The following is a 57671-nucleotide window of genomic DNA, read 5'->3' as shown; positions in this document are numbered from 1 at the left end:
CAGTACTCGATGATCGCGCCGGTGAACTCCTCGGCGGACAGCGTGCCGTCCCCGTCGAGGTCGAGGCGCCGGAAGGCCTCTTCGGCGTCGTCGCGGCAGAGCCCGGCGAAGTGGCCGCGCTGGAACACGAAGAACTCGCCGGCGTCCACCGTCCCGCTGCGGTCGGCGTCGGCGACGGAGAGGAAGGCCTCGGCCAGGGAGCCGAGGATCTCCCGGGCGGCCTCCGGGTCGTCGGCGAGCGCGGCGGTCGCGGCGACGAACTGCTCGCGGGTGATCGCCTCCGTCCCGGCGGGCTTTCCGGCGAGGTGCAGGTCGTGCCAGACCGTCAGGTAGGCGCGGACGATGACGGCCTCCGCCTCCGAGCCCTCCTGGTGGCCGAGCGAGCGGGCCACCGAGTGGCCCATCAGGACGTGGTCCCGCTCGGTGAGCAGGCCGTCCCCGTCGGCGTCGAGGTGGTCGAAACCGTGATTGATCTTTGCGATGAGCAGGTCGTCCGACAATGTGCCCCCTCCGGTGGCGGTCCGCGCGGCACGTCGAGTGACGGCACGTCGCCAGCACGCTAACGCCTCGAACCGGGCTCGCGCAGCCGAACGAACGCCGAACGGCAGCGCCCGCCGGGCCCGGTTCAGTCTTCCTGGTGGTCGGCCCAGACGTATGTCTCCGGCAGCAGGTCCGCCACCGGCAGGGTGCGCAGTCCGGTGCCCCGGCCGACGATCACCCGGGCCTTCGGGAAGTAGTCGAGCAGCACCTGGCGGCAGCGCCCGCACGGCGGGATCACCCCGCGCTCGCGGTCCCCGACCGCCACCACCGTGGTGAGGTCGTACGCCCCCTGGCCCGCGGCCGCGCCGATCAGCACCAGCTCCGCGCACGGCCCGCCGGTGAAGTGGTAGACGTTCACCGCCGTGACGATCCGCCCGTCGGCGTTGCGTCCGGCCGCCGCCACGGTGTGGTTGTCGCCCTTCGAGTACCGCCGGGCCACCTCCAGGGCCGCCTCCACGAGCTCCTGGTCGACGGGCTCCCGGTCGACGGGCTCCTGATCGGCGGACTCCCGGTCGACGGGCTCCCGGTCGACGGGCTCCTGATCGGCGGACTCCTGGTCGGCGGCCTCCCGGTCGACGAGCCCCCGGTCGGCGGCCTCGTGATCGATGCCGGACATCATCGGCGGTCCTTCCTGGTCGAAGCCGGAACCCTTCGATCATCACCGTTGCGCCCCCGAACGTGCCAACCCTTTCTCGGGCCCGGCCGCCGGTCACCACACAGTCCTTGTCGCTGAACCCGGGCGTCCAGCGCGGTGGCCGGCTCGTCCGCGATCAGCAGCCGGGGGCCGTTCGTCAGCGCCATCGCGATCATCACCCGCTGCCGCATCCCGCCGGAGAACTGGCGCGGGTAGTCGCGCAGCCGGGCGGCCGGGATGCCGACCCGGTCGAGCATCGCGGCCGCGGGCCGACGGGCCTCGGCGCGCCCGGCCCGCGGGTGGAGGGCTCGGATGGTTGATCGGTGATCGGTTGGAACGGGACGGTCGGAACGGGAGGGGGGCAGCGGGTCCAGCGCGTCCCGGACGGCGTCGCCGAGCAGGTTGAAGGCGAGCACGAAGACCAGCAGCGCGACCCCGGGGAAGACCAGGTAGGTCGGGTCGAACTGGAAGACTTCCGAGCCGCGCGAGATCGTCCGCCCCCAGTCGGGCACGGGCTCGGTGATGCCGACGCCGAGGAAGGACAGCGCGGCCTCGGAGGCGACGAAGGTCGGCACCGCCATGGTGGCGTGCACCAGCGGCTGGGAGCGGACGTTCGGCAGGAGTTCGTGCACGACGATGTGGAACCGGCTCGCCCCCTGTGCCCGGGCGGACTGCACGAAATCCCTTTCCCGGAGCGAGCGGACGGTGGCCCGCAGGGAAAGCGCGAGCGGAATCCAGCCGAATACGGAGAAAACCAGGATCAGCATCAGGAACTGCATCCACTCCGGTTCCGCGCTGCCCGGATCGACCAGCCGGGACTGGATCACCGGACTGAGCGCGAGCAGCAGGAGCAGGGTCGGAAAGGCCGGCAGCACGTTGGCCAGAAAGCCGAACAGCCGGTCCGCGATCCCGCCGAGACAGCCGACCGCGACCCCGGCCGGCACGCCGAGCGCGGTGGTCACGGCGGCCGGGGCCAAGGCGATCAGCAGCGAGGTGCGGATGCCGTGCAGCAGCTGGGTCGGCACCTCCCGGCCGAGGCCGGGGTCCAGGCCGAACCAGAACTCCCCGGAGCTCCCGCCGTTCGGCAGCATCGGCAGGCCACCATCGCTGAGCAGGCCCGGAGTGTTCTGGCCGTAGTGCTCGACCGGGTCCTTCCCGTCCAGGGCGGCGATCGGCGGCGCGGCCCGTGTGAGCAGCAGGAACAGCAGGACGACGGCGCTCGCGGCGGCGCCGACCCGGTCGCGCAGCACCCGGCGCGGCAGGCTCGATGCGGCGGGCCCGGAGGCCGTGCCGGTAACTGCGACTGTGTCGACCGCTGCCATGAGAGCGGTACTCCCCGAATTCTCCGCCGCCCGTGGGTGAGGGTGTGCTGGTGGGCATTTCCGAACCTCCGCCAGGGGTTTCCCGGCTGCTGTTCGAGTGACATCAGATCGGATGCGTCCGATGTTCCGCAAAGCACCGGAAGGCGCGCCGGTGGAATTCCTGCGGCACTGTGTCGGGAATTGTGGCGGCTTTATTTCCCGGTAGCACGGCCGTCGCAGGAGAACGGACATACCACGTCGAACCGGGCGGCCCGTTCCGCATTCCGAGACCTCCGCCGCAGCCCCCGCGGTGTTGGTACGATCCCGGTGGACCGCGACTGGCGCGTAGGGATGGAATCGACCATCGGGAAGCGGTCCCGTGAATCCTCACGTCGTTGCCGAGCGCCTGGGCCGCCCCAGCATCCCCACCAGGAGACCGCCATGGCCCAGCCCGAGCAGACGCCCCACACCGCCGCCGTCCCCGCGGCCGACACCGCCTTCCGCAGCGCCCTGGACGTCGTGGCCGGCGTCGAGCCGCGGATCGCCGCCGCCATCGGCCAGGAGCTGGCGGACCAGCGCGCCTCGCTCAAGCTGATCGCCAGTGAGAACTACGCCTCCCCGGCCGTCCTGCTCACCATGGGCAACTGGCTCAGCGACAAGTACGCCGAGGGTACCGTCGGCCGCCGCTTCTACGCCGGCTGCCGCAACGTCGACACCGTCGAGGCGATCGCCGCCGAGCACGCCCGCGAACTGTTCGGCGCCGAACACGCCTACGTCCAGCCGCACTCGGGCATCGACGCCAACCTCACCGCCTTCTGGGCCGTCCTCTCCCAGCGGGTCGAGAGCCCGGCCCTGGAGCGCGCTGCGGTGCGCAACGTCAACGACCTCACCGAGCAGGACTGGGCGGAGCTGCGCCGGGAACTCGGCAACCAGCGCATGCTCGGCATGTCCCTGGACACCGGCGGCCACCTCACCCACGGCTTCCGCCCCAACATCTCGGGCAAGATGTTCGAGCAGCGCAGCTACGGCACCGACCCGGTCACCGGCCTGATCGACTACGACGCGCTGCGCGAGACCGCCCGCGAGTTCCGCCCGCTGATCCTGGTGGCCGGCTACTCCGCCTACCCGCGGCTGGTGAACTTCCGCAAGATGCGGGAGATCGCGGACGAGGTCGGCGCGACCCTCATGGTCGACATGGCGCACTTCGCCGGCCTGGTCGCGGGCAAGGTGCTGACCGGTGATCACGACCCGGTGCCGCACGCCCACATCGTCACCACCACCACCCACAAGTCGCTGCGCGGCCCGCGCGGTGGCATGGTGCTCAGCACCGCCGAGCTGGCCGAGCACGTCGACCGCGGCTGCCCGCTGGTGCTCGGGGGCCCGCTCTCGCACGTCATGGCGGCCAAGGCCGTCGCCCTCGCCGAGGCCCGCCGCCCCGAGTTCCGGGCCTACGCCCGCGCGGTGGTGGACAACGCCCAGGCGCTGGCCGAGGGCCTGCTGCGCCGCGGTGGCAAGCTGGTCACCGGCGGCACCGACAACCACCTGGTGCTCGCCGACGTCTCCGGCTACGGCCTGACTGGCCGTCAGGCCGAGGCGGCGCTGCTGGACTCGGGCATCGTCACCAACCGCAACTCCGTCCCGCAGGACCCGAACGGCGCCTGGTACACCTCGGGCGTGCGGCTGGGCACCCCGGCGCTCACCACCCGCGGCCTGGGCGCCGCCGAGATGGACGAGATCGCCGCCCTGATCGACACCGTCCTGCGCGGCACCACCCCCACCACCACCGCCAACGGCGCCCCGTCCAAGGCGAACTACGCCCTCGACGAGTCCCTCCGCGACGGCGTCGCCAAGCGTGCCGCCGACCTCCTGGCGCCCTTCCCGCTCTACCCGGGCGTCGACCTGGTCTGACCGGGCGTCGGACCTGGTCTGACCGGGGCCCGGCGGGCTCGGCGCGGAAATACCCCGACCCGGGGCCACCGACCAGCGGTTCGGCGGCCCCGGGCCAACCCGACTAGTACTGAAGCGACTTGTAGGTCAGGAACTCCTCCAGCCCGTGCCGGCCCAGTTCACGGCCGAGCCCGGAGTTCTTGTAACCGCCGAACGGAGCCAGCGGGTTGAACCGGCCGCCGTTGAGGTCGACCTGGCCGGTGTCCAGCCGACGGGCGAAGGCGGCGGCGGTGGCGGTGTCCGCGGCCCAGACGCCGCCCGCCAGGCCGTAGTCGGTGCCGTTGGCGATCTCGACGGCGTGGTCCTCGTCGCGGTAGGCGAGCACGGTGAGGACCGGGCCGAAGATCTCCTCCTGGGCCACCGCCATGTCCGGGGTGACGTCGGCGAGGACGGTCGGCCGGACGTAGAAGCCGGCCGGGAGCCCGGCCAGTGGCTCCGGGCCGCCGGCCACCAGCCGGGCGCCCTGGGCGAGCGCGCCCTCCAGATGGCCGCGCACCCGGTCCAGCTGCCGGGCGTTGACCAGTGGGCCGATCCGGGTCTGCGGGTCGGCCGGGTCACCCGGCACGTACTTCTCGGCGGCCTTGGCGGCGATCGCGAGCGCCTCCTCGTACTGGTCCCGGTGCACCAGCAGCCGGGTCCAGGCGCTGCACGTCTGACCGGAGTTGGCGAACACGTTGGCCACGTTCACGTTCACCGCCCGGGTCAGGTCGGCACCCGGCAGCACCACGTTGGCGGACTTGCCGCCGAGCTCCAGCGTGACCCGCTTCAGCCCGCGCCCGGCCGTCTCGGCGACCTCCCGGCCGACGGCGGTGGAGCCGGTGAAGGACACCACACCCACCTCCGGATGGGCGGCGAGCGCCGCGCCCGCGACCGTTCCGGTGCCGGTCACCAGGTTGAACACCCCGGCGGGGAAGCCGGCTTCGTGCACCAGCCGGGCGAAGAGCCGGGCCACCAGCGGGGTGTCCTCGGCGGGCTTGAGGACCACCGGGCAGCCGGCCGCCAGCGCCGGGACGACCTTGGCCACGATCTGGTGCAAGGGGTAGTTCCACGGCGTGATCGCCGCGACCACCCCGGCCGGCTCGGCGAGCACCACCGAGTTGCCGATCCGCTCCTCGAAGGGGTGCTCGGCCAGCAGGGTCAGGTAGGAGGTCGCCACGGTCAGTGGCAGCCCGGCGTGCACGGCCCCGGCGAAGCCGACCGGGGCGCCCAGCTCGGCCACCACGGTCGCGGTGATCTCGCCCTGGGCCTCGGCTATCCCGTCCCGCAGCCGGGTCAGCAGCGTGAGCCGCTCCTCCCGGGTGGTGTCGGCCCAGCCCCGGGCCGCCCGGCGGGCCGCCGCGACCGCGGCGTCGACATCGGCCGCCGCGCCCGCCGGCACGGTGGCGAGCACCTGCCCGTTCGCCGGGTTCAGCACGGTGATCGACCCGGAGTCCCCGGAGGGCCGCCAGGCGCCGTCGATGTACTGGTCGCGGTACTCCGCGTACTCCTGCTGCTGCACGGGTCGTCCTCTCAGCTGGTCAGCCGTCTTAACTAACAGCGCTAGTCGGGAGCTCAGTCAAGGCGGCCGGACGACCGCGCGCAAGAGTCGACCCCGCCGCGTGGACCGGCCGGTCACCCAGGGGCGAACCCGCCCGGTGCACACGACGGAAACGCTTCGATCCCCACCACCGCACCGCCGCCGCCCGCCACCGGCCCTACCCCGAAGCAGAGTTGACGGCACGCCCGTCGGACTCCCGAGCCCGGCACCCGGCCCGCTCCTCGCCAACTCCTCGACCGGCTCACCGGCCGACGGCCCGTCATACCGACCCGTCGGCTCCCAGACCGGGACACAAGGGGACGGGTCCACCGGGCCGGCCGGGGTCCCCTCCGGCGGCGGACCCGCGGGTTCCGCGATTCCACAATTCGAGACGCGAAAGGCCTCCTCATCGCCCGGGCACCCGCTGTAGATTGCAGCGAACTCCGTGGTGGGGCCTACTGTCGGTGGGGGGGTCGACTCGTGTACGGCCGGTTGCCCGGCTCGTCCCCGTGGCCGGGAAGGCCCTCACCGCGCCGAGGTGAGGCTCAGAACCCGCAGGTCATCCGTACCGCTAAGGAGCATCCCGTGACCGACACCGCGTTGAAGGGCGAATCGCGGCAGCCCGGCGAACCGACCGTGTTGGAAGACGTCCCGGGATGGTTCTGGGACCACGACCGGCACTCCTTCGAGTGGTTCCTCGGCCGGCAGGCCAAGCAGGGCGTCACGGGTGACCTGATGGAGATGGGCGCCTACCTGGGCCGCAGCGCCATCGTGATAGGCGAGCACCTCCGGCCCGGCGAGACCTTCACGGTCTGCGACCTCTTCGATTCGGACGCCCCGGACGAGGAGAACTCCACCGAGATGTCCATCTCCTACCGCAAGACCCTCACCCGGTCGGCCTTCGAGACCAACTACCTGGCCTTCCACGAGGAACTGCCGGAGATCATCCAGGCCCCGACCTCGGTGCTCGCGGGCGGACGGGTCGCGGCCGGGGCGTACCGTTTCATCCACATCGACGCCTCGCACCTCTACGAGCACGTGGTGGGCGACCTCCAGGTGGCCCGGACCGCACTGCAGGACCAGGGCGTCGTGGTGCTGGACGACTACCGTTCCCAGCACACCCCCGGCGTCGCGGCCGCGACCTGGGAGGCGGTGTTCAACCACGGCCTCCGGCCGATCATGCTCACCGAGTGCAAGTTCTACGGCACCTGGGGCGACCCGGAGCCGTTCCAGCGCGACCTGCTCGACCGGGTGGACCTCGCGGCCGGCTGTCACCTGAGCACCGAGACCCTCAACGGCCGGCAACTGCTGCGGATGACCGGCAGCTCGGAGGGCATCCGGCCGTTCCGCGGCTCCCGCTACCTGCAGCGACTGGGCGGCGGGCAGCCGGAGTCCCGCGGCTCGCTCCGGACGGCCCAGGACGAGGCCGCGCTCGACCTCGCCGTCCGCCGCGCCCGCGCCGCCGAGGCGCGCCGCCCGGTCAACGTCGCCAAGCGCGCCGCCAAGGACCTCCTGCCCCCGGTCGTCGCCTCCGCGATCCGCCGCGCCCGCCGCGGCTGACCGGCCCCGCGGCTTCTCCCCCCACCCCCACCCCACCAACGCCGAAGGGGCCGGACTCCCGACCGGCCCCTTCGCAGCACGTACCCGCTCAGACCCGCGAAGGCTCCGCAGCCCCGGCGGCGGCCTCAGCCGTCGCCTCGGCCTCCAGCTCACGACGCACCTCGGCCAGCGAGGGGTTCGCCCAGGCGCTCGCGACACCCCAGTGGTAGAACGCCAGCCCGATCGCGGCCACGATCAGCAGGTCCCAGCCCTCCGGCAGGTAGCCGTGCCCGCCGAAGTCGGCACTGCCGGCCCAGGAGGTCCCGGCCATCACGAACAGGTAGCCGACCATCCAGGCACCCGCCTTCAGGTGCGGCTTCAGCTCGGAGAACGGCTTGCGCAGCTCGTACCAGGCCCAGATCGGCAGCCCGGCGGCCATCAGCAGGATGACCTTGCCGGTGAGCGGCCAGCGGGCCCAGTACAGCACCAGCGAGCCGAAGACCATCGCGACCGGAGCGATCACCGGCATGGCCTTGAGCTTCACCGGCCGCGCCAGGTCCGGGGCGAGGCGGCGCAGCGCCATCACCGCGACCGGGCCGGTGATGTACGAGATCACGGTGGCCACCGAGACGATCTCGGCCAGCGAGCCCCAGCCGCGGAAGACCGCGAGGAACAGGAAGGCGACCACCAGGTTGAGCAGCAGCGCGGGGCGCGGGATGCCGGTCTTGGCGTCGACCTTGCCGAAGATCTTCGGCAGGTGGCCGTTCTCCTGCACGCCGTGGATCATGCGCGAGGTGGTGGCGGCGTAGATCATGCCGGTGCCGGACGGCGAGATGAAGGCGTCCGCGTACAGCACGATCGCGAGCCAGTTCATGCCCCAGGCGATCGACAGGTCCGCCAGCGGCGAGGTGTAGGCGAGGTTGCTCCAGCCCTGCGACAGGTCGCCGGCCGGGATGGCGCCCAGGAAGGCGATCTGCAGCGCGACGTAGATCACCAGGGCGATCAGGATCGAGCCGATGACGGCCTTCGGCAGCGACTTGCCCGGGTTGCGGGCCTCGCCGGCCAGGTTGAGCGGCGACTGGAAACCGTTGAAGGCCCAGACGATGCCGGAGACGGCGACGGCGGTGAACACCGCGCTCCAGCCGTTCGGCGCGAAGCCGCCGTGGTCGGTGAAGTGCGCGGTGTCGAAGTGCGCGAAGAGCAGCGCACCGGCGGTCAGCGTCGGCACGACGACCTTGAACACGGTGATCGCCGTGTTGGTCTTGGCGAACAGCGTGATCGCGAACCAGTTGAGGGCGAAGTAGACGACGAGCAGCACGCTCGCCAACGCCACCCCGCTGAGGGTGAGCTCCTTGCCGTCGTACAAGCCCTTGGCCCAGCCGAAGTGCCAGGAGCTCATGTACTGGACGGACGCGGTGGCCTCACCCGGGATGACCGAGACGATGGCGATCCAGTTGGCCCAGGCGGCCAGGTAGCCGGCCAGCGAGCCGTGCGAGTACTGGCCGTAACGGACCATGCCGCCGGCCTTGGGGAACATCGAACCCAGCTCGCTGTACGTGAGGGCGATGGTGAGCGCCACGGCGGCGCCGATCACCCAGGCGAGGATCGAGGCGGGGCCGGCCAGCTTGGCCGCCCGCTCGGCACCGAACAGCCAGCCGGAACCGATGATCGACCCCAGTCCGACCGCTGTCAGGCTGATCGTGCCGAGCGATCGGCGGTAGTTCTGGTGTGATGCCGTCGACGAATCGGGCTCACTCAACGTATCGGTCCTCTCGCTCGGGGTTCAGCGGATGGTGTCGGTGCTTTTACGGTTTTGAGTCGGTATTCCGGACAAACCCCAGCAGCCTATGGTTCGAAATGGGGCGAAAACCTCAGGGGAAGCTCAAACCGCCCGATCGTTGCCATCTCGTGTCCGGTTTTCGGACCCTTCGGACCGCTCAGCGAGACCGACGCCACACCGCCGACCGGCAGTGGATCAAGGGAGAGGGCCGACCACGGCCGGAAAAAGGAAATTCCCCGTGGGATCCTTTCGGATTCCACGGGGAATTTCGATTGTGTCCGAGGGGGGACTTGAACCCCCACGCCCGATAAAGGGCACTAGCACCTCAAGCTAGCGCGTCTGCCATTCCGCCACCCGGACAGGGTGCGCGCTTCGGGGGCTTTTCTCTCGCCCCCTCGGCGACAGAGAGAACATTACCAGGGTTCTGGAGTGCTTCTCACCTGCGTTTCCTCGGCCCCGACGACGCCTCCGGGCCCGGCCCCCACCGCGCCCCACCCACGACCCCCGAGCCCGACCGCGCCCCCACCGGGACGCCCGGCCCGCCCGGACTGGCTGGAACGCCTCGCGTACGCGCTCGAATCCCGTCCGAAGCGATGGCGAGCGCGAAGCAAACGATCGGTTCCGCCCCAACCAGCGGTCGAACCCAGTCGGAACCGATCCGACACGGGCAACTTGTCGACCCTGCCCCGGCCGCGCCGACCGCTCTCCTAGCCTCTGTGGACCGAGGGCGCCATGAGCGGATCGCCTGATTCCCGGATCGCGGACGTAGCTGACGAAGCGGACGAAGGGCGGCTGGACGTGGAGCAGATCAGCGGGGCGGCGAAGGCCGAGCCGAGACCCGGCGGCCGGGCCGGCGGGCGGCAGTCCGCCGGTGGTCCCGTCGAGGGCGTGTGGCGTTTCCCGGTGCCCGCCGTCGAGGCCTCCGTGCCGCGCACCCGCCACGCGGTTCGCGACCGCCTGCTGGCCCAGGGCATGGCCGGGGTGCGCTACCAGGAACTGGTGGACGACGTGCTGCTGATCGTCTCGGAGCTGGTCGGCAACGCGGTGAAGCACGCGGCCGAGCTGTCACCCGAGGTGACCACCGAGCTGTCGGTGCGCCGGGGCTGGGTGCGGGTCTCGGTCGAGGACGGCGACCCGTACCGGCCGAAGGCCCTGGAGAGCGACACCGGCCGCACCGGCGGTCGCGGCCTGCTGCTGGTGAAGAGCATCACCCTGCAGGCCGGTGGGGTGTGCGACGTCGAGCACACGGGGGAGGGCGGCAAGGTCATCTGGGCCTCGCTGCCCGTCCCCCCGGAGCCCGGGCACTGACGGCGGCCCCCACGGGGGCGCGGCCGCTACCAGTCCCGGCCGGCGATCTCCCGGATCCCCGGCAGCGCGGCCTCGAAGACGGTCTCGAACCAGACCGAGAACGGCCGCTCGGCCCGCAGCTCGCGCAGTTCCTGGGCGGTGACGAAGGCGACGTCGTCGACCTCCTCCGGGGCCGGCTCGACCGGGGCGGTGACCAGCCCGACGAACAGGTGGTTCCACTCCCGCTCGATCAGCCCGGTGGCCTCGTCCGGCAGGTCGTAGCGGACCGTCCCGGCTTCGCAGAGCAGCGCCGGTGCGACCCCCAGCTCCTCGGCGGTGCGCCGGGCGGCGGCGACGAACGGCCGCTCGTCCGGGTACGGGTGCCCGCAGCAGGTGTTCGACCAGACTCCGGGGGAGTGGTACTTGCTGAGCGCCCGGCGCTGCAGCAGCAGCCGGCCCTGGCGGTCGAAGAGGAACACCGAGAAGGCCCGGTGCAGCCGGCCCGGCTGCTGGTGGGCCCAGTGCTTCTCGGCGGTGCCGATGGTGACGCCCTCGTCGTCGACCAGTTCCAGCATGATCTCGCTGCCCGCGGGGGCGGCGGAGGCCCGGGGATCGGCCGTCACGTCTGTCTCCACGTCCAGGCCGGTGTCGATCTCGGCGGCGAAGTGTGTCGGGTCGGTCGGCGGACTCTGGGGCATGGGGCCTCTTTCGGGAGCGGGAGCAACGGGAGCATCGGGTGCGTCGTGCGGCACCTGGTGGGGTGCGCGGGACGCAGCGGGGGCACCGGCGCCGGCGTCGGGCTCCAGTCTGCCGTATGGGTGGCGGTCCGGACGGGTCCCACGCAGAACCGGGCGGATCATGGCCCGGGGCGTCCCGATCCGTGCAGGGAGCGGTCCGGGACGCCCCCGGAAGGGTCATTCGTCCCGAAGGCCAGTTCGGTATCCGTTCCAATCCTGTTCGATCACCGCTCCTCCACTCCGCCGCCACCTCACCGTCTCCGGCCGGGTTCGGGCGGGTCGTCCGGGTCGCCTACCATCGCTTACGACACGCTGCCCGGATCTGTGCCGGTCCGGCGCGCCGCCGCCGGGCCCGGCCGAACGCCGGTCCGGTGGGCAACAGCGCCGCCGGACCCGTCGGCACGTCCCCGCGCGCACAGCACGACGCACGACGGATCAGGAGACCCCGCATGATCGGCCTCGTTCTGGCAGCCGGCGCCGGCCGCCGGCTGCGCCCGTACACCGACACCCTGCCCAAGGCGCTGGTGCCGGTCGACGGGGAGCGGACCGTCCTGGACCTCACCCTCGGCAACTTCGCCGAGGTCGGACTGCGCGAGGCGGCGATCGTCGTCGGCTACCGCAAGGAGGCGGTGTACGACCGCAAGGACGCCCTGGAGAACAAGTACGGCGTCAAGCTCCACCTGGTCGAGAACGACAAGGCCGAGGAGTGGAACAACGCGTACTCGCTCTGGTGCGCCCGCGACCTCTTCGCCGAGGGCCTGCTGCTGGCCAATGGCGACACCGTCCACCCGGCCTCGGTGCAGCGCACCATGCTGGAGGGCAACCGGCGCCTCACCGAGAACGGCGCGGCCCCCGGCATCCTGCTCGCCCTCGACACGGTGAAGAAGCTCGCCGACGAGGAGATGAAGGTCGTCGTCGACCCGGCCGCCGGCATGCGCCGGATCACCAAGCTGATGGACCCGGTCGAGGCGACCGGCGAGTACATCGGCGTCACCGTGATCAACCCGGCCGCCGCCGCCGACCTCACCGACGCGCTGCGGGCCACCTACGAGCGCGACCCGCAGCTGTACTACGAGGACGGCTACCAGGAGATGGTCGACCGGGGCCTGCGGATCGACGTGCAGCCGATCGGCGAGGTGTCCTGGGTCGAGGTCGACAACCACGACGACCTGGCGAAGGCGCGGGAGATCGCGTGCCAGTACTGACCCGACTGGTCCCGTCGCCGCTGTTCGCCGAGATCCGCCCGGGCGCGCTGGACGCGCTCGGCGGCATCCTGGCGGACCAGCGGCTGTCGGCCTCGGGCCGGATCGCGGTGGCGATCAGCAACGGCTCCGGCGCCGCGATGCGCGAGCGCCTGGAGCCGGCCCTGCCCGGCGCCGACTGGTTCAACGTGGACGACGGCAGCCTCGACAGCGCGGTGCGCTTCGCCGAGGAGATGCGCGGCAAGCACTACGACGCGGTCGTCGGCCTCGGCGGCGGCAAGATCATCGACGCCGCCAAGTACGCCGCCGCCCGGGTCGGCCTGCCGGTGGTCGCGGTCGCCACCAACCTGGCCCACGACGGCATCTGCTCGCCGGTCTCCACCCTCGACAACGACGCCGGCCGGGGCTCCTACGGGGTGCCCGGCCCGATCGGCATCATCGTCGACCTGGACGTGATCCGGCAGGCCCCCCAGCGCTTCGTGGCGGCCGGGATCGGCGACGTGATCTCCAACATCTCGGCCTGCGCGGACTGGGAGCTGTCGCACGCGGTCACCGGCGAACCGGTGGACGGACTGGCCGTGGCGATGGCCCGCTCGGCGGGCGAGAACCTGCTGCGGCACCCAGGAAACATTCAGGACCAGGACCTCCTGACGGCCCTCGCGGAAGCCCTGGTACTGTCCGGCATCGCGATGAACATCGCGGGCAGCACCCGGCCCTCGTCGGGCGCCTGCCACGAGATCTCGCATGCCCTGGACGTGCTGTACCCCAAGCGTTCCGCCCAGCACGGCGAACAGGTTGGCCTCGGCGCCGCGTTCGCCAGCTTCCTGCGGGGCGAGCGCGAGCTGACCGGTCTGATCGTGGAGCGCCTGGCGAGCCACGGCCTGCCGGTGACCGCGGCTCAGATCGGTTTCACCGAGGCGGAGTTCACCGAGGCGGTGCACTACGCTCCCAACACCCGCCCGGGGCGCTTCACCATCCTCGAACACCTCGACCTCTCCCCTTCCGCAATCAGGGACGCGTACGCCGACTATGTCCAAGCCGTCAACAGCTGACCCCTCCACCGCGGGCGCCGAGCGGCCCCCGGTGGACCTGACCCGCCGGCCCTCGATCGAGGAACTGCGCGCGGTGATCCACCCGGAGGGCATGCTCCAGCGCCGCAGTGCCGAGCACTGGGCCGGGCGCCTGTACATGCGGAAGATCTCGCTGCGGATCACCCGCGTGCTGTCCACCATGACGGCGATCACGCCCAACGGCCTGACCTACCTGATGATGCTCACCGGCATCCTGGGCGGCGCCGCGCTGGTCGTGCCGGGCATCACCGGCGCCGTCCTGGGCGCCCTGCTGATCCAGGTCTACCTGCTGCTGGACTGCGTGGACGGCGAGGTGGCCCGCTGGCGCCGGCAGACCTCGCTCACCGGCGTCTACCTGGACCGGGTCGGCCACTACATGTCCGAGGCGGCCCTGCTGACCGGTCTCGGCCTGCGCGCCACCGACCTGCTGCACCGCGAGGGCAGCGGCTCCCACTGGGAGTGGGCGTTCCTGGGCACGCTGGCCGCGCTCGGCGCGATCCTGATCAAGTCCGAGACGGACCTGGTGGATGTGGCCCGCGCCCGCAGCGGCATGACGGCCGTCGAGGACAGCGCCTCGGTGCCGCGCTCGGCCTCGGTGGCCAAGGCCCGTCGGGTCGCCTCGTTGCTGAAGTTCCACCGCCTGGTCGGCGCGGTCGAGGCCTCGCTGTTCATCCTGGCGGCCGGGATCGCCGACACCGTGCACGGCGGGCTGTTCTTCACCCGGCTCGCGGTCGTGGTGCTGGCCGCGATCGCCATGCTGCAGACCGTGCTGCACCTGCTGAGCATCGTCCTCTCGAGCAGGCTGCGGTGAACGAGATGAACGAGCGGAGCGAGTCCATGATCGAGAGGTGCGCGCGGGCATGAGCACTTCCACCACCGCGGCGGACTTCCGCCTCGGCGTCGTCATCATCACCATGGGCAACCGGCCCGCCGAGCTGAACGCCCTGATCGAGTCGGTCCGCGCCCAGGAGGGCCCGGCGGTCGAGTTCGCCGTGGTCGGCCAGGGCGTCGAGCTGCCCCCGCTGCCCGCGGGCGTGCGCACCGTCGCGCTGCCGGAGAACCTCGGCATCCCGGGCGGGCGCAACGTCGGCATCGAGCTGTTCGGGCCGCACGGCCGGGAGGTGGACGCCGTCCTCTTCCTGGACGACGACGGGCTGCTGCCGCGCACCGACTCGGCCCGCCTGCTGCGCGAGGCCTTCACCGCCGACCCGGAGCTGGGCATCGTGTCCTTCCGGATCGAGGACCCGGACACCGGGGTCACCCAGCGCCGGCACGTCCCCCGGCTGCGCGCCAGCGACCCGCTGCGCTCCTCCCGGGTGACCACCTTCCTCGGCGGCGCGAGCGCCGTGCGCTGCAAGGTGTTCGAGCAGGCCGGGCAGCTGCCCGCCGAGTTCTTCTACGCCCACGAGGAGACCGACCTCGCGTGGCGCGCACTGGACGCCGGCTGGGCCATCGACTACCGGGCGGACGTGGTGCTGCACCACCCCGCGACCTCGCCGGCCCGGCACGCCGCCTACTTCCACAACGTGGCCCGTAACCGGGTCTGGCTCGCGAGGCGGAACCTTCCGGCCCCGTTGGTGCCTCTCTATCTGGGAACCTGGTTTCTGCTGACCCTGGCCCGACGCCCCTCCGCGGAGGGGCTGAAGGCCTGGCTGGGCGGATTCCGGGCGGGCTTCCGCGAACCCTGCGGTCCGCGGCGGCCCATGCGATGGCGGACCGTCTGGCGACTGACCAGGATGGGCCGACCTCCGATCATCTGATTGGATCGAGAGATCGATCGCCGCGGCCGGTGGCCACACACCGGCCGGAACCTCCCCCGTGATCCCAGTGGATCCCCATCGGCGCAAGGCCGGCGGACCCCCGCCGACCGGCCGCCCCGACAGATCCCGCGCGAAGGACGAATGTGTCGACAGTGAGTGAACCCGTCAGCCTCTCAGCCCCGAGGGGGGCGGACGCGGGCCTGACCCCCAAGCAGCTTGCGGACAAGTACGGCCTGTCGGTGAGCGGTGCCCGGCCGGGCCTGTTCGCCTACACCAAGCAGCTCTGGGCCCGGCGCCACTTCATCTGGGCCTTCGCCACCGCCCGCCTGGTGGCCCAGTACACGGACGCCAAGCTGGGCCAGCTCTGGCAGGTCGTGACCCCGCTGCTCAACTGCGGTGTGTTCTACCTGGTCTTCGGTGTGATCCTGAAGAGCAAGGAAGGCTTCCCGCCGAACACCTACATCGCCTGGCTCTGCATCGGTGTCTTCGTCTTCCAGTTCACCCAGAACGCCGTGCAGTCCGGCACCCGGGCGATCTCGGACAACCTCGGCCTGATCCGCGCGCTGCACTTCCCGCGCGCCAGCCTGCCGATCGCCTTCACCGTGATCCAGCTCCAGCAGCTGCTGATCTCGATGGTGGTGCTGGTCGTCACCGTGCTGGCGGCCGGCATCACGCCGGGCTCCACCTGGCTGCTGATCATCCCGGCTCTGCTCCTGCAGACGATGTTCAACACCGGCGTCTCGCTGATCATGGCCCGGATCGGGGCCAAGACCAGTGACATCTCCCAGCTGATCCCGTTCGTGATGCGGGCCTGGATGTTCCTGTCCGGCGTGATGTTCAGCATCCAGGACCGGGTCCACAGCTGGCCGCACTACATCCAGGTGCTCTGCAACGTGAACCCGGCCTCGGTCTACATGGACCTGCTGCGGCACGCCTTCGCGCCGATCATCTACAACAAGCACCAGCCCGTGCACCAGTCGCTGCCGGCGCACCAGTGGACCTACGGCATCGCCTGGGCGGTCGGCATGTTCGTCATCGGATACGTCTTCTTCTGGAAGGCCGAGGAGGAGTACGGCCGTGGCTGACACCGACCTGAGCAAGCGCGACACCGTTGTGGACACCAAGGTGGCCCGCGAGCCCACCGTCGTCGTCGACGACGTGCACATCGTCTACCGGGTGCACGGCGCCGGATCCGGCAAGGGCAGCGCCACCTCGGCGCTGAGCCGCATCATCAGCCGCAAGCGCGCCGCCGGCGTGCGCGAGGTGCACGCGGTCAAGGGCATCAGCTTCACCGCGTACAAGGGCGAGGCCGTCGGCCTGATCGGCTCCAACGGCTCCGGCAAGTCGACCATGCTGGCCGCCATCGCGGGCCTGCTGCCGACCGAGAAGGGCGGCATCTACACCAACGGCCAGCCCTCGCTGCTGGGCGTCAACGCGGCCCTGATGAACGAGCTGAGCGGCGAGCGCAACGTCGTCCTGGGCTGCCTGGCGATGGGAATGTCCCCGGCCGACGTCCGGGCGCGCTACCAGGACATCGTCGACTTCTCCGGGATCAACGACAAGGGCGACTTCATCTCCCTGCCGATGCGCACCTACTCCTCCGGCATGGGCGCCCGGCTGCGCTTCTCGATCGCCGCCGCCAAGACCCACGACGTGCTGCTGATCGACGAGGCGCTGGCCACCGGTGACCAGGCCTTCCAGCAGCGCAGCAAGAAGCGCATCGACGAGCTGCGCGGCTCCGCCGGTACGGTCTTCCTGGTCAGCCACGACAACAACTCGATCCGCGAGGTCTGCGAGCGGACCATCTGGATCGAGGCGGGCGAGCTGGTCATGGACGGCCCGACCGAGGAGGTCGTCGGCCGGTACGAGCGCGGCGAGCGCCCGTAGCCCCGAAGAGTCCCGGCACCGAAGGGCCGGCCCCGGAACACTCCGGCGCCGGCCCTTCGGCGTGCCACCGCCGAACAGGCCCTACCCCGGGTGGCCCGCCGCCGCGGGGGTGAGCGCCACCGTGCGCCGGGCGGGGCGCTCTTCTCGGGCGCGGCGCGTGGTGTCAGGCTGGGGGCGCGGGGGTGGTGTGCCGTAGGTGACGCCCGCGCTCGGACGCGTGTCCGAGTCGGACCGGTGGTACCGAGCGGTGTAGAACGGGGGAGTGACTGCAGTGTCGGCTTCGGCCCAGCCCAGAGATACGCCGGTGAACCCCTCCGCGGGACAGACCCTGGAGAAGGCGGGGGCGGAGAACTTCCCGGTCGCCCCCTTCTTCCTGCCCGCGGCCTGGCGCGACGACCTGATGGCCGTCTACGGCTTCGCCCGGCTGGTCGACGACGCCGGTGACGGCGACCTGGCCGACCCGGCCGCCACCGCCGCCCTGCTCGGGCTCGAACGGCGGCCCCCCGCCACCCCTTCGGCCCAGTCCGGCCCGCCGAGCCCGGCGGAGGTCTCGTTCCGGCTCGCCCTGCTCGACGGACTGGAGCGCGACCTCGACCGGGTTTTCGAGACCGCCCTGCACTCCGGCGACGCCGAGCGGCCCCGCCACCCGCTGATGAGCGCCCTCGTCCCCGTGGTCGAGCGGCACGCCCTGACCCCCGAGCCGTTCCGCCGTCTGATCGAGGCCAACCGGGTGGACCAGACCACCGCGCGTTACGCCGGCTACGAGGACCTGGTCGGCTACTGCACGCTCTCCGCCGACCCGGTCGGCCGCCTGGTGCTCGCCATCGCGGGCGTCTCCACCCCCGAACGGATCGCCCTCTCCGACGCGATCTGCACCGCCCTCCAGGTGGTCGAACACCTGCAGGACGTGGCCGAGGACCTCTCCCGCGGCCGGATCTACCTCCCCACCGAGGACCTCGAACGCTTCGGCGTCTCCGAGGAGGAGCTCGCCGCCCCCAGCGCGACCGGAGCCGTCCGGGAGCTGATCGCCTTCGAGGCCGAACGGGCCCGCACCCTGCTCGACCGCGGCGCACCATTGGTAGGTACGGTTCGGGGGAGGCTTCGACTGCTCCTGGCGGGATTCACCGCAGGCGGCTACGCGGCCCTGGCGGCCATCGAGGACGCCGGGTACGACGTACTCGCGCAGCAGGCGAAGCCGGACAAGCGCCGCCTCGCAGCGAAGGCGGCGGCCATCTTCGCGAAGGGAAGGTGAACGCCCGAGTGGCGGCATCACCACTGGCGTCGGCCCCGGTCATGGCGGCGTACCGGTACTGCGAGGCAGTCACCGGACTGCAGGCACGCAACTTCAGCTACGGCATCCGCCTGCTGCCCGAGCCCAAGCGGCTGGCCATGTCGGCCCTGTACGCGCTGGCCCGCCGGGTCGACGACATCGGCGACGGCGACCTCCCGGCCGACCGCAAGGCCGAGGCGCTGGTGCGCACCCGGGAGCTGGTGGACGAGGTCCGCTCCGGTGCGGTCGCCGAGGACGACACCGACCCGATCAAGGTCGCCCTGGCCGACGCGGCCCGGCGCTTCCCGATCCCGCTCGGCGGGTTCGACGAGCTGATCGACGGCGTCGAGATGGACCTCAAGGGCGCCGAGTACCAGACGTACGAGGAGCTCAAGGTCTACTGCCGCTGCGTGGCCGGCGCCATCGGCCGGCTCTCGCTGGGCGTCTACGGCTGCGACGACCCCGAGCGCGGGGCGCACTACGCGGACGCCCTGGGCCTGGCCCTGCAGCTCACCAACATCCTGCGCGACCTGCGCGAGGACGCCCTGACCGGTCGTACCTACCTGCCCACCGAGGACTTGGTCCGGTTCGGCTGCGAGCAGGGCTTCGCGCTGCCCAAGCCGCCGGTCGGCGCCGACTTCACCGGACTGGTGGCCTTCGAGGCCGCCCGCGCCCAGGCCGCCTTCGAGGAGGGCCTGCGCCTGCTGCCGATGCTCGACCGCCGCAGCCGCGCCTGCACCGCCGCGATGGCCGGGATCTACCACCGGCTGCTCGGCCGGATCGCCGCCGACCCCGAGTCGGTGCTGCGCGGCCGGGTCTCGCTCCCGGGCTGGGAGAAGGCGTACGTCGCGCTTTCCGGGCTCGCCGGGGGGCGTTCTTGATTCTCGCCACGCTTCTGTCACGCTGTGTCAGCGGGGAATCACATCCGGGTGGGAGCGTGTTGGCCACGGTGCCGAGCACGACAGTGCCGGCCACAGCGACCGCCGCCGGGCGGTCCGGCGACTGCGAGGGGGAGGGTTGATGACCGGGCGAGCCGATGCCGCGCGCCCGGCCGCCGTCGTGGTCGGCGGCGGCCTGGCCGGAATCACCACCGCACTGCGACTGGCCGAGGCGGGCCATGACGTCACCCTCGCCGAGGGGCGCCCCCGGCTCGGCGGCCTGGCGTTCTCCTTCCAGCGCGGCGAGCTGACCGTCGACAACGGCCAGCACGTCTTCCTGCGCTGCTGCACCGCCTACCGCGGCCTGCTGGAGCGCCTCGGCGCCGCCCGGATGACCCACCTCCAGGACCGCCTGGACGTCCCGGTGCTCTCCGTCAGCGGCCCCGCCGAGGCCCCGGTGCGCACCCTCGGCCGGCTGCGCCGGGCCGGCCTGCCCGTCCCGCTGCACCTGGCCGGCAGCCTCGCCCGTTACCCGCACCTGTCCCCGGGCGACCGGGCCCGGGTGGTCCGCGGGGCGCTCGCCCTGAAGGGCCTGGACCTCGCCGACCCGGCGCTGGACGGGCTCTCCTTCGGCGAGTGGCTGCGCCGCAACGGGCAGAACGCCGCCACCACGGCCGCACTCTGGGACCTGGTCGGCGTCGCCACCCTGAACGCTCCGGCCGACCAGGTCTCGCTGGCGCTGGCCGCGATGGTGTTCAAGACCGGGCTGCTCTCGGACCCGGGGGCCTCCGACATCGGCATCGCCGCCGTCCCGCTGGGCGTGATCCACCACGACCGGGCGCTCGCCGAGCTGGAACGCGTCGGCGTGCGGGTGCTGCTTCGCTCCCGGGTCGCGGAGCTCAAGCCGGCCACCCCCCAGCACGCCGTCCGGCTGGAGGGCGGGGAACTGCTCACCGCCGACACCGTCGTGTTGGCCGGCGCCCAGGACACCGCGGCCGCCCTGCTGCCGCCGGGCGCCGTCCCCCACCGCCTGGCGGACCTCGGCACCACGCCGATCCTCAACGTGCACGTGGTCTACGACCGCAAGGTGCTGCGCCGGCCGTTCTTCGCCGCGCTCGGCAGCCCGGTCCAGTGGGTGTTCGACCGCACCACCCACTCCGGCCTGGTCGGCACCCCGATCGGCCGTGCCCACCCCGGCGCCCAGTACCTGGCGCTCTCGCAGTCCGCCGTCCAGGACGAGATCGACCTGCCGGTCGCCGAACTGCGCGACCGCTACCTGCCCGAGCTGGCCCGGCTGCTCCCGGCCGCCGCCGACGCCGAGGTGCTGGACTTCTTCGTCACCCGGGAGCGCACCGCCACCTTCGACGGTGCCCCCGGCAGTGCCGCACTGCGCCCGCCGGCCGCCACCGGCGTCCCCGGGGTGCTGCTGGCCGGCGCGTGGACCGCCACCGGCTGGCCCGCGACCATGGAGGGCGCCGTGCGCAGCGGTCACGCCGCCGCCGACGCGGTGCTCGCCGCGGCCGGCGCCCGGGTGCCCGTGGACCGGGCCGACGGGCGGTGGCCGAGGTGACGGCGGGCCCCGTCGCCGGGGAGCCCGCCAGAGCCGACGGGCGTACCGTCGGCCCCAGCGGTCGTAGCGACACCGTTCGCTCTGGCACCACCCGCACTGGCACCACTCGCACTGGCACCACCCGCACTGGCACCACCCGCACTGGCACCACTCGCACTGGCACCAGCCGCACCGACAGCAGCCGACCGCCCCGTGCGGTCCGGCACCACGAGGGAGAGGGAACGCACGTGGAGTCACGCACCGGCTTCGCCGTCGGAGGCACGGCGCACGCCGAACCGGTCTCGGTGCCGGAGCTGCTCGCTCGCAGCCGTACGCTCTGCACTCCGCCGCTCCGGGCCACCATCGCCCGTCTGGCCGCACCGATGGACACGGTCGCGGCGTACCACTTCGGCTGGATCGACCGGGACGGCACCCCGGTGGAGGGCGACGGCGGCAAGGCCGTACGGCCCGCGCTGGCCCTGCTGTCCGCCCAGGCCGCCGGTGCGGCGGCCGAGGTCGGGGTGCCCGGCGGGGTTGCGGTTGAACTGGTGCACAACTTCTCCCTCCTTCATGATGATCTGATGGACGGTGACGAGACTCGCCGGCACCGGGCCACCGCCTGGACGGTCTTCGGACCGGCCCAGGCGATCCTGGTCGGCGACGCTCTGGCGACGCTCGGCACGGAGGTGCTGCTCGACGCCGCGGTGACCGGCGGCGCGAGCCCCGCCGACGCCGCGCGGGCCGTCCGGTTGCTCACCACCGCGACCCGCCGCCTGATCGACGGCCAGGCGATGGACGTCGCCTTCGAACAGCGCGACAGCGTCACCGTCGCCGAATGCCTGGAGATGGAGGGCGGCAAGACGGCGGCCCTGCTGGCCGCCGCCTCGGCGATCGGCGCCGTCCTGGCCGGGGCCGACGACAAGGTCTCCGACGCGCTCCAGCGCTACGGCCACCACCTGGGCCTGGCCTTCCAGGCGGTGGACGACCTGCTGGGCATCTGGGGCGCGACCGAGGTCACCGGCAAGCCGCACTGGGGCGACCTGCGCCAGCGCAAGAAGTCCCTGCCGGTCGCCGCCGCCCTCGCCGAGGGCGGGGCCGCCTCGCGCCGGCTGGCCGAGCAGCTCGCCGACCCGAAGGACCGGGGCGAGGAGAGCGAGCCCGAGCTGGCCGCCCGGGCCGCGCTGATCGAGGAGGCCGGCGGCAGGACCTGGACCCAGGAGGAGGCCCGCCGCCAGCACACGACTGCCCTCGCCGCCCTGGACGAGGTGCCCATGTCCGACGGGGTGCGCGAGCACTTCGTCGCACTCGCCGAATTCGTGGTGGTACGAGAGAGGTGACGTTACGTTGACAGCAACCGCGGACGGCCGGCTCGACCCTGAGTACGATCCCGAGCCGGTCGCGGTGGGCGACCGCCCCCCGGCCCTGCTGGGCGCGGGGCGGTGGCAGCCCGAGGACACCGACCGGCCACGGCCGGCCGGTGAGGCGGACCGGCAGCCCGGCGACGCGCGCGAGGCCCTGGCGCGTGCCACCACCCACCTGCTCTCGCTGCAGTCGTCCGAGGGCTGGTGGAAGGGCGACCTCGAGACCAACGTCACCATGGACGCCGAGGACTTACTGCTCCGCCAGTTCCTGGGCATCAGGACGGAGGAGCTGACCCGGGCCACCGCCGAGTGGATCCGCTCCAAGCAGCGGGAGGACGGCACCTGGGCCACCTTCCACGGCGGGCCGGCCGAGCTGTCCACCACCGTCGAGGCGTACGTCGCCCTCAAGCTCGCGGGCGACGACCCCGACGCCCCCCACATGCTGGCCGCCGCGCGCTACGTCCGCTCCGCCGGGGGCATCGCGGCCGCCCGGGTGTTCACCCGGATCTGGCTCGCGCTCTTCGGCTGGTGGCCCTGGGAGCGGTTGCCCGAGATGCCACCCGAGATCATCTTCCTGCCCAAGTGGCTGCCGCTGAACATCTACGCCTTCGGCTGCTGGGCCCGCCAGACCATCGTCCCGCTGACCATCGTCTCGGCCCACCGCCCGGTCCGGCGGGCCCCCTTCGCGCTCACCGAGCTGCACACCGACCCGGACCACCCGTACCCCGACCGGCCGCTCGCCCCCGTCACCAGCTGGGACGGCATGTTCGAGCGTCTGGACAAGGTGCTGCACGCCTACCACCGCCGGGCCTTCCGGCCGCTGCGCCGACTCGCCGTCGCCCAGGCCTGCCGCTGGATCGTCGAGCGGCAGGAGGCCGACGGCTGCTGGGGCGGCATCCAGCCGCCGGCCGTCTACTCGTTGATCGCCCTGCACCTGGAGGGCTACGAGCTGGAGCACCCGGTGATGAAGGCCGGGCTCTCCTCCTTCGACCGCTTCACCGTGCACACCGAGGACGGCATGCGCTGGATGGAGGCCTGCCAGTCCCCGGTCTGGGACACCTGTCTGGCCACCATCGCGCTGGTCGACGCCGGCCTGCCGGCCGACCACCCGGCGCTGGTCTCCGCCGTCGACTGGATGCTCGGCGAGGAGATCCGCAAGCAGGGCGACTGGTCCGTCCAGCGGCCCGGGCTCCCGGCCGGCGGCTGGGCCTTCGAGTTCGAGAACGACACCTACCCCGACATCGACGACACCGCCGAGGTGGTGCTGGCGCTGCGCCGGGTCGCCCACCCGGACCCGGCCAAGGTCGACGCCGCGGTGGACCGGGGCGTGCTGTGGAACCTCGGCATGCAGTCCAAGAACGGAGCCTGGGGCGCCTTCGACGTCGACAACACCAGCCTGCTGCCGAACAAGCTGCCGTTCTGCGACTTCGGCGAGGTGGTCGACCCGCCCTCCGCGGACGTCACCGCCCACGTGGTGGAGATGCTCGCCGAGACCGGCCGGGCCCGCGACCCGCGCACCCGGCGAGGCATCGAGTGGCTGCTGCGCAACCAGGAGGCGGACGGCTCCTGGTTCGGCCGCTGGGGCACCAACTACATCTACGGCACCGGCTCGGTGCTGCCCGCCCTGGTCGCGGCCGGCGTCCCGGACGAGCACCCGGCGATCCGCCGGGCCGTGCGATGGCTGGAGGACCGGCAGAACGCCGACGGCGGGTGGGGCGAGGACATGCGCTCCTACGACGACCCGGCGCGCTGGGCCGGTCGCGGCGACTCCACCGCCTCGCAGACCGCGTGGGCGCTGATGGCGCTGCTCGCGGCAGGCGAGGGCCCGGAGGGCCGGGCCAACCCGGCGGCGGAGCGCGGGGTGGAGTGGCTGGTGCGCACCCAGCTGCCGGAAGGCACCTGGGACGAGCCGCAGTTCACCGGCACCGGCTTCCCGTGGGACTTCTCCATCAACTACCACCTGTACCGGCTGGTTTTCCCGGTCACCGCGCTCGGCCGCTACCTCAACGGCAGCCCCGGCATGGTGAAGCCCGGCGGCACCCCGGCGATCGGGGCCTCACGGTGACCACCGCCCCGCTGCTGGTGCTCTGCGCGCTGGGTCCCGAGGTGTGGGCCCTGCGCGGCGGGGACTGGCGCGGCGCGGCGGGCGGGCCACCGGTGCTGCTCCGCACCGGGGTCGGCCGGCGGCGCGCCGGGACGGCCGTGCGGCGGCTGCTCGGCTCCGCGCCGGGCGGCTACGGCGCGGTCGTGGTGGCCGGCTTCGGCGCCGCCGTCGGGCCGGGCGTCGCGCCGGGCGACGTGGTGGCCGCGGACGGCGTGCGCGACGCCGAGGGCCACCTCTACCCGGTCGACTCCGGGCCGGAGCTGGCCCGGGCGCTCAAGGCGCGGGGCCTGACCGCGCACACCGGGGTGCACCACACCGCCGACCACGTGGTGCGCGGCATCGAGCGGCGCGCCCTGCACCTCCAGGGAGCGCTCGCCGTCGACATGGAGGCCGCCGCCGTCCTGGCCGCGCTGCGGGAGGTGCGCCCGGTGCTGCCCGTCGCCGTACTGCGGGTGGTGGTGGACACCCCCGAGCACGAACTGCTGCGGCCGGGCACGTTGCCGGCCGGGGTGCGCGCCTGGCGGACCCTGCGGGCGACGGTACCCGCCCTGGTCGACTGGTACCGGCAGGAGCCGGGCCCGCGCCCCGGCTCCGCAGACCTGAACCACCCCACATCCTCGACGCTCCCCCAGGAGGCGAGCTAGCCATGGCCATGCCGTTGCGCCAGACCGTGCGGGTCGGCACCTACCTGATGCAGCAGAAGCTGCTCAAGCGACGGGACAAGTTCCCGCTGATCGTCGAACTGGAACCGCTGTTCGCCTGCAACCTCGCCTGCGAGGGCTGCGGCAAGATCCAGCACCCGGCCGGCGTCCTCAAGCAGCGGATGCCCGTCGCCCAGGCGGTCGGCGCGGTCCTGGAGTCGGGTGCCCCGATGGTCTCGATCGCCGGCGGCGAGCCGCTGATGCACCCGCAGATCGACGAGATCGTCCGGCAGCTGGTGGAACGCCGCAAGTACGTCTTCCTCTGCACCAACGCGTTGCTGATGCGCAAGAAGATGGACAAGTTCAAGCCCTCGCCGTACTTCACCTTCGCGGTGCACATCGACGGCCTGCGCGAACGGCACGACGAGTCGGTGGCCAAGGAGGGCACCTTCGACGAGGCGGTGGCGGCGATCAAGGAGGCCAAGCGGCGCGGCTTCCGGGTCACCACCAACAGCACCTTCTTCAACACCGACACCGCGCAGACCGTCATCGACGTGCTGGACTTCCTCAACGACGAGCTGAAGGTCGACGAGATGATGATCTCCCCCGCCTACGCCTACGAGAAGGCCCCCGACCAGGAGCACTTCCTCGGCGTCGAACAGACCCGGGAGCTCTTCCGCAAAGCCTTCGCCGGCGGCAACCGCAAGCGCTGGCGCCTCAACCACAGCCCGCTCTTCCTGGACTTCCTGGAGGGCAAGGCCGACTTCGAGTGCACCCCCTGGGGCATCCCCAACTACTCGCTGTTCGGCTGGCAGCGGCCCTGCTACCTGATGGCCGACGGCTACGTGCCGACCTACCGGGAGCTGGTCGAGAAGACCGACTGGAGCAAGTACGGGCGCGGCAAGGACCCACGCTGCGAGAACTGCATGGCCCACTGCGGCTACGAGCCGACCGCCGTCCTCGCCACCATGGGCTCGCTCCAGCAGTCGCTGCGCGCCATCACCGAGACCGTCAGCTCCAACCGCGGGCGCTGAGCCCGGGCCGGGCACCGCCCGTCCCGAAGCCGTCCCGCCCAGAGCTCCCGACCGGCCCGGGCCGTCGTGCCCGGGCCGGCCCCGCCCCGCCGGGCGGAGGCACCACCGCACCACATCCGAGTCGTGAGGTGTACCCATGTCACTGCTCTCCCGCGTCACGTCCCCGGCCGAGCTGCGCAAGCTCCCGGCCGCCGAACTGCCGCAGCTCGCCGACGAGATCCGCGGCTTCCTGATCGACGCCGTCACCCGCACCGGCGGCCACCTCGGGCCCAACCTCGGCGTGGTGGAGCTCACCATCGCGCTGCACCGGGTCTTCGACTCGCCGTACGACCGGATCGTCTTCGACACCGGCCACCAGAGCTACGTCCACAAGCTGCTCACCGGCCGGCAGGACTTCTCCAAGCTGCGGATGAAGGGCGGGCTGTCCGGCTACCCCTCGCGGGCCGAGTCCGAGCACGATCTGGTCGAGAACTCGCACGCCTCCACCGCGCTCTCGTACGCCGACGGGCTCGCCAAGGCCGCCCAGCTGCTCGGCCAGCACGACCGGCACACCGTCGCGGTGATCGGCGACGGCGCGCTCACCGGCGGGCTCGCCTGGGAGGCGCTCAACAACATCGCCGAGGCCCGTGAACGGCCGCTGGTCATCGTCGTCAACGACAACGAGCGCTCCTACGCCAGGACCGTCGGCGGCCTCGCCAACCACCTGGCCACCCTACGCACCACCCAGGGCTACGAGCGCTTCCTCGCGCTCGGCAAGGAGGCGCTGCAGCGCACCCCACTGGTCGGGCAGCCGATCTTCGACGCGCTGCACGGCGCCAAGAAGGGCTTCAAGGACGCCTTCGCGCCGCAGGGCATGTTCGAGGACCTCGGGCTCAAGTACCTCGGGCCGATCGACGGCCACGACCTGGGCGCGGTCGAACAGGCGCTGCGGCAGGCCCGGAACTTCGGCGGCCCGGTCATCGTGCACTGCCTGACCGTCAAGGGGCGTGGCTACCGGCCCGCCGAGCAGGACGAGGCGGACCGCTTCCACGCCGTCAACCCGATCGACCCGTACACCTGCCTGCCGATCTCGCCCAGCGCCGGAGTCTCCTGGACCTCGGTGTTCGGCGAGGAACTGCTCGCGCTCGGGGCCGAGCGGCCCGACCTGGTGGCGATCACCGCGGCGATGCTCCAGCCGGTCGGACTGGCGGCCTTCGCCAAGGCCTACCCGGACCGGACCTTCGACGTCGGGATCGCCGAGCAGCACGCCGTCACCAGCGCGGCGGGTCTGGCCACCGGCGGGCTGCACCCCGTGGTGGCGGTGTACGCGACCTTCCTGAACCGGGCCTTCGACCAGGTGCTGATGGACGTCGCCCTGCACCGGCTGGGCGTCACCTTCGTGCTCGACCGCTCCGGGGTGACCGGCTCGGACGGAGCCTCGCACAACGGCATGTGGGACCTGTCGATCCTGCAGGTCGTCCCGGGGCTGCGGCTCGCCGCGCCGCGCGACGCCGAGCAACTGCGGGCCCAACTGCGCGAGGCCGCCGAGGTCGAGGACGCGCCGACCGTCATCCGCTTCCCCAAGGGCAACGTCGGGCCGGTGATCAAGGCGGTCGAGCGGATCGGCGGGACGGACGTGCTGCTGCGCACCGGACCAGCCCCGGAGATCCTGCTGGTCGCCGTCGGCGCCACCGCCTCCGCCTGCCTGGACGCCGCCCGGCTGCTGCTCGCCGAGGGCTTCACCGCGACCGTGGTCGACCCGCGCTGGGTCAAGCCGGTCGATCCGGCGCTGGCCGACCTCGCCGCCGCCCACCGGCTGGCGGTCACCGTCGAGGACAACGGCCGTACCGGGGGCGTCGGTTCGGCCGTCGCCCAGGCGCTGCGCGACGCCGACGTGGACGTCCCGGTCCGGGTGCTCGGCCTGCCGCAGGAGTTCCTCGGCCATGCCGCCCGCGGCGAGATCCTGGAGGAGGCCGGCCTGACCGGCACCGGGGTCGCGGCCCAGGCCGCCGTCTTCGCCAAGAACCTGCTACCGACCCGAGGAGCGAACCCGCGCCATGCCGGCTGACCCAGACCGCCCAGCCTTCGACCTCGCCGCCCTCCTCGCCGAACGCGGCGGTGAGCGTTACGAGTTGCACAGCCGCTACCTCAACCCGCAGCTGCCGCGGATGCTCCACACCATCGGCTTCGACAAGTACTACGAGCGCGCGGAGGGCCAGTACTTCTACGACGCCGAGGGCAACGAGTACCTCGACATGCTGGCCGGCTTCGGCATCTTCGCGCTCGGCCGGCACCACCCGGCGGTGCGCTCGGCGGTCCAGCAGGTGATGGACCTCGACCTGCCGGACCTGGTCCGTTTCGACTGCTCGCCGCTGCCCGGACTGCTGGCCGAGCGGCTGCTGTCGTACGCGCCCGGGCTGGACCGGGTGTTCTTCGGCAACAGCGGCACCGAGGCGGTGGAGACCGCGCTGAAGTTCGCCCGGTACGCCACCGGCCGCAAGCGCGTCCTCTACGCCGACCACGCCTTCCACGGGTTGACCACCGGCTCGCTGTCGGTCAACGGGGAGGGCGGCTTCCGCAAGGGCTTCGACCCGCTGCTGCCGGACACCGCCATCCCGCTGGGCGACATCGGGGCGCTGGCCAAGGAGCTGAAGCGCGGGGACGTCGCGGCGCTGATCGTCGAGCCGATCCAGGGCAAGGGCGTCCAGGCACCGCCGCCGGGCTGGCTGCGGGCCGCCCAGGCGCTGCTGCACGAGCACAAGGCGCTGCTGATCTGCGACGAGGTGCAGACCGGGATCGGCCGCACCGGCGAGTTCTTCGCCTACCAGCACGAGGAGGGCGTGCTGCCCGACCTGGTGTGCGCGGCCAAGGCGCTTTCCGGCGGGTACGTGCCGATCGGGGCGACGCTCGGCAAGAGCTGGATCTTCGAGAAGGTGTACTCCTCGATGGACCGGGTGCTGGTCCACTCGGCCAGCTTCGGGTCCAACGCCCAGGCGATGGCGGCCGGGCTGGCGACCCTGGAGGTGATGCGCGAGGAGAAGGTGGTCGAGAACGCCCGGCAGGTCGGCGACCGGTTCCGGGAGCGGCTGGCGGCGCTGATCGACCGGTACGAGCTGCTCGCCGAGGTGCGCGGCCGCGGGCTGATGATCGGCATCGAGTTCGGCCGGCCCAAGTCGCTGAAGCTGCGCACCGGTTGGACGGCCCTGCAGGCGGCGCGAAAGGGGCTGTTCGCGCAGATGGTGGTCGTCCCGCTGCTGCAGCGGCACCGGATCCTGACCCAGGTGTCCGGGGATCACCTGGAGGTGATCAAGCTGATCCCGCCGCTGATCATCACCGATCAGGACGTGGACCGGTTCGTCGACGCGTTCACGGAGATCATGGACGAGGCGCACCGGGGGAACGGCCTGATGTGGGACTTCGGGCGGACGCTGGTGAAGCAGGCGGTGGGCAACCGCTGACGCTGCGCGGAGTGGGAAGTCGGACGGGCCGACTTCCCACTCCGTGGGAGACACCGCGTCAGAGCTCGGTCCGGCGGCGCCGGACGACCACCACGAGATCGACGACGGCGAACAGGGTGAGCAACCCGAGGGCGATCGCGAAGCCGGTGAGGGTGCCCCGGCTGGGCGCGCCGTCCACCGGGGAGGCGGCTGCCCACAGTGCGAAGCCCGCCGTCCCCAGCGCGAACAGCGGGGTGAAGGTCAGCGAGAGCAGGTAGCGGAGCTTGAGGTCGCTGCGGGCGGTGGCCGGCTCGGTGCCGCTGCGCCACCGTCGCCGAGGGGTCGTGGTGCGCATGCTCGTTCACCTCCGGGCCGCGCGGGTGGGGGCTACGATTCCAGCGTACGTCCGAGGGGGAGAGCCGGGGAGGCACGATGACGGGGTCGGACGCCGGGGGCGCGGGCACCGCGGGGGAGGATGCCGAGGGCTACGCGGGCCTGCGGGTCGAGCGCGCCCGGGAGCTCGCCCGGCGGCACGGCTGGGCCTCGGTCCGGGTGCTGGAGCCGGGGCAGCTGATGACCATGGAGTACCGGGAGGGGCGGCTGAACCTCACGGTGCGGAACGGGGTGGTCGAGCGGAGCTGGGAGGGGTAGGCCTCGGCTGCGCGGTGCCCTCGGTGCTCGCGGTGTGCTGGGCGGCTTGGGCGCCCCGGGCGCCCCGGGGGCTCTGGGTGCTCTGGGTGCGCTCAGCGGGATCAACGGGAGCAGCGGGCTCAGCGCGCTCAGCGTGCGAATCGTCGGTGGAGCCGCTGCTCGGCGACGGCGATCAGCGGTTCCAGCAGGGGCAGTGAGAGCAGGACCAGCAGTCCGGCGGCCCAGCCGGCCAGTACGTCGGAGACCCAGTGGGTGCCCAGGTAGACCGTGGTCAGGCCGATCGAGCAGGCGGTGGCGGCGGCGACCACGGTGCCGGTGCGCCGCCAGCGGACCGCGAGGTAGGCGAGCACGCCCCAGGTGACCACGGCGTTGGCGGTGTGGCCGGAGGGGAAGATGGTCCCGCCGGAGAACAGCTCGGGCGAGCCGACGTACTGGGCGTAGTGCGGGCCGAGCCGGCCGGTGATGATCTTGACCGCGCCGACCGTGACGTTGAGCAGCAGCAGCGCGACGCCCATCACCAGCAGCGGGCGCAGCCGGCCGAGGCGGTGGGCGCGCCAGAGGAGCCAGGCGAAGGCGGCGATGGCGCTGGGGCCCCGCTGCCCGGCGACCACCCAGGTGTTGAGCAGTGGCTCCAGGCTGGGCCACCGGTCGTAGGGGCGCAGCAGGCGGACCGACCAGTCGAGGTCGACCAGGTCGGTGTTGAGCAGGACGCCGGCCAGCACCAGGAGGTAGGCGGCGAGGGTGGCGGCGAACAGGGCGGCCCGGCGGCGGCTCATCGGGGGCCAGCCCGGTCCGCCGGGGTCGGTCGCGCCGGACGCATGTCTGGTCGGGCCGGGGGTGAGGTCGGTCGAGCCGGAGGCGTGCCCGGTCGGGCCGGTGACGAGGTCGGGAGCACGGTCGCGGTCTGGCACCCGACGGTCGGCGCTGCGGCGTTCCGGCCCCTGGCGCGGAATGCGAGCGGCGGTACTTCTGGATTGCACGGGGTGACCATACCCATCCGGCCGAGGCTATTCCGGAGGGAATTGTCATTTTCCCGGGAAATCGACAATTGGGTCGGCGTCGGGTGGCCCGGGGAGTGATTTCCAGTATTCCAGGATCGAATGCCAGTGTGGTCTTCGAATGATTCTTCAAAAGCCCCGGTAAAGAAAGCGGAGTGGGAGGCCGGTTCGCCCGGCTTCCCACTCCGTGGTAACCCTGTGTAGGTTCCGTGCTCAGTCGAGGGGGCCGCCCGCGACGTAGATCACCTGGCCGGACACGAAGCCGGCTCCCTCGCCGGCCAGGAAGGCGATGGTGTTGGCGACGTCCTCGGGCTCGCCGACCCGCTGGACCGGGATCTGGGAGGCCGCAGCCCGCTTGAAGTCCTCGAAGTCCATGCCGACCCGGGCCGCGGTGGCCGCTGTCATGTCCGTAGCGATGAAGCCGGGGGCCACCGCGTTGGCGGTGATGCCGAACTTGCCCAGCTCGATGGCCAAAGTCTTGGTGAAGCCCTGCAGACCGGCCTTGGCGGCCGAGTAGTTGGCCTGGCCGCGGTTGCCCTGGGCGGATGAGGAGGACAGGTTGACGATGCGGCCGAAACCAGCGTCGACCATGTGCTTCTGCACCGCGCGGGTCATCAGGAAGGCTCCGCGCAGGTGCACGTTCATGACCGTGTCCCAGTCGGACTCGGACATCTTGAAGAGCAGGTTGTCGCGGAGTACGCCCGCGTTGTTGACCAGCACGACCGGGGCGCCCAACTCGGCGACCACGCGGTCGACGGCGGCCTGGACCTGCTCGGCGTCCGAGACGTCGGCGCCGACGGCCAGCGCCCGCCCGCCGGCGGCGGTGATCCGGTCGACGGTGTCCTTGCCGGCGGCCTCGTCCAGGTCCAGGACGGCCACCGCGTAGCCGTCGGCGGCCAGTCGGACGGCGGTGGCGGCGCCGAGGCCGCGGGCGGCGCCGGTGACGACGGCGACCCGGGGGGCGGTGCTCTGCTCGGTCATGCTCGCTCTCGTCTCTCTCGGGGGTGCCTCCGGGGGAGTGCCCCCGGAGAGGGTGCCCATACCCTACCGGCGAGTAGGGGAGGCGACCAGGGTGGAGACGCGCAGGTGACGGTCGGTAAGGACCGACCGGTCGGCTTTCTGCTGAGAACGGGTTACTGCACGAGCGTGGCAGCGCGTAAATATGCCAATGTTGCCGAACCTGCGTCTACTATCCGCCCCTGCCTGCCAGCAAGGGCCCGCCGTTTGTATAGTGTCCGCCAGCAGCCACCGGCTGCACGGCTGGAGCGCCCTCCCTCATAGCTGGACGCCCACTCGCCGTTACTGCCCCACCCGGGTGTCCCACACACACCGGGTGTGACATCGGGACGGATACATGGTGCTGGGGGAGATCCCGACAACCCGCGTGTCCGCGCGACTGCAGCAGTCGCCCGGACACCTCATTCGCGTTGCACAGCAGGTTCACACCCGGCTGTGGTCGGAGCACGTCGGAGCCGATCTCACGGCTCCGCAGTTCGCTGTCCTGCTGGTGCTCGCCCTCGAACCGGGCGCGGACCAGCGGACCGTCGGCGAGCGTGCCTCGCTCGACAAGGCCACGATGGCGGAGATGGTCGCGCGGCTGGTCCGCCGCGGCCTCGTGCTGCGAAGGCGTGACCCGGCCGACGGTCGGCGCAAGCTGCTCGCCCTCTCGCAGAGCGGCGCCCAGGCGGTCCGCGAGGCCACCGGTGGTGTGGTCCGCGTCCAGCGGGTGCTGTTCGAGCCGCTCACGCCGGACGAGCAGGTCGAGATCGTCCGGGTGATGGCCAAGATAGCCAGGCTGGAGCCCGCGGCGGTCGCCGTCTTCACCGACGCCCGGCCGATACTGGACGCCCAGCGGGCGATCGGTTACCTGATCAGGGTCGGCCAGCAGGTGCACACCAAGCTCTGGTCCGAGCATGTCGGTGCGGAGCTGACGGCTCCGCAGTACGCCGTGCTGGACGCGCTGGAGCTGGAGCCGGGCGCGGACCAGCGCACGGTCGGCGAGCTGGCTTCGCTGGACAAGGCCACGATGGCCGAGATGGTCAGCCGACTGGTGCGCCGCGGTCTGGTGCAGCGCCGGCGCGACCCCTCGGACGGGCGGCGCAACCTGCTCTCGCTGTCGCCGGCGGGTCAGGACCTGCTGCACCGCTCGGCCGCCGGGGTGGCCGAAGTCCAGCGGCTGCTGCTCGCGCCGCTGGCGGAGGAGGAGCACGAGATGGCGCTCGCGCTCATCGCCAAGGCGGGCAGGCTCTAGCCCAAGCTTTGGTAACAACAGCCAAAACGATTCACCAAAGTTCCTGGCGCTCGCGGCCGTCGGCATCGGCCGATCGTTGACGTCGGTGAATCCGGTCACACCGAAGTGCCGCTCGTCCCTGCGGGGAACGAGCGGTACTTCGATATGACCGACAATCAGGAATGTCGTTGTCGGGGGCGCCGGGCCTGATCGGCCGGCGCCCCCACGGCGTCCGTCAGTTCCAGTCGAACCCCTGCGGGTCCGGCCCGATCCGCTTGCCGGTGGCGACACCGGCGATCGCCGCCATGTCCTCGGCGTCCAGCTCGAAGCCGGTGACGTCGAGGTTCTCCCGGATGCGCGACGGGGTGACCGACTTCGGGATGGCGATCACGCCGCTCTGCAGGTGCCAGCGGAGCACCACCTGGGCGACCGTGCGGCCGTGCTTCTCGGCGACCTTCGCCAGCGCCGGCTCGGCGAGCAGCTCCCCGCCCTGGCCCAGCGGGCTCCAGGCCTCGGTGGCGATGCCGTGCTCGGCGTGGAAGGCGCGCAGCTCCTCCTGCGGGAAGTACGGGTGCAGCTCGACCTGGTTCAGCACCGGGACGACCGAGGCCTCGTCCAGCAGGCGGGTCAGCTGCTCGGTGCCGAAGTTGGAGACGCCGATCGACTTGACCCGGCCGCCCTCCTTCAGCTGCTCCAGGGCCTTCCAGACGTTCAGGAAGGTGCCGTGCATCGGGCGCGGCCAGTGGATCAGGTACAGGTCGAGGTAGTCGAGGCCGAGCTTCTCCAGCGAGGCGTCGAACTCGCGCAGCACCGCGTCGCGGCCCTGCTCGCCGGACCAGTCGCGGGTGCCGGAGTTCCACAGTTTGGTGGTGACGTAGAGGTCCTCGCGGGCGAGGCCGCCCTCCAGTGCCTCGGTGATGGCCGCGCCGGTGCCGGCCTCGTTCTCGTAGATCGCCGCGGTGTCGATCGAGCGGTAGCCCGCTTCGATCGCCGTGCGCACGGCGGGGGTGGCCTGGGCGTCCTCGACCTGCCAAACGCCGAAGCCGAGCTGGGGGATCTTCGCGCCGTCGTTCAGGGTGACGCTGGGGATGTTGCTCACGGGGAAGGGGTGCCTTCCTGGTCGTCCGTTGGTTCCAGAGGGGGCAACTGGCGCCCCGGCACGATTGTTCCCGCCGTTCGGGCGAATCTTTGGCGAAGCTTTACGACGGCGTGGCGTGCGCCGGAGCCGTACCGCGGGGCCGTGCGCGGGGGTGACCGCGGGGTGGCGGGAGCGGGGCGGCGGAAAACCTGTTGCGCGGGTCACACCGGGCTTGGCAGGCTCGCAGACATGACCTCCTGAGACCCGGGTCCTTCGTACCCATCCCCCGCCCGTCCGGCGCCCCCACCGGACGCGTCGACGTCGCAGTGCCGGTGCGCCGCACGTCCTGTGCCCCTTCCAGCGCGTGAGCGGGGCGGCCCCTCCGTACGGCCCGCGCGAGTTGATGCGCGGCCGGCTCCGGTGACTCCGCGCCTTCCGCACGTCCTGCACACCTTGCACATCCCGCTCCTCCCGCTCCTCCCGCACCCTTCGCATCGGAGTGTCATGCCGCTCACCCCCCTGCCGCTGGCCGACCCCGGCAGTCCCGACCTCTCCTCACCCCTGGCCTTCCTGCGCTGGCTGCAGCGCGCCCAGCGGCGCGGTCAGATCCGTGCCACCTGCTGGGCGCTGGTCGAGATGGGCGCCCAGGCCGCGCTGCCGATACCGCTCGGGCACGGCGTTCAGGCCGCCGTCGACGGCGACGCCGGCGGGATCTGGCGGGCCGGCGCGCTCGCTCTGCTGCTGTCCGCCACCGCGTCGGTCGGCACCGTGCTGCTGCACCGGCAGGCGGTCTGGAACTGGATCCACGCGGCCTGCCACGTAAGGCAGTTGGTGGCCGGGCAGGCCTCGCGCCTCGGCGCCGGGCTGTCCCGGCGGATCGCCACCGGCGAGGTGGTCGCGGTCGGTAGCGGGGACGTCGAACGGATCGGCTGGTACGTCGAACTGGTGGCCCGGGTGCGGGCCGCGGTGATCGTCTGGCTGGCCGTCAGCGCGGTGGTGCTGGTGGTCGAGCCGGTGCTCGGGATCGGGGTGCTGCTCGGCGTCCCGGTGCTGGCCGCCTCGGTCTGGCCGCTGATCCGTCCGTTCGAGCGGCGCTACGAGAAACAGCGCGAACTCGGCGGCAAGGCCACCGAACTGGCCGCCGACACCGTCGCCGGGCTGCGGGTGCTGCGCGGGATCGGCGGCGAGGAACTGTTCCTGGAGCGGTACCGGGCGGCCTCCCAGAAGGTCCGCTCGGCGGCGGTGCGCTCGGCCCGGCTGTGGTCCCTGATGCAGGCCCAACAGGTGCTGCTGCCAGGCCTGTTCGTGGTCGGGGTGACGTGGTACGGCGCCCGGCTGGCGGCCTCCGGGGAGCTCGGCGTGGGCACCCTGATCGCGGTGTACGGCGCGACGGCCTTCCTGGCCGCGCCGCTGCGGATCCTGGGCGAGGCCGCGCACGCCTGGAGCGTCGCCCGGGTCTCCGCCGGACGGGCCGTGCGGGTGCTCTCGCTCACCCGGACCAGCGGCACGGCCGAGGGCACGCTGACCCGGCCGGGCCGGTCCGACCTGCACGACCCGGCCACCGGACTGACCGCCCGGGCAGGTGAACTGACCGCGGTGGTCTGCGGGGACCCGGACGTCGCCGGGGCGCTCGCCGAGCGGCTCGGCGGCCACGTCCCGTCGGCCGAGGGCGAGTCGGAACTGCCCTCCGTCCGGCTCGGCGGCACCGAACTGGACACCGTGCCGCTGGCCGAGGCCAGGGCGGCGGTGCTGGTCCACGACAAGGAGCCGGTGCTGCTCTCCGGCACGCTGGCCGAGCTGCTGGACATCCCGTCCTCCGGTCGGGTCCCGGTGGCCGAGGCGCTCGCCGCGGCCCGCTCCGAGGACGTGCTGGAGGCACTGGTGGACGGCTCGCCCGAGTGCGCGGGCGACCCGATGCTCGCCCGGATCACCGAACGCGGGCGCTCGCTCTCCGGCGGGCAGCGCCAGCGGCTCGCCCTGGCCCGCGCGCTGCTGGCCGACCCGCCCGTGCTGGTGCTGGACGAGCCCACCAGCGCGGTGGACGCCCACACCGAGTCCCGGATCGCCACCGGCTTGCGGAACACCCGGGCGGGGCGCACCACCGTGGTGTTCGCGACCAGCCCGCTACTGCTGGACCAGGCGGACCGGGTTGTGCTGCTGCGCGAGGGCCGGGCGGTGGCGGCCGGTCGACACCGCGACCTGATGCGCACCGAGCCGGCCTACCGGGCCGTGGTCACCCGGGACGAGGAGGCCGCGCAGGTGGAGGAGGCCGCGCAGGTATGAGCGCCGCCGTCGACCCTGGCGTCGACTCCGCCGTCGAGCCCGCCGTCAACCGTCCGACCCCGTACGTGAGGAGCACGTCATGAAGCCCCCCGTCCATCAGGAGCAGGGGCCGGCCACCACCCTGCCGGTCGGCTCCCCGGCCGCCGTGCGGCGGTACCTGGGGGTGTTGGCGCGGCGCCACCGGGGCGGGTTCGCCGCGGTGGTCTCGCTGCACTCGATGGCCACCCTGGCCGGGCTGGTCGGGCCCTGGGTGCTCGGCAGCCTGGTCGAGTCGCTGGCCACCGGCACGGCCGGGGCCACCATCGCGGTGGCGGTCGGCTGGTACCTGCTGGCGCTGGCGGTGCAGTCCGCCTTCACCGGCTGGTCCCGGATGCGCGGCGCGGTACTCGGCGAGCGCGTGCTGGCCGACCTGCGGGAGGACTTCCTGGTCCGCTCGGTGGCGCTGCCGACCGGGGTGCTGGAGCGGGCCGGCACCGGGGACCTGGTATCCCGGGGGACCACCGACATCGACCGGCTGGACAAGTCGGTGCGCGAGGCCGTTCCCGAACTCGCCGTCGCGGTGGTGTCGTTGCTGCTGGTGCTAAGCGCCCTGCTGGTCACCTCGCCGCTGCTCGCGCTGACCTCGCTGGTCGGGCTGCCGCTGCTGCTGGTCAGCTCCCGCTGGTACTTCCGGCGCGCGCCGCAGTCCTACCGCAACGAGTCGGCCGGGTACGCGGCGGTCAGCAACGTGCTGGCCGAGACGGTGGACGCCGGACGGACGGTCGAGGCGCTGCGGCTGGGGGAGCAGAGGGTCAGGCTGACGGACCGCAAGCTGGGCGAGTGGCTGGCCTGGGAGCGCTACACCCTGTGGCTGCGTTCGGTCTGGTTCCCGACCATCGACGCGGTCTACACCTCGGCGGTGCTGGCCACCCTGGTGGTCGGCGGGCTGTTCACCCTCAAGGGCTGGCTCACCGTCGGGCAGTTGACCACCGGCGTGCTGTACGCCCAGATGCTGACCGGCCCGGTGGACCTGATCCTGCGCTGGTACGACGAGCTGCAGATCGGACAGGCCTCGTTGGCCAGGCTGGTCGGCGTGCACGAGGTGCCGGAGCACGAGGGCGACGAGTCGGCCCGTCCGGACGGTCGCCGGGTCGAGGCCCGGGACGTCCGCTTCGGCTACCGGGAGGGCGCGGACGTGCTGCACGGGATCAGCCTGGACGTCGCCCCGGGCAGCCGGGTCGCGCTGGTCGGGCCGTCCGGGGCGGGCAAGTCCACGCTCGGGCGGCTGCTGGCCGGGATCTACGCGCCCGGGCGCGGCAGCGTCACCCTCGGCGGGGCGGCGCTGTCCCGGATGCCGGCCGAGCGGGTGCGGTCCGAGGTCGCCCTGGTCAACCAGGAGCACCACGTGTTCGTCGGCACGCTGCGGGACAACCTGCGCCTGGCCGCGCCCGAGGCGGACGACACCGAACTGCGGGCCGCGCTGGACGCGGTGGACGCCGGGGACTGGGTGGACGCCCTCCCGGAGGGGCTGGACACCGAGGTCGGCTCCGGCGGCACCTCGTTGACCCCGCCGCAGGCCCAGCAACTCGCCCTGGCCCGACTGGTGCTGGCCGACCCGCACACCCTGGTGCTCGACGAGGCCACCTCGCTGCTGGACCCGCGGGCCGCCCGGCACCTGGAGCGCTCGCTGTCCCGGGTGCTGGAGGGCCGGACGGTCATCGCCATCGCCCACCGACTGCACACCGCGCACGACGCGGACGTGATCGCGGTGGTCGAGGGCGGGCGGATCAGCGAGTACGGCAGCCACCCGGAGCTGGTCGCGGCCGGCGGCCCGTACGCGGCGCTCTGGCGGTCCTGGCGGGACGAACGCTAGAGCCTTTCCCGCGGATCCCGCCGGGCCGGCGCTCCGGTGGGTGCGGCAGTGTAACGGGGGTTCGAAACCCGTACGGGGTCGGATTGCCCCGTGCGGGTTACTCCTTTGCCCGGAAGGGCGCGTAGCCGGGCAAATCGTCACCCAGGCCAGCAGACTGCTCCGGTGACCAAGATTTCAGACGGCTCATCCCGGCCCCAGCGCGGCGAGATCGGCGGGATCCCCACGAGGTACATCGGGATCGGCGTCATCGTCATCCTCGCGGTGTGGTTCCTGTTCGCCAACCTCGACAAGGTCAAGATCCAGTTCTGGGTGTTCACCGTGACCGCGCCGCTCTGGATCGCGCTGCTGGCGACGCTGGTCGCCGGCGGCGTACTGGGCTGGCTGCTGAAGGGGCGGCGCGGCCGGTGACCACCACCCCCGAACCGGCTCCGGGCGGGTCCTCCGCCTTCACGCCGCTGATCGAGCTGCGCGGGGTCAACAAGCACTTCGGTGAGCTGCACGTGCTGCAGGACATCGAGCTGACGGTCGGCCGCGGTGAGGTCGTCGTGGTGATCGGACCGTCCGGCTCCGGCAAGTCCACCCTCTGCCGGGCGATCAACCGGCTGGAGCCGATCGAGCACGGCACCATCCTGATCGACGGCCAGCCGCTGCCCGAGGAGGGCAAGGGGCTGGCCAAGCTGCGCGCCGAGGTCGGCATGGTATTCCAGTCCTTCAACCTCTTCGCGCACAAGACCGTGCTGCAGAACGTCTCGCTCGCCCAGACCAAGGTCCGGGGCCGCGCGAAGTCTGAGGCCGACGCCAAGTCCCGCGCGCTGCTGGAGCGGGTCGGACTGGCCGCGCAGGCCGAGAAGTACCCGGCCCAGCTCTCCGGCGGCCAGCAGCAGCGGGTCGCGATCGCCCGCGCGCTGGCGATGGACCCCAAGGCACTGCTGTTCGACGAGCCGACCTCCGCGCTCGACCCCGAGATGATCAACGAGGTGCTGGACGTGATGCGCCAGCTCGCGAGTGAGGGCATGACGATGGTCGTGGTCACCCACGAGATGGGCTTCGCCCGGGCCTCGGCGAACCGGGTGGTGTTCATGGCCGACGGCCGGATCGTCGAGGACCGCGCCCCGGAGGCGTTCTTCAGCGCCCCCGAGAGCGAGCGCGCCCGGGACTTCCTGTCCAAGATCCTGAAGCACTGAGGACGGCGCAGTGAACCCCATGACGACGCTCGCCGCACGGGCGCGCGGACGCCTGGCCGCCGCCCTGCTGCTCGCCGTGCTGGCGACCGGCTGCGGCAAGGCCGGCACCCCGCCGCCCAAGGGGCCCCAGCCCAGCGCGCTGCCCAGCTACCAGGTGCAGGACGCCGCCGCGATCACCGGCTCGCCGACCCTGGACGCCGCCCGCAACCGGGGCCACCTGGTGGTCGGCGCCAAGGAGGACCAGCCGTACCTGGGCCAGAAGAACCCGGCCACCGGCGTGTACTCCGGCTTCGACATCGAGATCGCCAAGATGGTCGGCGCCTCGCTCGGCTTCCCGCCGGAGAAGATCCAGTTCAAGACCATCGCCTCGGCCAACCGTGAGACGGCGCTGCAGAACGGCCAGGTGGACTACTACGTCGGCACGTACACCATCAACGACAACCGCAAGAAGCTGGTCGGCTTCGCCGGGCCGTACTTCGTCGCCGGGCAGTCGCTGCTGGTGCGCAAGAACGACAACAGCATCCACGGCCCGCAGGACCTGAACGGCAAGAAGGTCTGCTCGGCGGCCGGCTCGACGCCGTACCAGCGGATCCAGTCGCAGTACCCGAAGGCGCACCTGATCGGCTACGACACCTACTCGGCCTGCGTGGACAACCTGATCACCGGTCAGGTGGACGCCGTCACCACCGACAACGCGATCCTGTTGGGCTACGCGGCCAAGGTGCCGGACGAACTCAAGGTGGTGGGCCCGCTGTTCTCGACCGAGCCGTACGGGATCGGCACCCCCAAGACCGACACCGTGCTGCGCGGGGCGCTGAACGACGCGCTGGCGCACCACGAGGAGAACGGGGACTGGAAGAAGGCCTTCGACGCGACCCTCGGCCTGTCCGGGGAGCCCGCACCCACCCCGCCGACGATCAACCGGTACTGAGAGGGCCGCGCCGTGAAAACGCTGACCGACAACTGGTCGACCTACTGGGACGGCTTCCTCGGCACGCTCTCGCTGTTCGCGGTGAGCGCCGTGCTGTCACTGGTGCTGGGCGTGCTGATCGCGGGGTTCCGGGTCTCGCCCGTCCGGCCGCTGCGGGTGTTCGGGACGGTGTGGGTGACGCTGCTGCGCAACACGCCGCTGACCCTGCTGTTCTTCATCGTGGTGCTGGGGCTGCCCCGGTTCAACATCATCCTGCCCTTCTACACCTTCGCCGTGCTCGCCCTCGGCTGCTACACCTCGGCCTTCGTCTGCGAGTCGATGCGCTCGGGCATCAACACCGTGCCGACCGGCCAGGGCGAGGCGGCCCGCAGCCTGGGGATGAGCTTCGGGCAGACGATGGGCCTGGTGGTGCTGCCGCAGGCGTACCGCTCGGTGGTGGCGCCGCTCGGCAGTGTGATGATCGCGCTGGCGAAGAACACGGCGATCGCCGGTTCGTTCAGCGTCACCGAACTCCTGGGCACCTACCGGACCATCAACGAGCTGGGCTACAGCATCATCTGGACCTTTATCTGGATCGCCGTCGGCTACCTGATCATCACCCTGGCCATCAGCGCCGTCTTCAACCTGCTGGAACGACGAGTGGCGGTGTCCCGATGACGGTCGAATCCTCGGCGCTGTACGACATCCCCGGCCCGAAAGCGCTGGCCCGGCACCGGCTGTACGGCGGGATCGCGTTGCTGCTGATCGCGGCGCTGATCGGCTGGGTCGTCTACATGCTGTTCCACACCCACCAGTTCACCTACGCCAAGTGGGAGCCCTTCGAGTACCGGGGCGTGCAGGACCTGCTGCTGCGCGGGCTGGGCAACACCCTGCGGGCTTTCGGCTGGACGGTGCTGTTCGCACTGCCGTTCGGCGCGCTGTTCGCGGCGGGGAGGCTGTCCGACCACCGGCCGGTGCGCTGGGTCGCCACGCTGGTGGTGGAGTTCTTCCGGGCCATGCCGCTGCTGGTGATGATCTTCTTCATCTTCGTCGCCCTCAAGGTGCAGCCGCTGTGGGCGCTGGTGGCCGGGCTGGTGCTCTACAACGGCTCGGTGCTGGCCGAGGTGTTCCGGGCCGGCGTGCTCGCGGTTCCCAAGGGGCAGCGGGAGGCGGCGTACGCGCTGGGCATGCGCAAGACCCAGGTGATGGCGTACGTGCTGGTGCCGCAGGCCAACCGGGCGATGCTGCCGGCCATCATCAGCCAGCTGGTGGTCGCGCTCAAGGACACCTCGCTCGGGTTCCTGATCACCTTCGAGGAGTTCCTGCACGCGGGCAAGCTCATCGCCACCAACCTGGACTACGACCTGCCGTTCATCCCGGTGGTGATGGTGATCGCGCCGATCTACATCGGGATGTGTCTGCTGCTGTCCTGGCTCGCCCGCTGGGTCGAGCGGCGCAGCCGGCGCAGCCCGAGCGTGCGGGGCGGGGCGCCGGTGGCCAAGGCGGGGGTGGCGATGGGATTGCCGCCGTCGGCGCAGTCGTGAGTGGTGGGCTTCCCGTCAGGACGGGGAGGCCGGAGCGGGCCTGCGGGTGGGGACGCTGGTTCGGGACTGAACCATAGGTGCGGATGGGGTCGAAGCCGAGACCTCCAAATTCCTCTTATGATTGCGAGGGCAGGCGGCAGACGACCGGGCGGAGGGGCCATGGAGCCGGTGTTCGACTCGCGGCACATCAGGACGTTCCACGAAGTCGTCCGGGCCGGTTCCTATTCGGCGGCGGCCCGGGAACTCGGCTACACCCAGCCCGCCATCACCCAGCAGATGAAGGCCCTCGAACGCACCGTCGGCGTCCCGCTGTTCACCCGCGCCGGGCGCGGTCTGCGGCTCACCGAGGCGGGTGAGGCGCTCTCCCGGCACGCCGAGCTGATCCTCGGCAGCCTCTCCGCCGCCCAGCAGCAGCTCGCCGCGCTCGCCCGGCTGCGGGCCGGGCGGGTGCGGGTCTGCGCCTTCCCCAGCGCCAACGCCACCCTGATACCCGAGGCGATGGCCCGGCTGCTCGCCGAGCACCCGGGCGTCCGGGTCGAGCTGCTGGAGGCCGAGCCGCCGGACTCCGTCCAGCGGCTGCTGCGCGGGGAGTGCGACATCGCGCTGGCCTTCCGCTACCCCGGCCAGGCGACCGAGGTGCCGGACGGCCTGGACGAGATCCCGTTGATGGAGGACCTGCTCACCGTGCTGCTGCCGGTCGGGCACCCGCTCGGCCGCCGGCACGCCGTCCGGCTGGTCGACCTCGACGGCGAGCGCTGGATCGCCGGCTGCCCGCGCTGCCGGGCCAACCTGCTGCACGTCTGCGCGGAGGAGGGCTTCGCGCCGGACATCGTGTTCTCCACCGACGACAACCTCGCGGTGCAGAGCCTGGTCGCCGCCGGCGTCGGGATCGCGCTGATGCCTGCGCTGGTGCTCTCCTTCATGTGCCACCGCAAGGTCACCGGGCGGGCCGTCGAGCCGCACCTGCGGCGGCAGGTGAGCGCGTACGTCCTGCGCGAGCACCGGCGGATCCCGGCCACCGGGCTGGTGCTCGACCACCTGCGGCAGGCGGCAGCGAGCCGGGTCGGGTGCTGAAGCGGGGCCCGCACCCATAAGCAGGTATGGGGGTAATGCTTAGGAACCCTCCTTGGACGTGATAGGTCAGTAGGTCCCAACCTGCTGGTATGACACCCCCAGCCACGGTCGGCAGCGACCGGCTCACCGAGCGGATGACCGCGCTGGTCAGTGAGATCCGCGCCGTCGTGGACCGCGGACTGCCCCCCGAACTCACCGCGTACCTGGTCGGCGAACGCCTCGCCCCGCACCTGCACGCCACTGCCGACGGGCCCGACGCGCTGCTCACCCCCGCCCAGCGCGAGGGCGACCCGCAGCGCTACCGCCAGCACGTCCTGCACGCCGAGGCCGACGGCAGCTTCTCCGTCGTCGCCCTGGTCTGGCTGCCCGGCCAGCACACCCCGATCCACGACCACGTCTCCTGGTGCGTGGCCGGTGTCCACCAGGGCCAGGAGAGCGAGACCCGCTACCGGCTGGTCTCCGACGGGCGCAGCTCTCGACTGGTCGAGACCGAGCACGTGGCCGGCCCGGCCGGGACGGTCGCCGCCTTCGCCCCGCCCGGCGACATCCACCTGGTGCGCAACGCGTGCAGCAGCACCGCCATCTCCATCCACGTGTACGGCGCGGACGTCTCGCGGCTCGGCACCAGCATCCGGCGGGTCTACCAACTGCCCGCGGACCAGGAGCGGTGAGCGGCGGCGTGTCACTGACCCTCCGGGAGCGGGCCACCCGCACCCGCTCACTTCCCCCGTTCGGCGGGGACGCCCCCGGCCTGCTGCTCGCGGCGGTCGGGGTGGCCGCCGCGATCGCCGTCCACGCGGCCGTCCCCGCCGTGCCCAAGCTCACCGCCGCCGTCGTGCTCGGCATGGCGGCGGCCCACCTGCCCGGGCTGCGCCCGGTGGTCCGCGGGGTCGCCAGGCCCGGGCTGTCCACCGCCGGGAAGCGGCTGATGCGGCTCGGGATCGTGCTGCTCGGGCTCAAGCTCAGCCTGGACGACGTGCTCGGCCTCGGCTGGGCCACCGTCGCCATGGTGCTCACCGTGGTCGCCGCCACCTTCGCCGGCACGATGTGGCTGGGCCGGAAGCTCGGACTGCCCGGGGACCAGCCGCTGCTGGTCGCCACCGGCTACTCGATCTGCGGGGCCTCGGCGATCGGCGCGGTCAGCCAGGCGGCCGGCAGCGAGGAGGAGGACGTCGCCTCCTCGGTCGCACTGGTCACCCTGTGCGGGACGCTGGCGATCGCCGTACTGCCGCTGCTGCAACACCCGCTGGGGCTCGGTGAGATCGAGTTCGGTCGCTGGGTCGGGGCGAGCGTGCACGACGTCGGGCAGGTGGTCGCCACCGCGCAGACCGGCGGGCCCGGTGCGCTGCGGGAGGCCGTGCTGGTCAAGCTGATGCGCGTGGTGCTGCTGGCGCCGCTGGTCGCGGGCGTGGCGGTGGTGGCGCGGCGCAATCTGCGCCTTGCGCGCGCGGGTGCGGCGGACGGTGTCGCGGGTGAGGCCGGTGGGGACGGTGGGGCCACGACCGGTAGTCGGCCGCCGATCGTGCCGCTGTTCGTCGCCGGGTTCCTGGCGATGATCGTGCTGCGGACCACCGGGGTGCTGCCCGACCGGGCGCTCACCCTGGCCGGGGACGCGCAGGAACTGCTGCTCGCCGCCGCGCTGTTCGGGCTCGGCAGTGCGGTGCACCTGCCGACCATGGCGCGGACCGGCGGGCGGATCGCGCTGCTCGGCCTCGGCTCGTGGGTGGTCGTCGCGGGCGTGTCGTACGCGGGGGTGCTCATCACGACCTGACGGGGGCGGCGTGCGGGCGGGCCGGGCCCCTTCGTGGGCCCGGCCGCTGCGGACTCGGTTATTGTCGGGCGGGTGATCGTCCCTACGGGGACGAGCCAGCTGCCGAGTCAGTCGAGGAGGATGCATGACCACCGCACTGCCCGAACGGGACGGCCACGAGGCCGTCGTCACGCTCGACCGGCGGGAGGGCCCGTACGGCGAGGTGGTACTGCGGCAGCGCGGACGGCACCACGAGATCATCGCCAACGGCTGCTTCCTGATGGACACCGCGGACGGGCGCTCCGAGCGGCTGCTGGTCCAGGCGGCGCTGGACGAGCTGGACCGCACCGGGGAGGGCGTTGCCGCGCCGTCGGTGCTGATCGGCGGGCTCGGGGTCGGCTTCTCGCTCGCGTACGCGGTGGCCGAGCCGCGCTGGGGGCGGATCGCGGTCGTCGAGCGGGAGAGCGCGATCATCGAGTGGCACCGCTCCGGCCCGCTGGGCGCCTACTCGGCCGGCGCGCTGGACGACGAGCGGGTCGCGGTGATCCACACCGACCTGCTGGAATACCTGGCGGCGGCCGACGGTGAGCGCTACCACGCGCTGTGCCTGGACATCGACAACGGGCCGGACTGGACCGTCACCGACTCCAACTCCGGCCTCTACGGGGCCGACGGGCTCGCCGTGCTGTGGCACCGGCTGCAGCCGGGCGGGGTGCTGGCGGTGTGGAGCGCCCAGCCGTCGTCGGACTTCGAGGAGGCGCTGCGAAACGCCGGGTTCTCGGACGTCGTCACCCAGGAGATCCCGGTCAGCCGGGGGGTGCCGGACGTGGTGCACCTGGCGCGGCGCGGCGGCTGAACGGGCCTGCTGCTCACGCTCGTTGGGGGCGGGCCGGCTGCTAGCGTGTGCGCTGCGGTGCACTAGTGCGGTCGGTCGAGCGGGCGGTGGTGGGTGTGATGGACGGCGGGACGCCTTCGGAGCGGATCACGGACGAGCTTCGACGCCGGATCGCGGCAGGGGAGCTGAAGCCTGGCGCCCGGGTGCCGTCGACCCGGCGGATCATGCGGGAGTGGGGCGTCGCGATGGCCACCGCGACCAAGGTGCTCAACCGGCTCCGGGAGGAGGGGTTGGTGCGGGCCGTGCCCGGGGTGGGGACAGTGGTGGCGGCGGCGGCGCCGACTGCGGCTGCGGCTTCTGGCGGGGCTGCGGGTTCTGTTCCGGCGGGTGCGGGTGCGGCTTCTGCTCCAGTTCGGGAGGCGGGGCGGGCGGCGGCTGCGACGGGTCCGACGGCCGGGGCCGGGCCGACCGGCGCGACGGCCGGGGCGGGGGTGCGGCGGGCCAAGGGCGGGGAGCGGGACCTCGGCCGGGAACGGATCGTCGCGGCGGCGGTGCGGGTGGCCGACGCGGAGGGACTGGCGGCGCTGTCGATGCGCCGGGTCGCCACCGAGCTGGGCGTCGCGACCATGTCGCTCTACCGTCATGTGCCCGGCAAGGACGAGCTGTTGCGGTTGATGATGGACAAGGTCTTCGGTGATCAGCCGATCCCCGAAGGGCCGGTGCCGGACTGGCGGACGGGGCTGGAGGAGGTCTCCCGGCTGCAGTGGCGGATCTACCGGACCCACCCGTGGCTGGCGTCCACGATGTCGTTCACCCGGCCGGTGCTGGCGCCGGACGCGGCGCTGCACACCGAGCGGGCGATGGCGGCGCTGGTGGGGACGGGACTGAGCGGGGAGGAGATGGCCCAGACCTCGGTCAGTCTGGCGGCCTACACCTGTGGGCTGGCGGTCCACTTCGAGCGGGAGGCACAGGCCGAGCAGGACAGCGGGTTGTCCGCGGACGAGTGGATGGACCGGCTGGACGACGAGGACCATGACCGGTTGATGGCGGACCCGGAGCGGTTCCCGATGTTCGACGCGCTGAACCGGGGGCCGGAGATCGACCTGAGCCTGGAAGCGCTGTTCGAGTTCGGGCTGGCGCGGATGCTGGACGGGGTGGGGGCGTTGATCGAGGTGCGGGGGAGGACGGGAGGGAACGGGTGACGACCGGGCTCCTCACCCGACCGTCACCCGTCACCCCTCGGCCGACAGCCGACAGCCGACAGCCGACAGCCGTCAGGCGACAGGCGACAGCCGTCAGCCGTCAGCCGAACGGCCGGTGCTCCGGTTCCGCGGCGGCCTCGGCCGCTGCCTCCGGTGCGTCCGTCGTCGTGGGGGCGCCGGAGATCCCGAAGGGGTCGAAGTCCGGCGGGGGGATCATCACCGGAGTGCCCTTGCGGGGAGCCGGCTCCGCCCCGCCCGTCGCGGCGGACGCCACCGGCGCGGCCTGGGCCGGGATCAGCGGCGGGCTGGTGGGCGGTGGCGGGACGGCCGGGCCCTGGGCGGCGACGGTGGTGCCGAAGGGGTCGGGCTTCTGCTCGGAGGCGACCGTCGTCCCGAACGGGTCCGGGGCCGCCGTGCCTGCGGTGGGCTGGGCGGCAGGGTCGTTCGTGGCCGCGGGGGTGCCCGCGATGCCGAAGGGGTCGAAGTCCGGCGGGGGGATCATCACCGGAGTGCCCTTGCGGGGAGCCGGCTCCGCCCCGCGCACCGGGGCGGCCGGCGCCGCCTCCTCGGCGACGGGCGCGAAGGGGTTGAAGTCGGCGGGCGGGATCCGCACCGGAGTGCCGCGCAGGTGCACCGGCAGTTCCTCCGGCTCGGTGGCCGGCTCCGCGACGGGCTCCGCGACGGGCTCCGCGACGGGCTCCGCGACGGGCTCCTCCACCGCCGGAGCGGCGGGCGCGCCCGGCGTCGCGACCGGCTCGCCGTCCCAGCCGAACTGGATGCTCTTCAGCAGCTCCGCGAACGCCTCCGTGTAGAACTCCCAGTCCTCCGGCCGGGCCGTTGACAACTGGGCGCACAGCACCGTCCCGCTGTCCGGCAGCGGTACGAAGGCCTCGACGACGGAAGTGACCACCCAGCGGCGCTGTCCGTCGGCCGCCAGCGCCCCGGGCACCGGGACGGTCCGTCCCTCGACCAGGACGGCGGCCGGCCCGGCCGGCAGCAGGACCGTCCAGACCTCGGCGTGCCGCCGGACGGTGGCCAGTTCGGTGGCGAGCGCGGTGATCGGCAGCGGGTGCCGGGCGAGCGAGATGACCAGGGTGGCCTCGGAGGCGCGCCCGTCGAGGTCCAGGGCGCACACGCCCGCGTAGCGGACGCCCGCGTCCTGGATCAGGTCGGTCAGAGTCGCGGCGATCACCGCGAAGTCGCGGCGCGGCTCCCGGCCGGTGGCGCTGAACAGCTCGTCGGCGACCTCGGCCAGGTGGCCGGTCAGCTCGACGGCCGCCGCCACGGTGGCCCGGTCGGCGCCGTCCGGGGTGTGGTCGCCGTCGAGCGGGAGCGCGGGCACCGTACGGGCGGAGGCCCCGGCCGGTCCGCCGGGGGAGGTGAGCGCGTGGAAGCCCGGGGGGACGACCAGTCGGACTTCGGTGCCCGCGCCGGTGGCCAGTTCGACCGGCCGCCGGGTCTGCTGCCCGGCCGCGAGCGCGGCCAGTGCCGGGGCGAACGACGGGCGCAGCTTGGCGTCGGCGAACTCGCCGGTGACGGGCAGCTGGAACAGCGCGGCCGAGGTGGTGCCCCGGTCGGCGATGGCGCCGCGCACCGCGCCGCCGCCGTAGCGGTTGTGCAGCGCGGCGGTGACCCGGTCGGCGACGCGTGCGCCGGTGCCGGGCCGGGCCGTTCCGGCGGTGATCACCGTGCCGAGCCGGTCGAGGGCCTGGTGCACCGGCCCGTTGGGCGCCATCGGCAGGCCGAACAACGCCTCGGCGGCGGGGTGTTCAGCCGGTTTCGGGCTGCTCAGCGCGACCGCTGGGTGGCGCGAGGTGTGCTCGTCGAAGAGGGCGTCGGTGAGCGTGCCGAGGGTCGCGCAGACCTGCTCGGCTGCCGCGAAGGGGTTGGCCTCCGCACTGAACTGGACGTCCTGGGTCAACTGGTGAGCCCCCCGCTCTGCTCCGTCTGCTGTCGGTGGTTCGGGTGGGACCGGACCCGCCCGGGCGGCGGTCCGTCAGGTCCCTGCCCATTCCTATCAGAGCCCACCGTCGTCACCGAACCGCAGGATCACCCGATGATCACTCCGAGGAGGTCTCGGCGGGACCCTCGGTGGCCTGGGCGGACGGTTCGTCCACGGGCTCGGTGGGCGGTGGCTCGGTGGACGCCTGCTCGGTGGGCGGCACTGCCGTGGCCAGTGCGGTGAGCGCGTCCAGGATGCCGGGGACGGCCAGCAGTCCGGCGAGGTCCCGGACCAGCCGTCCGGACGGCCCGTCGGGCCGCTCGTCGGCGAAGAACGAGGCCAGCTCGGCGGCCAGCGCGGGCTCCCGCGCCGCGGTGAGGGTGAGCGAGGCGACGAACTCCTGCACCAGGTGCAGCTGCAGCTCCTCCAGCGGGACCGACCGCTCGGCCAGCCACTCCAGCGAGGTGATCTCGGCGTTGGCGATCCAGGCCCGGACGGTGAGCCGCAGCCCGGGGCTCGGGGAGGGGATCGCCAGGTGGGCGAGGATCTGGTCGTGCGCGGCCCGGCGCACGTCGTCGATCACCGCCGAGGTGCCCGCGCTGGCCGCCACCGAGCCGCCCCGCAGCAGCGCGGCGAAGCCCGGCCCGTGGCTCTGCACGAAGTCCAGGTAGCGGCCCATCACCCGGTACAGCCGCTCCGAGAGCGGGCCCTCCATCGGCTCCTCGAACCGCGCCGAGAGCTCCCGCCCGGCGCGCCGCAGGGACGCCTCGTACAGCGCCTGCTTGCCCGGGAAGTAGTGGTAGACCAGCGGCCGGGAGGCGCCGGCGGCGGCGGCGATGTCGTCGATCGACACCTCCTCCGGTGGGCGCCGGCTGAACAGCTCCAGCGCCACGGCGATCAGCTGCTCGCGCCGTTCGTCCACGCTGAGCCGTCGGCGCGGCCGGTCGGCGGCGGCTCCCCGGTCGGGCGCGGTTCCCCGGTCGGGTGCGGCGGCGGTCCGTGCTGCGCGGTCGGCCGTCGGCGACGGCGTGCGGGGGGCCATGCACGTCAGCCTATCCGGCAGCCGTCCGCGGGCCCATGCGGCCCGTCCTGCCGACCGGTTCCCGGCCGGGCGGCCGGGCGGCCGGCCGGGGACGGCCACGCCCCGGCTATTCGGCGCGGAGCTCCAGGTACCGGCGGTACGCCTCCAGGCCGTCGGGGACGAAGGTGTCGCGGGCGAGGCGCTCGGACAGTTCGGCCGGGGTCAGCCAGGCGTGCCAGGCGACCTCGGACTCCTGGGGGGAGACCGGGCCGTCCCACTCCGCCTCGTACATGTCGCACCACCAGGAGAGCTTGCCGCCGTCGGGCTCCCGGAACAGGAACTTGAAGAGCGGGCGCGGGGCGATGCCCCGCACGCCGAGCTCCTCCTCGGCCTCGCGGACGGCGGCCTCGGCGTAGGTCTCGCCGGAGCCGACCACGCCGCCGACGAACATGTCGTACGCCCCGGGGGAGAACAGCTTGGTGTCGGTGCGGCGGTGGACGAAGATCCGGCCGGCCCGGTCGCGGACCATGACGAAGACGCAGCGGTGGGTCAGGCCCTGCCGGTACACCTCCCCGCGCAACGCCGTCCCGATCACCCGGTCGTTGTCGTCGACGATGTCCAGCAGCTCTTCGGAAGGGTTGGTCATGGACGACAGGTTAGGGTTTCGGGGCCCGCTTCGAACGCGGGACCGATCGATTCGGCGGCGACGAGCGAGCTGAGGGCGGCACGCGGTGGTGGAGATCTGGGGCGAGACGGCCGAGGGATTCGAGCCCGTACGGGAGGCCTTCGCGCGGAACTTCGCGGAGTACGGCGAACTGGGTGCGGCCTTCGCGCTGTACCTGCGCGGCCGCAAGGTGGTCGACCTGTGGGGCGGTGACGCCCGGCCCGAGGTCGGCGGGCGGCCCGCGCCCGCGGTGCCCTGGACGGCGGACACCGCCCAGGTGCTGCGCTCGGTCACCAAGGGTCTGAGCGCGGCGACCGCGCTGCTGCTGGCCGAGCGCGGACTGCTCGACCTGGACGCGCCGGTGTCCTCGTACTGGCCGGAGTTCAAGGCGGCCGGCAAGGAGGCGGTGCCGGTGCGCTGGCTGCTGTCGCACCAGGCCGGAGTGCCGGCGCTGGACGTGCCGCTGCGCCTGGAGGACGTGCTGACCTGGGAGCGCGCCGTCGCCGCGGTGGCCGCGCAGGAGCCCGCCTGGGAGCCGGGGACGGCGCACGGCTACCACCCGTACACCTTCGGCTGGCTGGTCGGTGAGGTGGTGCGCCGGGTGAGCGGTCGGACGATCGGACAGTACTTCGCCGAGGAGATCGCCCGGCCGTTCGGGCTGGACCTGTGGATCGGACTTCCGGCCGCCGCCGCGCCCAGGGTCGGCAAGCTGGTCGACCTGCCCGCCCCGGAGGCGGCCCGGACCGGCCCGAGCGGCTTGCGGCTGCGGCCCAAGCAGTCCGTCCAGGACGCCTACCAGGACCCGACCTCGCTGACCGCCCGGGCCTTCGCCTCGGTGCTGCCCGGGGTGAACATGAACGACCCGGCGGTGCAGGCCGCCGAGATCCCCGGTGCGAACGGCATCGGCACCGCCCGTTCGGTGGCCCGGTTCTACGCGGCGCTGATCGGCGAGGCCGACCGCCCGGACGGCTCCGGCGCGCTGCTGCCGCCGCTGTTCGGCCCGGAGGTGCTGGCCCGCGCGGTCGGGCCGGCGGTGAACGGCCCGGACCGGGTGCTGATCGTCAACTCCACCTTCGGCCTGGGCTTCTGGCGGCACGGGCCGACCGCGCCGATGGCCTCCCCGGCGAGCTTCGGCCACCCGGGCCGGGGCGGTTCGCTGGGCTTCGCCGACCCGGAGCTCGGGCTCGGCTTCGGTTACGTCACCAACGGCATGCAGCCGGGCGTCACCGGGGACGTGCGGTCGCGCAACCTGATCCGCGCGGTGCGGGGGTGCCTGGGGCTGAGCGTCTAGCCCGGGCGTCAGGCCTCCGGCTTCGGGCCCCAGGGCTCGGGTCTCAGGCTCGGGTCTCAGGGCTCGGGTCTCCGGGCTCAGGCCTGGCCGGTCTCGAAGCGGCTGATCTTCCCGCCGTCGACAGTGAAGCGCCAGGCGGTGCGCATCGCGCCCCAGGTGTCGTTGGTGAACTCGGCGACCAGCGCGTGGCCGCCGTCCGACTCGGTCTGGACGGCCATGCGGCCGCGCGAGGAGAAGATCTCCCGCTCGGTCCAGTCGGCGAGGTCGCGGTCGGAGCCGTCGTCGGACATGGTCGCGCCGGGGGTGAGGGCGGCGGTGAAGGCGTCGCGGTCGCCGGCGTTGATGGCGATCACGAAGGCGCGCACGGCGGGGTCGGTGAGCTTGGCGGGGGCGATGGTCATGCCGGACTCCCTGGGAGGGGTTGCGGAACGGGGAGTCCTGTCTACGGCGTTCGCGCGGGCCGTCCGGGCATGTCGGCGGCGCGTCGGGGAAATCAGGGGATTCATGTGCTTAGATCCCGCAACGGGTGATTTGCCCGGTAGGCCCGCCACGGGGAGTGGCGGTGGAGCGGGAGGCCGGACGAGGTCTCCCGCTCCACTTTCTGTCCGGGGAACCGGCCGTCTGTCCGGGGAACCGGCCGTCTGTCCGGGGAACCGGCGGTCTGTCCGGGGGACGGCTTTCCGTCCGGGGAACGGCCTAGAAGAAGCCGACCGCGTCGGGGGAGTAGCTGACCAGCAGGTTCTTCGTCTGCTGGTAGTGCTCCAGCAGCGCCTTGTGGTTCTCCCGCCCGATGCCGGAGTTCTTGTAGCCGCCGAAGGCCGCGTGCGCCGGGTAGGCGTGGTAGCAGTTCGTCCAGACCCGGCCCGCCTGGATGGCGCGCCCGGCCCGGTGGGCGGTGTTGATGTCGCGGGTCCACACGCCGGCGCCGAGCCCGTACTGGGTGTCGTTGGCGAGCGCGACCGCCTCGTCGAAGCCGTCGAAGCGGGTGACCGAGACGACCGGCCCGAAGATCTCCTCCTGGAAGACCCGCATGCTGTTGACGCCCTCGAAGACCGTCGGCGTCACGTAGTACCCGCCGGCCAGCGAGCCGCCGAGGTCCGCCCGCTCGCCGCCGACCAGCACCTTGGCGCCCTCGGCCTGGCCGATCTCGAAGTAGGAGAGGATCTTCTTCAGCTGCTCGGCACTGGCCTGCGCGCCGACCTGGGTCTCGGTGTCCAGCGGGTTGCCCTGGCGCATCGCGCGTACCCGGGTCAGGCCGTCGCCGAGCAGCCGCTCGTAGACCGGGGACTCGATCAGTGCGCGGCTGGGGCAGGTGCAGACCTCGCCCTGGTTGAGGGCGAACATCGCGAAGCCCTCGACGGCCTTGTCGTAGAAGGCGTCGTCGGCGGTGGCGACGTCGGCGAAGAACAGGTTGGGGCTCTTGCCGCCGAGCTCCAGGGTCGCCGGGATCAGGTTGTCGGCGGCGGCCCGGGCGATCAGCCGGCCGGTGCCGGTCTCGCCGGTGAAGGCGAGCTTGCGGACCCGGGTGCTGGCCGCCAGCGGGGCGCCGGCCTCCTCGCCGAAGCCGGTGACGATGTTGAGCACGCCCGGCGGGACCAGGTCTGCGGTCAGCTCGGCCAGCAGCAGCACCGAGGCCGGGGTCTGCTCGGCGGGCTTGAGGACCACCGCGTTGCCGGCCGCGAGCGCCGGGGCGATCTTCCAGATCGCCATCAGGATCGGGAAGTTCCACGGGATGATCTGGCCGACCACGCCCAGCGGCTCGTGGAAGTGGTACGCCACGGTGTCCTCGTCGAGCTGGGAGAGGCTGCCCTCCTGGGCCCGCAGCGCGCCGGCGAAGTAGCGCAGGTGGTCGACGGCGAGCGGGAGGTCGGCGGCCAGCGTCTCGCGGACCGGCTTGCCGTTCTCCCAGCTCTCGGCGACGGCCAGTTGCTCCAGGTTGGCCTCCATCCGGTCGGCGATCCGCAGCAGCACCTGCGCCCGCTCGGCGGCGGAGGTGCGGCCCCAGGCCGGGGCGGCGGCGTGGGCCGCGTCGAGGGCGGCCTCGATGTCCTCGGCGGTGCCGCGGGCGACCTCGGTGAAGACCTCGCCGGTGACCGGGGTCGGGTCGCCGAAGTACTCGCCGCGCACCGGGGGTTTCCAGCCGCCGGCGATCCAGTGGTCGTACCGGGAGCGGTAGGCGACGATGCTGCCGGGTGCGCCGGGGGGCTGGTAGACCGTCATGCTCTGTGTCTCCTCGCGACGTCGGGCGCCCCCGGCGCCGATCGGGCGGGGGCGGCACGCCGGACCGCCGCCCGGTCGGGGGCGGTCCGGCGGGAGGGTGCGGACACGCAGTCGGGCGGCGCCCCGCCGGGGCGCCCGCCGACGAGCACGATAACCGCCGGGCGCGCGGTGCGGCTACGGTCCGTACCACCGGCTCGTACGGACAGTGTGCGTTCCGGATGTCGCCGAGCCGGACGCCGCGGGCCCGGGCGTGCGCGGGGGGCGCGTTCGCCGTCTCGCGGACCCCGGGCGTGCATCAGGGCGCGGGTGCGCGCGCATCGGGTCGCGCCGGATCGCATCGGGCCGGGGCGGCGCGCGGCAGGTCGGGCCGCGCCGTCCCGGATGGCACCGGAGGCCGGCGGGCGGCGTCTGAGGGCCTCGGACGCCGGCGCGCCGACGGTCGGGGGTCGGGGGTCGGGTCAGACCGCGTGGTACCGGCCGGTGCGGGCCTCCCAACTCAGGTAGCCGGCCAGCCAGGTGAGCAGTCCGTCCGCGTACCGCTGGGCGATCGCGCGTTCGATCCTGGACAGTCCCAACTCCCGGTAGACGTCCGGGAGTCGCTCGTGCAGCTCGGCGCAGCGCTCGACCATCAGCTGGGCCTCCGCCATCACCGCGGAGCAGGCCTCCTCGGCCGAGCAGTGGCGCTCGCGCTGGACGATCATGACCAGGTTGTTGACGTCACCGCGCGGGGCTTCCAGCGGGAAGGAGCGCACGTCGTTGCTGAGCGACGGTATGTCGGCCGCCAGCTGCCGGAGTTGACGCAGCACCGGGTGGTGCAGGACGGAGGCGGGGACCTCGAACTGGCCGAGCCGTTCGACCATGTCGAAGATCGTCTCCATGGCCGCGGTGCCCCGTCTGAGTTCCAGGTAGCCGTCCCGGTCCGGTGGCCGGGTGGAGATCCGGCCCGCCGCCTCGGCCGGGTGGCTGGCGAAGTAGTACTCCCAGTTGTAGGCGGCGCGGGCCTGCCAGCGGGCGGGCATGCCGCGCACGCTGCGGCTCCAGAGGTCGGCGAAGGCGGTCTCCACCGGGGAGCGCTGGTCGGGGCGGGCGCCGTGCAGGACGGCGATCAGCCGTTCGCAGATCGGGGCGACCTCGGTGGGGCGGCGGCCGAGCGGGCCGTCGAACTGGTCGTCGAAGAGGAAGTAGAAACCCATCAGGTCGGCCGCCAGGGCGAGTTCGTCCGGTCCGGCGTCCGGGTAGCCGAGCGCGGCGAGGTCCACCACCTCCCAGTGGGCGTAGCCGGGGTGATCGGCGTCGGGGAGCAGCGGGTGGCGGATCAGCCAGTCGCGGTGCAGGGCGGTGGCGTACCGACCGTGCGGACTGCGTCGGTGCGGGAACGGAATCTGAAGTGAGGTGTCGTCAGACATCGGACTCCCGGTGCAGCGGTGGGTGGGGGCGCTTGTGGTTCGATCACTGGGCGTGGGGGAGTTGACGCAGCGAGGCGCACAGGGTGAGGGTGGGTGCGCAAGATCATCCGTGCCTCGCGGGCCGTAGGGTATCTGATGCAATGATCGGACGTTAGGGATATAGGGCAATTGCCCTTGGCAAGCCGTCCGAACCCTCGCCGTCCGCCCCAGCCTGCGCGAATGCCGCACAGTCGGCCGAACGCGGCGCTAACCTCGGCTCCACGAACAGTGATGGACCGGCTCCGCGCGCGCGACGGGTGGAGCCGTGCCGCGAGCGGGTGAGGCGGAGGCACGTCGGTGACCGATCAGGGCAACGAACTTCGGACGGGAACCGGTTCCGAGCGGAACGAGGACGATCCCGCCCCCCGGATCCGGCTGCGCGACCGCGACACCGAACTGCGTTCCGTGGAGGCCGCCGTCGACCGGCTCTGCCGCGAGTTCGCCGCCGGCGGTACCGAGATCGGCGAACTGCTCGCCTTCTCCGGCCGCCCCGGCATCGGCAAGACCAGCCTGCTGCACGAGGTCCGGCGGATCGCCAGCCTGCGCGAGGGCGCCACCGTGCTGTTCGCCCGCGGCGGCGAACGGCAGTTCAAAGAGCCGTACCACGTGCTGCGCCAGCTCCTCCAGCCCGTCCTGACCCAGCTGGAGCCCGACGAGTTCGGCCAGGTCATGGGCACCTGGGAGGAGGTCGTCGGACCGGCCATGGGCCTCAAGCAGCCCAAGGCCGGCGCCCGCCGCCTCGATCCCCAGGGCGTGCGCGACGGCCTCGACTACGTGCTCACCCAGCTCGCCCCGCGCCGCGCGCCGATGGTGATGATCGTCGACGACCTGCACTGGGCGGACGCCGAATCGCTCTCCTGGCTCGCCAAGTTCGCCGTCCGGTCCGGCGAACTGCCCGTCCTGCTGGTCTTCGCCTTCCGCGAGGACGAGAGCGACTGGCCCACCGAGACCCAGGACCTGCGCCGGGGCGTCCTCAACCTCGCCAGCCGCAAGCACGAGCTCAGCCGGCTCACCCTGAACTCCGTCACCGACATGATCCGCGCCGAACTCGGCGACCGGGCCGAGGACGCCTTCTGCTACGAGTTCTGGAACGTCGTCAACGGCAACCCCTTCGAGGCCGTCGCCCTGCTCGACCAGGTCCGTGACCAGGAACTCGAGCCGGTCGAGGAGAACTCCCGGCAACTGCGCGAACTCGCCGTCGACGCCACCGGGATGACCCTCAAGAGCTGGCTGGACCGGCTCGGCCCCGCCACCCTGCGCTTCGCCTGGGCCTGCGCCATGCTGGGCACCGACATCCGGATCGACCTCGTCACCCGGATCTCCACCCAGAGCGCCGAGGCCGCCCGGGAGTCCATCAAGCAGCTGCGCAAGCAGCGCGTGCTCACCCAGTCCCCCAACGGGAACCTCGAGTTCGTCCACCCGCTGATCGCCAGCTCCATCTACAACACCATGCCGGAGGCCACCCGGCTCGGCATGCACGGCATCTCCGCCGTCGAGATCGAGAACGCCGGACTCGGCCTGCTCGCCGCCTCCCGCCACCTGGTCGAGACCCACTCCGGCGAGGGCGACGACCGGATCGTCAAGAAGCTGCGCCGCGCCGCCGTCGAACACCAGCTGATCGGCGCCCCCGAGGCCGCCCAGCGCTGCCTCCACCGCGCGCTCAACGAGCCGCCTGCCGACGACATCAAGGCCGAGGTGATGTACGAACTCGGCTGCTCCGCACTGCTCACCGACCCCGTCGCCACCGTCAACCAGCTCAAGCTCGCCCTGGACCCCGACGAGGGCCCGCTGCGCCCCGAACTGCGGGTGGACGCCACCTTCCGGCTCTCCGAAGTGCTCGCCCACAGCGGTGAACTGGGCCAGGCCGCGCTGGTCTGCCAGAAGGAGGCCGAGCAGACTCCCGACCCGGTCCGGCGGCAACGGCTGCAGGCCGCGTCGTTCATGTGGCACGCCTTCCGCAAGTCCGAGGAGGACGGCCCCGGCCGCTCCGCCCGGCTCGCCGAGCTGTACGAGAACCTGACCGGCCGGGAGGCCGCCGATCGGG

General features: G+C 72.6%; 50 protein-coding genes, 1 tRNA gene and 1 riboswitch (1 of these 52 running past the window's edge). Of the genes, 34 read left to right on the top strand and 17 right to left on the bottom strand.

Annotated features, from left to right (window positions below; genetic code table 11):
* From ACFWIS_RS04320 to ACFWIS_RS04310, 3 genes are all read right to left on the bottom strand, one after another.
* On the bottom strand, window positions 1-500 hold the 5' portion of the coding sequence (locus ACFWIS_RS04320) for an EF-hand domain-containing protein (RefSeq protein ID WP_380453272.1). 64 nt of this gene lie to the left of the window's left edge; only the first 500 of its 564 coding nucleotides appear in the window; it begins with the start codon at window positions 498-500; the stop codon falls past the left edge of the window.
* A gap of 125 nt (window positions 501-625) precedes the next feature.
* Window positions 626-997: a cytidine deaminase family protein gene (locus tag ACFWIS_RS04315; RefSeq protein ID WP_380453316.1), complete on the bottom strand. Its 372-nt coding sequence runs from the start codon at window positions 995-997 to the stop codon at window positions 626-628.
* A gap of 158 nt (window positions 998-1155) precedes the next feature.
* Complete coding sequence (locus ACFWIS_RS04310; RefSeq protein ID WP_380453270.1) at window positions 1156-2496, bottom strand: ABC transporter permease subunit; 1341 nt, start codon at window positions 2494-2496, stop codon at window positions 1156-1158.
* Window positions 2497-2799: 303 nt separating this feature from the next.
* Window positions 2800-2894: riboswitch (ZMP/ZTP riboswitch) on the top strand.
* 22 nt (window positions 2895-2916) lie between these two features.
* Here ACFWIS_RS04310 and ACFWIS_RS04305 point away from each other — a divergent pair.
* Window positions 2917-4383 carry a glycine hydroxymethyltransferase gene (locus tag ACFWIS_RS04305; protein WP_380453268.1) on the top strand — a complete coding sequence of 489 codons (1467 nt, stop codon included), beginning with the start codon at window positions 2917-2919 and terminating at the stop codon, window positions 4381-4383.
* A 103-nt stretch (window positions 4384-4486) separates the two neighbouring features.
* Here the strand turns inward: ACFWIS_RS04305 and ACFWIS_RS04300 are convergent, their stop codons facing one another.
* A complete protein-coding gene (locus tag ACFWIS_RS04300; RefSeq protein ID WP_380453266.1) occupies window positions 4487-5920 on the bottom strand; it encodes an aldehyde dehydrogenase family protein in 1434 nt (477 codons plus the stop codon).
* 603 nt (window positions 5921-6523) lie between these two features.
* On the opposite strand from ACFWIS_RS04300, the gene ACFWIS_RS04295 reads away from it, so the two are divergent.
* Window positions 6524-7498 (top strand): class I SAM-dependent methyltransferase, encoded by a 975-nt coding sequence (locus tag ACFWIS_RS04295; protein ID WP_380453264.1) that lies wholly within the window; start codon window positions 6524-6526, stop codon window positions 7496-7498.
* A gap of 88 nt (window positions 7499-7586) precedes the next feature.
* Here ACFWIS_RS04295 and ACFWIS_RS04290 read toward each other — a convergent pair whose 3' ends face one another.
* Window positions 7587-9236, bottom strand: coding sequence for an APC family permease (locus ACFWIS_RS04290; RefSeq protein ID WP_380453262.1), 1650 nt, complete (start codon window positions 9234-9236; stop codon window positions 7587-7589).
* A gap of 296 nt (window positions 9237-9532) precedes the next feature.
* A tRNA-Leu gene (locus tag ACFWIS_RS04285) sits at window positions 9533-9617 on the bottom strand.
* Between the two features lie 372 nt (window positions 9618-9989).
* Between ACFWIS_RS04285 and ACFWIS_RS04280 the strand changes: the two genes are divergently transcribed.
* Window positions 9990-10565: an ATP-binding protein gene (locus tag ACFWIS_RS04280; RefSeq protein ID WP_380453260.1), complete on the top strand. Its 576-nt coding sequence runs from the start codon at window positions 9990-9992 to the stop codon at window positions 10563-10565.
* 26 nt (window positions 10566-10591) lie between these two features.
* On the opposite strand, the gene idi is transcribed toward ACFWIS_RS04280, so the two are convergent.
* The gene (idi, locus tag ACFWIS_RS04275; protein ID WP_380453314.1) at window positions 10592-11119 is read right to left on the bottom strand and encodes an isopentenyl-diphosphate Delta-isomerase; all 528 of its coding nucleotides are present in this window, start codon (window positions 11117-11119) and stop codon (window positions 10592-10594) included.
* A gap of 611 nt (window positions 11120-11730) precedes the next feature.
* Here idi and ACFWIS_RS04270 point away from each other — a divergent pair.
* From ACFWIS_RS04270 to ACFWIS_RS04200, 15 genes are all read left to right on the top strand, one after another.
* Window positions 11731-12486, top strand: coding sequence for a sugar phosphate nucleotidyltransferase (locus ACFWIS_RS04270; protein ID WP_380453258.1), 756 nt, complete (start codon window positions 11731-11733; stop codon window positions 12484-12486).
* Window positions 12474-13535, top strand: coding sequence for an iron-containing alcohol dehydrogenase family protein (locus ACFWIS_RS04265; protein ID WP_380453256.1), 1062 nt, complete (start codon window positions 12474-12476; stop codon window positions 13533-13535). Before ACFWIS_RS04270 ends, ACFWIS_RS04265 begins: the two co-directional genes overlap by 13 nt.
* Window positions 13536-13626: 91 nt before the next feature.
* Window positions 13627-14364: a CDP-alcohol phosphatidyltransferase family protein gene (locus ACFWIS_RS04260; RefSeq protein WP_380453312.1), complete on the top strand. Its 738-nt coding sequence runs from the start codon at window positions 13627-13629 to the stop codon at window positions 14362-14364.
* Window positions 14365-14413: 49 nt separating this feature from the next.
* Complete coding sequence (locus tag ACFWIS_RS04255; RefSeq protein WP_380453254.1) at window positions 14414-15313, top strand: glycosyltransferase family 2 protein; 900 nt, start codon at window positions 14414-14416, stop codon at window positions 15311-15313.
* A gap of 143 nt (window positions 15314-15456) precedes the next feature.
* Window positions 15457-16398, top strand: coding sequence for an ABC transporter permease (locus ACFWIS_RS04250; RefSeq protein ID WP_380453252.1), 942 nt, complete (start codon window positions 15457-15459; stop codon window positions 16396-16398).
* On the top strand, window positions 16391-17200 hold the full coding sequence (locus ACFWIS_RS04245) for an ABC transporter ATP-binding protein (protein WP_380453250.1): 810 nt from the start codon (window positions 16391-16393) through the stop codon (window positions 17198-17200). The genes ACFWIS_RS04250 and ACFWIS_RS04245 overlap by 8 nt, the downstream gene beginning before the upstream one ends.
* 304 nt (window positions 17201-17504) lie before the next feature.
* Window positions 17505-18452, top strand: a complete 948-nt coding sequence (gene hpnC, locus ACFWIS_RS04240) for a squalene synthase HpnC (RefSeq protein WP_380453248.1) — start codon at window positions 17505-17507, stop codon at window positions 18450-18452.
* Between the two features lie 41 nt (window positions 18453-18493).
* Window positions 18494-19351, top strand: a complete 858-nt coding sequence (hpnD, locus tag ACFWIS_RS04235) for a presqualene diphosphate synthase HpnD (RefSeq protein WP_380453310.1) — start codon at window positions 18494-18496, stop codon at window positions 19349-19351.
* A gap of 139 nt (window positions 19352-19490) precedes the next feature.
* Window positions 19491-20918 (top strand): hydroxysqualene dehydroxylase HpnE, encoded by a 1428-nt coding sequence (gene hpnE, locus ACFWIS_RS04230; RefSeq protein WP_380453246.1) that lies wholly within the window; start codon window positions 19491-19493, stop codon window positions 20916-20918.
* 227 nt (window positions 20919-21145) lie between these two features.
* Window positions 21146-22234: a polyprenyl synthetase family protein gene (locus ACFWIS_RS04225; protein WP_380453244.1), complete on the top strand. Its 1089-nt coding sequence runs from the start codon at window positions 21146-21148 to the stop codon at window positions 22232-22234.
* A gap of 7 nt (window positions 22235-22241) precedes the next feature.
* Window positions 22242-24323, top strand: a complete 2082-nt coding sequence (gene shc / locus ACFWIS_RS04220; protein ID WP_380453242.1) for a squalene--hopene cyclase — start codon at window positions 22242-22244, stop codon at window positions 24321-24323.
* Window positions 24320-25006: a 1-hydroxy-2-methyl-2-butenyl 4-diphosphate reductase gene (locus tag ACFWIS_RS04215; RefSeq protein ID WP_380453240.1), complete on the top strand. Its 687-nt coding sequence runs from the start codon at window positions 24320-24322 to the stop codon at window positions 25004-25006. Before shc ends, ACFWIS_RS04215 begins: the two co-directional genes overlap by 4 nt.
* Before the next feature lie 2 nt (window positions 25007-25008).
* Complete coding sequence (gene hpnH, locus ACFWIS_RS04210) at window positions 25009-26037, top strand: adenosyl-hopene transferase HpnH (protein ID WP_380453238.1); 1029 nt, start codon at window positions 25009-25011, stop codon at window positions 26035-26037.
* A 136-nt stretch (window positions 26038-26173) separates the two neighbouring features.
* Window positions 26174-28084 (top strand): 1-deoxy-D-xylulose-5-phosphate synthase, encoded by a 1911-nt coding sequence (dxs, locus tag ACFWIS_RS04205; RefSeq protein ID WP_380453237.1) that lies wholly within the window; start codon window positions 26174-26176, stop codon window positions 28082-28084.
* Entirely contained in the window at window positions 28074-29474 is a 1401-nt protein-coding gene (locus tag ACFWIS_RS04200) for an aspartate aminotransferase family protein (RefSeq protein WP_380453235.1), read from the top strand. The genes dxs and ACFWIS_RS04200 overlap by 11 nt, the downstream gene beginning before the upstream one ends.
* Window positions 29475-29532: 58 nt before the next feature.
* Here the strand turns inward: ACFWIS_RS04200 and ACFWIS_RS04195 are convergent, their stop codons facing one another.
* A complete protein-coding gene (locus tag ACFWIS_RS04195; protein ID WP_380453234.1) occupies window positions 29533-29808 on the bottom strand; it encodes a DUF6343 family protein in 276 nt (91 codons plus the stop codon).
* Window positions 29809-29885: 77 nt separating this feature from the next.
* Between ACFWIS_RS04195 and ACFWIS_RS04190 the strand changes: the two genes are divergently transcribed.
* Complete coding sequence (locus tag ACFWIS_RS04190; RefSeq protein ID WP_380453232.1) at window positions 29886-30104, top strand: I78 family peptidase inhibitor; 219 nt, start codon at window positions 29886-29888, stop codon at window positions 30102-30104.
* A gap of 128 nt (window positions 30105-30232) precedes the next feature.
* On the opposite strand, the gene ACFWIS_RS04185 is transcribed toward ACFWIS_RS04190, so the two are convergent.
* Together ACFWIS_RS04185 and fabG are read right to left on the bottom strand one after the other, a co-directional pair.
* A complete protein-coding gene (locus ACFWIS_RS04185; protein WP_380453230.1) occupies window positions 30233-31084 on the bottom strand; it encodes a phosphatase PAP2 family protein in 852 nt (283 codons plus the stop codon).
* 231 nt (window positions 31085-31315) lie between these two features.
* Entirely contained in the window at window positions 31316-32083 is a 768-nt protein-coding gene (gene fabG, locus ACFWIS_RS04180) for a 3-oxoacyl-ACP reductase FabG (RefSeq protein ID WP_380453228.1), read from the bottom strand.
* Window positions 32084-32486: 403 nt separating this feature from the next.
* Between fabG and ACFWIS_RS04175 the strand changes: the two genes are divergently transcribed.
* Window positions 32487-33353 (top strand): MarR family winged helix-turn-helix transcriptional regulator, encoded by an 867-nt coding sequence (locus ACFWIS_RS04175; protein WP_380453226.1) that lies wholly within the window; start codon window positions 32487-32489, stop codon window positions 33351-33353.
* Between the two features lie 214 nt (window positions 33354-33567).
* Here ACFWIS_RS04175 and ACFWIS_RS04170 read toward each other — a convergent pair whose 3' ends face one another.
* Entirely contained in the window at window positions 33568-34431 is an 864-nt protein-coding gene (locus ACFWIS_RS04170) for an aldo/keto reductase (protein WP_380453224.1), read from the bottom strand.
* Window positions 34432-34914: 483 nt separating this feature from the next.
* Between ACFWIS_RS04170 and ACFWIS_RS04165 the strand changes: the two genes are divergently transcribed.
* The 12 genes from ACFWIS_RS04165 (at window position 34915) to ACFWIS_RS04110 (ending at window position 47044) form a co-directional block, all read left to right on the top strand.
* On the top strand, window positions 34915-36693 hold the full coding sequence (locus tag ACFWIS_RS04165) for an ABC transporter transmembrane domain-containing protein (protein WP_380453222.1): 1779 nt from the start codon (window positions 34915-34917) through the stop codon (window positions 36691-36693).
* Window positions 36694-36772: 79 nt separating this feature from the next.
* Window positions 36773-38545, top strand: a complete 1773-nt coding sequence (locus ACFWIS_RS04160) for an ABC transporter ATP-binding protein (RefSeq protein WP_380453221.1) — start codon at window positions 36773-36775, stop codon at window positions 38543-38545.
* Between the two features lie 162 nt (window positions 38546-38707).
* Window positions 38708-38953, top strand: coding sequence for a lipopolysaccharide assembly protein LapA domain-containing protein (locus ACFWIS_RS04155; RefSeq protein ID WP_380453219.1), 246 nt, complete (start codon window positions 38708-38710; stop codon window positions 38951-38953).
* A 47-nt stretch (window positions 38954-39000) separates the two neighbouring features.
* On the top strand, window positions 39001-39729 hold the full coding sequence (locus tag ACFWIS_RS04150; protein WP_380453308.1) for an amino acid ABC transporter ATP-binding protein: 729 nt from the start codon (window positions 39001-39003) through the stop codon (window positions 39727-39729).
* A gap of 19 nt (window positions 39730-39748) precedes the next feature.
* Complete coding sequence (locus ACFWIS_RS04145; RefSeq protein WP_380453306.1) at window positions 39749-40660, top strand: glutamate ABC transporter substrate-binding protein; 912 nt, start codon at window positions 39749-39751, stop codon at window positions 40658-40660.
* A gap of 12 nt (window positions 40661-40672) precedes the next feature.
* A complete protein-coding gene (locus ACFWIS_RS04140) occupies window positions 40673-41317 on the top strand; it encodes an amino acid ABC transporter permease (protein WP_380453217.1) in 645 nt (214 codons plus the stop codon).
* Window positions 41314-42183, top strand: a complete 870-nt coding sequence (locus ACFWIS_RS04135; RefSeq protein WP_380453215.1) for an amino acid ABC transporter permease — start codon at window positions 41314-41316, stop codon at window positions 42181-42183. The genes ACFWIS_RS04140 and ACFWIS_RS04135 overlap by 4 nt, the downstream gene beginning before the upstream one ends.
* 168 nt (window positions 42184-42351) lie before the next feature.
* Window positions 42352-43257: a LysR family transcriptional regulator gene (locus ACFWIS_RS04130; protein WP_380453304.1), complete on the top strand. Its 906-nt coding sequence runs from the start codon at window positions 42352-42354 to the stop codon at window positions 43255-43257.
* Between the two features lie 89 nt (window positions 43258-43346).
* On the top strand, window positions 43347-43928 hold the full coding sequence (locus ACFWIS_RS04125; protein ID WP_380453213.1) for a cysteine dioxygenase: 582 nt from the start codon (window positions 43347-43349) through the stop codon (window positions 43926-43928).
* 14 nt (window positions 43929-43942) lie between these two features.
* On the top strand, window positions 43943-45028 hold the full coding sequence (locus tag ACFWIS_RS04120; RefSeq protein WP_380453302.1) for a YeiH family protein: 1086 nt from the start codon (window positions 43943-43945) through the stop codon (window positions 45026-45028).
* 124 nt (window positions 45029-45152) lie between these two features.
* The gene (locus ACFWIS_RS04115; protein WP_380453211.1) at window positions 45153-45863 is read left to right on the top strand and encodes a spermidine synthase; all 711 of its coding nucleotides are present in this window, start codon (window positions 45153-45155) and stop codon (window positions 45861-45863) included.
* A gap of 65 nt (window positions 45864-45928) precedes the next feature.
* On the top strand, window positions 45929-47044 hold the full coding sequence (locus ACFWIS_RS04110; protein WP_380453209.1) for a TetR/AcrR family transcriptional regulator C-terminal domain-containing protein: 1116 nt from the start codon (window positions 45929-45931) through the stop codon (window positions 47042-47044).
* Between the two features lie 100 nt (window positions 47045-47144).
* Here the strand turns inward: ACFWIS_RS04110 and ACFWIS_RS04105 are convergent, their stop codons facing one another.
* The 3 genes from ACFWIS_RS04105 to ACFWIS_RS04095 form a co-directional block, all read right to left on the bottom strand.
* On the bottom strand, window positions 47145-48965 hold the full coding sequence (locus ACFWIS_RS04105; protein WP_380453207.1) for a hypothetical protein: 1821 nt from the start codon (window positions 48963-48965) through the stop codon (window positions 47145-47147).
* Between the two features lie 139 nt (window positions 48966-49104).
* Entirely contained in the window at window positions 49105-50028 is a 924-nt protein-coding gene (locus ACFWIS_RS04100) for a TetR/AcrR family transcriptional regulator (protein WP_380453205.1), read from the bottom strand.
* Between the two features lie 106 nt (window positions 50029-50134).
* The gene (locus tag ACFWIS_RS04095) at window positions 50135-50653 is read right to left on the bottom strand and encodes an NUDIX hydrolase (RefSeq protein ID WP_380453204.1); all 519 of its coding nucleotides are present in this window, start codon (window positions 50651-50653) and stop codon (window positions 50135-50137) included.
* Between the two features lie 85 nt (window positions 50654-50738).
* Between ACFWIS_RS04095 and ACFWIS_RS04090 the strand changes: the two genes are divergently transcribed.
* Window positions 50739-51962, top strand: a complete 1224-nt coding sequence (locus ACFWIS_RS04090; RefSeq protein ID WP_380453202.1) for a serine hydrolase domain-containing protein — start codon at window positions 50739-50741, stop codon at window positions 51960-51962.
* 77 nt (window positions 51963-52039) lie between these two features.
* Here the strand turns inward: ACFWIS_RS04090 and ACFWIS_RS04085 are convergent, their stop codons facing one another.
* The 3 genes from ACFWIS_RS04085 to ACFWIS_RS04075 form a co-directional block, all read right to left on the bottom strand.
* A complete protein-coding gene (locus ACFWIS_RS04085) occupies window positions 52040-52363 on the bottom strand; it encodes a nuclear transport factor 2 family protein (protein WP_380453200.1) in 324 nt (107 codons plus the stop codon).
* Between the two features lie 295 nt (window positions 52364-52658).
* Window positions 52659-54182, bottom strand: coding sequence for an aldehyde dehydrogenase family protein (locus ACFWIS_RS04080; protein WP_380453198.1), 1524 nt, complete (start codon window positions 54180-54182; stop codon window positions 52659-52661).
* A 458-nt stretch (window positions 54183-54640) separates the two neighbouring features.
* Window positions 54641-55588 carry a terpene cyclase gene (locus tag ACFWIS_RS04075; protein ID WP_380453196.1) on the bottom strand — a complete coding sequence of 316 codons (948 nt, stop codon included), beginning with the start codon at window positions 55586-55588 and terminating at the stop codon, window positions 54641-54643.
* A gap of 336 nt (window positions 55589-55924) precedes the next feature.
* On the opposite strand from ACFWIS_RS04075, the gene ACFWIS_RS04070 reads away from it, so the two are divergent.
* Window positions 55925-57671 (top strand): ATP-binding protein (locus ACFWIS_RS04070; RefSeq protein WP_380523469.1); only part of this gene is annotated, 1747 nt, incomplete at its 3' end.

It is taken from the genome of Kitasatospora sp. NPDC127060, assembly GCF_042724935.1.
Lineage (GTDB): Bacteria > Actinomycetota > Actinomycetes > Streptomycetales > Streptomycetaceae > Kitasatospora.
This window is presented reverse-complemented; position numbering and strand designations above follow the sequence as displayed.

Excerpts from the sequence above, each read along its gene's own strand:
- ACFWIS_RS04310 (WP_380453270.1), bottom strand. The coding sequence starts at position 2,496 with ATGGCAGCGGTCGACACAGTCGCAGTTACCGGCACGGCCTCCGGGCCC.
- ACFWIS_RS04305 (WP_380453268.1), top strand. The coding sequence starts at position 2,917 with ATGGCCCAGCCCGAGCAGACGCCCCACACCGCCGCCGTCCCCGCGGCC.
- ACFWIS_RS04280 (WP_380453260.1), top strand. The coding sequence starts at position 9,990 with ATGAGCGGATCGCCTGATTCCCGGATCGCGGACGTAGCTGACGAAGCG.
- idi (WP_380453314.1), bottom strand. The coding sequence starts at position 11,119 with ATGCTGGAACTGGTCGACGACGAGGGCGTCACCATCGGCACCGCCGAG.
- ACFWIS_RS04270 (WP_380453258.1), top strand. The coding sequence starts at position 11,731 with ATGATCGGCCTCGTTCTGGCAGCCGGCGCCGGCCGCCGGCTGCGCCCG.
- ACFWIS_RS04260 (WP_380453312.1), top strand. The coding sequence starts at position 13,627 with ATGCTCCAGCGCCGCAGTGCCGAGCACTGGGCCGGGCGCCTGTACATG.
- ACFWIS_RS04255 (WP_380453254.1), top strand. The coding sequence starts at position 14,414 with ATGAGCACTTCCACCACCGCGGCGGACTTCCGCCTCGGCGTCGTCATC.
- hpnD (WP_380453310.1), top strand. The coding sequence starts at position 18,494 with ATGGCGGCGTACCGGTACTGCGAGGCAGTCACCGGACTGCAGGCACGC.
- hpnE (WP_380453246.1), top strand. The coding sequence starts at position 19,491 with ATGACCGGGCGAGCCGATGCCGCGCGCCCGGCCGCCGTCGTGGTCGGC.
- hpnH (WP_380453238.1), top strand. The coding sequence starts at position 25,009 with ATGGCCATGCCGTTGCGCCAGACCGTGCGGGTCGGCACCTACCTGATG.
- dxs (WP_380453237.1), top strand. The coding sequence starts at position 26,174 with ATGTCACTGCTCTCCCGCGTCACGTCCCCGGCCGAGCTGCGCAAGCTC.
- ACFWIS_RS04200 (WP_380453235.1), top strand. The coding sequence starts at position 28,074 with ATGCCGGCTGACCCAGACCGCCCAGCCTTCGACCTCGCCGCCCTCCTC.
- ACFWIS_RS04195 (WP_380453234.1), bottom strand. The coding sequence starts at position 29,808 with ATGCGCACCACGACCCCTCGGCGACGGTGGCGCAGCGGCACCGAGCCG.
- ACFWIS_RS04190 (WP_380453232.1), top strand. The coding sequence starts at position 29,886 with ATGACGGGGTCGGACGCCGGGGGCGCGGGCACCGCGGGGGAGGATGCC.
- fabG (WP_380453228.1), bottom strand. The coding sequence starts at position 32,083 with ATGACCGAGCAGAGCACCGCCCCCCGGGTCGCCGTCGTCACCGGCGCC.
- ACFWIS_RS04165 (WP_380453222.1), top strand. The coding sequence starts at position 34,915 with ATGCCGCTCACCCCCCTGCCGCTGGCCGACCCCGGCAGTCCCGACCTC.
- ACFWIS_RS04160 (WP_380453221.1), top strand. The coding sequence starts at position 36,773 with ATGAAGCCCCCCGTCCATCAGGAGCAGGGGCCGGCCACCACCCTGCCG.
- ACFWIS_RS04145 (WP_380453306.1), top strand. The coding sequence starts at position 39,749 with ATGACGACGCTCGCCGCACGGGCGCGCGGACGCCTGGCCGCCGCCCTG.
- ACFWIS_RS04135 (WP_380453215.1), top strand. The coding sequence starts at position 41,314 with ATGACGGTCGAATCCTCGGCGCTGTACGACATCCCCGGCCCGAAAGCG.
- ACFWIS_RS04125 (WP_380453213.1), top strand. The coding sequence starts at position 43,347 with ATGACACCCCCAGCCACGGTCGGCAGCGACCGGCTCACCGAGCGGATG.
- ACFWIS_RS04115 (WP_380453211.1), top strand. The coding sequence starts at position 45,153 with ATGACCACCGCACTGCCCGAACGGGACGGCCACGAGGCCGTCGTCACG.
- ACFWIS_RS04100 (WP_380453205.1), bottom strand. The coding sequence starts at position 50,028 with ATGGCCCCCCGCACGCCGTCGCCGACGGCCGACCGCGCAGCACGGACC.
- ACFWIS_RS04095 (WP_380453204.1), bottom strand. The coding sequence starts at position 50,653 with ATGACCAACCCTTCCGAAGAGCTGCTGGACATCGTCGACGACAACGAC.
- ACFWIS_RS04085 (WP_380453200.1), bottom strand. The coding sequence starts at position 52,363 with ATGACCATCGCCCCCGCCAAGCTCACCGACCCCGCCGTGCGCGCCTTC.
- ACFWIS_RS04080 (WP_380453198.1), bottom strand. The coding sequence starts at position 54,182 with ATGACGGTCTACCAGCCCCCCGGCGCACCCGGCAGCATCGTCGCCTAC.
- ACFWIS_RS04075 (WP_380453196.1), bottom strand. The coding sequence starts at position 55,588 with ATGTCTGACGACACCTCACTTCAGATTCCGTTCCCGCACCGACGCAGT.